This window comes from Bacillus sp. SDLI1, assembly GCF_001553895.1.
GTDB lineage: Bacteria > Bacillota > Bacilli > Bacillales > Bacillaceae > Bacillus > Bacillus siamensis.
This window is the reverse complement of sequence record NZ_CP013950.1, coordinates 2,137,596-2,195,266: the sequence shown is the minus strand read 5'-3', so window position 1 is coordinate 2,195,266 and position 57,671 is coordinate 2,137,596. Positions and strand designations below refer to the sequence as shown.

The window sequence follows — 57,671 nt, the reverse complement described above, 5'->3', positions numbered from 1 at the left end:
CACCTGTGAATCAGCACGATAAAATAGATCCAGCAGCAGATACGAAAGTGACAAACGGCATGAAAGTCACGGTCGACCCGGCTTTTCAGGTCACTGTAAATGATGCGGGAAAGAAAAAGAAAATATGGACGACTTCGACTACGGTCGCTGACTTTTTAACGCAGCATAAGATGGACATGAAAGACGAAGATAAAGTAAAACCGGCATTACACGAAAAGCTCACAAAAGATCAGGCCGGCATACAAATCACTCGTATCGAAAAAGTCACCGATGTAGTTGAGGAAAAAATAGCGTATCGAGTGAAAGAAAAAGAGGATGCGTCTCTCGACAACGGGAAAGAAAAGATCGTTCAAAAAGGAAAAGAAGGCAAGCTTAAAAAGCATTTTCATGTTGTCAAAGAAAATGGAAAAGAAGTATCGAGAAAGCTTGTCAAAGAAGAAACATCTGAAAAAAGCAAAGATCAGATCATTGCGGTCGGCACAAAGCGGCACAGTCCCAAGATTGAGCAGCTCAGTGCACCGGTGAAGGCATCTTCGGGCGAAGCCGGATCTTCCGGTAAAGTGATTACCGTGTCTTCCACGGCATATACCGCAAGCTGCAGCGGCTGTTCCGGCCATACGGCTACAGGCGTTAACCTGACAAGCAATCCGAATGCCAAGGTCATTGCAGTAGACCCAAGCGTCATTCCGCTCGGCACAAGAGTCCACGTAGACGGATACGGGGATGCCGTTGCCGCAGATACGGGCTCAGCCATTAAAGGAAGACGGATTGATGTCTTTTTCCCTGAAAAATCTTCAGCGTACCGCTGGGGAAAGAAACAGGTCAAAATAAAAATTTTAAATTAATTCCGATTCATTCAGAGGGTTTTGCGCCCTCTGTTTTTTTCGTTATAATAGGTAAAGTGTATTTTCAGTATATTAGACGTGACATGTAAACAAAGGTTTCGTTTTGGATATAAAAAGTTTTTTTGGAGGAAGTAATGAAAATTAAAGAAATTATTGTAGTCGAGGGACGCGATGACACTGCGCGCATAAAACTTGCCGTTGATGCGGATACGATTGAGACGAACGGTTCGGCAATCGGAGACGAAGTCATCAGGCAGATTCGGCTGGCGCAGGAAACGAGAGGGGTCATCGTGCTGACGGACCCGGATTTTCCGGGGGAAAAGATCCGGAAAACCATTTCTGAAGCAGTGCCCGGCTGTAAACACGCATTTCTGCCCAAACATCTTGCCAAACCGAAAAACAAGCGCGGCATCGGCGTTGAGCACGCATCCATTGAAAGCATCAGAGCATGTCTGGAAAATGTGCATGAAGAGATGGAGGCAAAGCCGAGTGAAATTTCAGCTGAAGATTTAATACAAGCCGGTCTGATCGGCGGGCCGGCTGCCAAAAGACGCCGCGAACGATTGGGCGACCTGCTGAAGATCGGCTATACAAACGGCAAACAGCTTCAAAAACGGCTGCAGATGTTTCAAATCAAAAGAAGTGATTTTATTGATGCGCTCGATGCTATGATGCAGGAGGAACAGGATGAACAGGATGAACAATAAAGATATCGCGACACCCATCAGAACGAAAGAAATTCTGAAAAAATACGGTTTCTCTTTTAAAAAGAGTCTGGGACAGAATTTCTTAATTGATACAAACATATTGGACAGAATTGTGGACCATGCGGAAATAACGGATCGGACCGGAGTCATTGAAATCGGACCCGGAATCGGCGCGCTGACAGAGCAGCTTGCCAAACGGGCGAAAAAGGTCGTCGCGTTTGAAATTGATCAGCGCCTCCTGCCCATTCTCAATGATACGCTGTCTCCGTATGACAATGTAACGATCATTCATCAGGATGTGCTGAAAGCAGACGTCAAATCCGTCATTGAAGAGCAGTTTCAGGATTGTGATGAAATTATGGTGACGGCGAATCTTCCGTATTATGTAACGACACCGATCATCATGAAGCTTTTGGAAGAGCATCTTCCCTTAAAAGGAATTGTCGTCATGCTGCAAAAAGAGGTCGCTGAGCGGATGGCGGCTGATCCTTCCTCTAAGGAGTACGGATCGCTTTCCATCGCAGTTCAGTTCTACACGGAGGCCAAAACGGTTATGACCGTACCGAAAACGGTGTTTGTGCCTCAGCCTAATGTCGATTCCGCGGTCATCCGTCTCTTGCTTCGTGACGGCCCGGCGGTTGCCGTCGATAATGAACCGTTTTTCTTCCAGCTGATTAAAGCAAGCTTCGCTCAGCGCCGGAAAACCTTGCTGAACAACCTTGTGAACAATCTTCCGGGCGGAAAAGAGAAGAAAGCTCAAATCGAAGAAATTCTCCAAGAAACGAATATTGACGGAAAGCGGCGCGGTGAATCCCTGTCTATAGAAGAATTCGCGCTCCTGTCCAACGGATTGTATAAAGCCCTTTTCTAAGAAGGGCTTTTTGTTTTGCGTCACCACTTGGACTGCCGCTACATAGGCTAGAGAAGAACCTTATTCATTCAACTGCAAGAAAAGCTTGAAACATCAAGCGCCGCAGCGGAAAGAGGTGCATTTGATAAGGCTTCTTTCATGATGAGGCTTAGTCTATTTGTGGAGTGGGTAACGTGCAATTTCAAATAGGAGATATGGTAGCCAGGAAATCCCATCAAATGGATGTTTTATTTCGCATTATCGGCATAGAGCAAACAAGCAAAGGAAATTCAATTGCCATCCTGCATGGTGACGAAGTCAGATTGATTGCGGATGCTGATTTTTCTGATTTGGTGCCTGTCAGAAAAGACGAACAGGCCGTGAGAAAGCAGAAAGATGAAAGCAGGATGAATGAATCTCTCGAGCTGCTCCGCCAGGATTATAAGCTGCTTCGGGAAAAACAGGAATATTATGCGACGAATCAATATCAGCATCAGGAGCACTACTTTCATATGCCCGGCAAGGTATTGCATCTGGACGGCGATGAGGCTTATTTGAAAAAGTGCCTGAACTTTTACGAAAAAATCGGTGTGCCGGTGTACGGGATTCATTGCCATGAGAAAAAAATGCCGGCATCCATTGAGGAGCTGCTCGACAAATACCGGCCGGATATTTTAGTCATCACCGGCCATGATGCATACTCCAAGCATAAGGGAGACATGAACGATTTAAGCGCCTACAGGCATTCTAAACACTTTGTCGAAACGGTTCAAAGAGCGAGGCGAAAAGTCCCTCACTTGGACCAGCTTGTCATATTCGCGGGTGCCTGCCAATCCCATTTCGAGTCTTTAATCAAAGCGGGCGCGAATTTTGCAAGTTCACCGTCACGCGTCAATATTCATGCGCTTGACCCGGTATATATTGTCGCGAAAATCAGCTTCACTCCGTTTATGGAGCGGATTAATGTGTGGGATGTCCTAAGAAATACGCTGACGAGAGAGAAAGGGCTGGGAGGAATTGAAACGAAGGGTGTGCTGCGTGTCGGTATGCCGTATAAATCAAATGGATGAGTGAAAAACCCGCATAAAATTCGCTATGCGGGTTAATTATTTTACATATTGATACATAAATTACCGGAACTTGTGAAAAATAATGCAGAAATCAATAGAATTTTGTCAAAATAATTTTGTTGACAATGACTTATTAACGTTGATATAATTTAAATTTTGTTTGACAAAATTGGGCTCTTGTTGTACAATAAATGTAGTGAGGTGGATGCAATGGCGAAGACGTTGTCCGATATAAAAAGATCGCTTGATGGGAATTTAGGTAAACGGCTTACGTTAAAAGCAAACGGCGGCCGCCGAAAAACGATTGAGCGCTCGGGCATTTTAGCTGAGACGTACCCTTCTGTTTTTGTGATACAACTAGATCAAGACGAGAATTCGTTTGAAAGAGTTTCATACAGTTATGCTGATATTCTGACTGAGACTGTTGAATTGACATTCAATGATGATGCGGCAAGCTCAGTAGCATTTTAATGAGCAGTGAACCTTTTGTTTACTGCTTTTTGTTTTGCCTTCTAAAGCTCTTCTAATTATTCCCTCGAAAGTTTCAGCTGATTAAACGGAAGCTATAGGTGTCACATGTTTTATCGTGGCGTGCACGAATGGTGATCAATTCTATAAAAGGGGTTGTTTCGTTTGGGCAGACGTCGTGGAGTTATGTCAGATGAGTTCAAGTATGAGCTGGCAAAGGACCTTGGTTTTTACGATACGGTGAAAAACGAGGGCTGGGGCGGCATTCGGGCGCGCGATGCCGGGAATATGGTAAAGCGTGCGATTGAGATTGCCGAACAGCAGATGGCGGCTCAGAACCAAAATAACCGATAATGCAGTGGCCCGGGGGACAATCCGTTCCCCGGTTTTTTCTATCGGCCGTCAAAATCGGCGTCAATTTCGGATAAGTACCTCCGGGTCTCCAAATGTGATACAATGTTCATACTTATGTTTAGATGGAGAAGTAGGTGAAAGCTATGCGTATTTTAGAAAAAGCGCCGGCCAAAATCAATCTGTCCCTCGATGTGAGGAGTAAACGCCCGGATGGTTATCATGAAGTGGAGATGATCATGACGACAATTGATTTGGCAGATCGGATTGAACTGACAGAACTGCCCGAAAACGTTATCAGAGTGGCGTCGCATAATCGCTTTGTTCCGGATGATCAACGAAATCTGGCTTATCAGGCAGCCAAACTGCTCAAAGAACGGTTTCAAGTCAAAAAAGGCGTTTCCATTATGATTACAAAGGTGATCCCTGTAGCGGCAGGGCTTGCCGGCGGAAGCAGCGATGCGGCTGCCACGCTAAGAGGGCTGAACAGGCTTTGGGATTTAAAGCTTTCTGTCGAAGAGCTCGCGGAGCTTGGCGCTGAAATCGGTTCAGACGTGTCCTTCTGTGTATACGGAGGCACTGCCTTGGCAACCGGACGCGGTGAGAAGATCAGGCATATCAGTGCGCCGCCTCATTGCTGGGTCGTGCTCGCCAAACCGACGATCGGGGTATCGACCGCTGAAGTGTACCGCCGGCTGAATTTGCAGCAGGTTCGGCATCCGGATGTACAGGCAATGATTGACGCAATTGAAGAAAAAAGTTTCCAAAAGGTATGCGGCCAACTAGGAAACGTATTGGAATCGGTTACGCTCAACCTTCATCCCGAGGTGGCAATGATTAAAAATCAAATGAAACGTTTCGGTGCCGATGCGGTGTTAATGAGCGGAAGCGGACCGACTGTATTCGGTTTGGTTCAATACGAATCAAAGGTGCAGCGGATTTATAACGGGTTAAGAGGCTTCTGTGATCAGGTGTACGCGGTGCGGATGATCGGCGAACAGAATGCTCTTGATTAAATCCGTATGTTAAGTTATATTGTTTTTAAATTATTCGGATTTTGGGGGTAAGTTCATGAAGTTTCGTCGCAGCGGCAGATTGGTGGACTTAACAAATTATTTGTTAACCCATCCGCATGAATTAATACCGTTAACGTTTTTCTCAGAACGGTATCAATCAGCAAAGTCATCAATCAGTGAAGATTTAACGATTATTAAACAGACCTTCGAACAGCAAGGCATTGGGACGCTGCTTACAGTGCCGGGAGCTGCCGGAGGCGTCAAATACATTCCGAAAGTGAAACAGGCTGAAGCAGAAGCGTTTATACAGGAGCTGGGACAGTCTTTAGTAAATCCTGAGCGTATCCTTCCGGGCGGTTATGTATATTTAACGGATATCTTAGGCAAACCATCTGTCCTCTCTCATGTAGGCAGGCTTTTTGCTTCCGTTTTTGCGGAGCGGGAGATTGATGTGGTGATGACCGTTGCGACAAAGGGAATCCCTCTCGCTTACGCAGCGGCCAGTTATCTGAACGTTCCGGTTGTCATCGTACGAAAAGACAATAAAGTGACGGAAGGCTCCACGGTGAGCATCAATTATGTATCTGGGTCGTCTAACCGCATTCAAACGATGTCACTTGCGAAAAGAAGTTTGGCCACGGGGTCGAACGTTTTGATTATTGACGACTTTATGAAAGCGGGCGGCACCATAAACGGCATGATCAGCCTGCTTGATGAGTTTAATGCGAACGTCGCGGGAATAGGCGTCTTGGTTGAAGCTGAGGGAGTGAATGAACGGCTTGTCGATGAATACATGTCGCTGCTCACACTTTCAACCATCAATATGAAAGACAAAACGATTGAGATTCAAAACGGCAATTTTCTGCGATTTTTTAAAGAACAGCATTTAAAGAATGGGGAGACAGAAAAATGACAAAAGCAATCCATACAAAACACGCGCCGGCAGCAATCGGGCCATATTCACAAGGAATCATCGTAAACAACATGTTTTACAGCTCAGGCCAGATTCCTCTTACTGCTGAAGGAGAAATGGTAAACGGTGATATCACAGAACAAACGCATCAGGTGTTCAGCAATTTAAAGGCTGTGCTGAAAGAAGCGGGCGCTTCTCTCGAGACAGTTGTAAAAGCAACGGTGTTTATTGCTGATATGGAGCAGTTTGCGGAAGTGAATGAAGTGTACGGACAATACTTTGATGTACATAAGCCGGCAAGGTCTTGTGTGGAAGTGGCGAGACTGCCGAAAGACGCTCTCGTGGAAATTGAAGTCATTGCGCTGGTGAAATCTTAAATCTCAGAAAAGTGGTTCCGGTCTCCGGAATCACTTTTTTTATGCAGTATATGATTCCCAAATATGGTTTATCACCTAATTGTGTATGTATATCCTATATTTTCAAAAAAACTTTTTGAAATGTGCAGGAATTTAAAAAGAATCGTGGAATTGTTAGACTAATGCTTTTATATAGGGAAAAGGTGGTGAACTACTGTGGAAGTTACTGACGTAAGATTACGCCGCGTGAATACCGATGGTCGCATGAGAGCGATTGCATCCATCACGCTGGATCACGAATTTGTCGTACATGATATTCGTGTGATTGATGGAAACAATGGTCTTTTCGTTGCGATGCCGAGTAAACGCACCCCTGATGGAGAATTCCGCGATATTGCTCATCCTATTAATTCCAGCACGCGGGGCAAGATCCAGGATGCTGTTTTAAATGAGTATCATCGTTTGGGTGACTCTGAAGCATTAGAATATGAAGAAGCTGGGGCTTCTTAAACATAACAAAATGTAAGGACTGCTGATAAAGGCTGACACAAGGCCTTTTCCGGCAGTCCTTTTTTAAATCTGATTTTTCAGTAATAAAGCGATTACATAGAAAATTCTTGCACTTTTTGATGTCTTCTTGAAATCAACAGCTATTTAGGATATATTTTTCTATGGATAAAAGGGATATTGGAGGCCATTAAATGGATAAGCGGTTTGCAGTGATTTTAGCTGCCGGAAAAGGAACGAGAATGAAATCTAAGCTTTATAAGGTCCTTCATCCGGTATGCGGAAAGCCTATGGTAGAGCACGTCGCAGACGAGGCTCTGAAATTATCTTTAGCGAAGCTTGTCACCATCGTAGGACACGGCGCCGAAGATGTGAAAAAGCAGCTCGGACAGAAAAGCGATTACGCTCTCCAAGCAGAACAACTCGGTACGGCTCATGCAGTCAAGCAGGCAAAACCATTTCTTCACGGAGAGAAAGGTGTCACGATCGTTATTTGCGGCGATACACCGCTTCTGACGGCGGAGACGATGGAAGCCATGCTGAATGAACATACAAACAAAGGCGCAAAAGCCACGGTGTTAACGGCCGTTGCCGACGATCCCGCCGGATACGGAAGAATCATCCGGGGAGAAGACGGCGCCGTTCAAAAAATCGTGGAGCATAAGGATGCTTCGGAGCAAGAACGTCTTGTGAAAGAAATCAACACGGGAACGTACTGTTTTGATAACGAGGCTCTTTTTCGTGTCATCGAACAGGTTTCGAATGAAAATGCCCAAGGCGAGTATTACCTGCCGGATGTAATCGAAATCCTCAAAGACGAAGGCGAAACTGTTGCCGCTTACCAGACTGGTAACTTCCAAGAGACGCTCGGAGTGAATGATAGAGTCGCTCTTTCTCAGGCTGAAATGTATATGAAAGAGCGTATTAACAAACGGCATATGCAAAACGGAGTCACTTTAATCGATCCGATGAATACGTACATCTCACCTGACGCACGTATCGGACAAGATACAGTTATTTATCCCGGAACTGTGTTAAAGGGACAAGCTGAAATCGGCGATGAATGTGTCATCGGCCCTCACACTGAGATAGAGGACAGCTCGATCGGCAGCCGCACTGTGATTAAACAATCCGTTGTCAACCGGAGCAAAGTTGGGAATGATGTAAATATCGGTCCTTTTGCTCACATCAGACCTGATTCCGCAATCGGCAATGAAGTGAAGATCGGAAACTTTGTGGAAATCAAGAAAACACAATTCGGCGACCGAAGCAAAGCATCTCATTTAAGCTATATCGGTGATGCCGAAGTGGGCACGGACGTCAATCTCGGGTGCGGCTCCATCACGGTCAATTATGATGGGAAGAAAAAATATTTAACCAAAATTGAAGACGGCGCGTTTATTGGCTGCAACTCCAATCTGGTCGCTCCTGTCACAGTGGGAGAAGGCGCGTACGTCGCTGCGGGCTCAACCGTAACTGAAGATGTGCCGGGCGAAGCGCTTGCCATTGCCAGAGCAAGACAAGTAAATAAAGAAGATTATGTGAAAAATATTCATAAAAAATAATCCTAAAATCGGAGGTTTACCATGTCTAACGAATACGGAGATAAGAATTTAAAGATTTTTTCTTTGAATTCAAATCCAGAACTTGCAAAAGAAATCGCGGATAATGTAGGAGTTCAATTAGGAAAGTGCTCTGTTACAAGATTCAGTGACGGAGAGGTCCAGATCAACATAGAAGAAAGTATTCGCGGCTGTGATTGCTATATCATTCAGTCTACAAGTGCGCCGGTCAACGAGCACATCATGGAATTGCTGATTATGGTGGACGCTTTAAAGCGCGCTTCCGCGAAAACAATCAACATTGTGATTCCGTACTACGGTTATGCGCGCCAGGACAGAAAAGCAAGATCACGTGAACCGATCACGGCAAAACTTTTTGCAAACCTGCTTGAAACAGCGGGTGCGACACGCGTGATCGCGCTTGATTTACACGCGCCGCAAATTCAAGGTTTCTTTGATATTCCGATTGACCACTTAATGGGTGTTCCGATTTTAGGCCATTACTTTGAAGGTAAAGACTTGAAAGATATCGTCATTGTTTCTCCTGACCACGGCGGTGTGACGCGCGCCCGCAAACTTGCGGACCGTCTGAAAGCGCCGATCGCAATTATCGACAAACGCCGTCCTAGACCGAATGAGGTGGAAGTGATGAACATCGTCGGTAACGTGGAAGGAAAAACCGCGATTCTGATTGATGATATTATTGATACCGCCGGCACAATCACACTTGCCGCAAACGCGCTGGTTGAAAACGGAGCCGCGGAAGTGTATGCATGCTGTACGCACCCTGTATTGTCAGGCCCTGCGGTTGAGCGGATCAACAACTCTAAAATCAAGGAGCTTGTCGTAACGAACAGCATTAAGCTTCCTGAAGAGAAAAAAATCGAACGCTTTAAGCAGCTTTCTGTCGGACCGCTTCTGGCTGAAGCGATTATCCGTGTTCACGAGAAACAATCTGTCAGCTATTTATTCAGCTAAACCGAAACTTTAAGGTTTAAATCCCAGTTATTGTGGGTATTGTTCTAATAGGACGATAAAACGATAATTAGGATGGTGCTGAATATGGCAACTTTAAAAGCAAATGAAAGAACAGATTTTAAACGTTCGACGCTTCGGAAAATCCGTCATTCAGGACATGTTCCAGGGATTATATACGGGAAAGAAATAACGAACACGGCTGTCTCTTTAGACAGTGTCGAATTGCTTAAAACATTGCGGGACGAAGGAAAAAACACGATTATCACAATTGATGTCAACGGAAATCAGCAATCGGTTATGGTGACTGATCTTCAGACAGACCCGCTTAAAAACGAATTGACGCACGCCGATTTTCAAGTCGTGAATATGAGTGAGGAGCTGGAGGCGGAAGTGCCGATTCAGCTGACGGGAGAGGCGAAAGGAGTCAAAGACGGAGGCATCATCCAGCAGCCGCTGCATGAGCTTTCGATCAAGGCTAAGCCGAAGGACATCCCTCAGACAATCAATGTTGATATTTCCGGGCTTGAAATGAATGATGCGCTGACCATCGCAGATCTGACTGCTGACGGCAATTATACATTTACAAACGATCCGGAAGAAGTCGTGGCTTCCATCCTTCCTCCTAAGCAGGAAGCATTCGAAGAAGATGCAGAACCGTCTCCTGAGGAAGAGCCCGAAGGAGAAAATCAATAAGCGCTTTAAGACGTAACCCGCCCGAGGTTACGTCTTTTGTGCTAGAATGAGAAGAATTACAGCGATGTTGAGGGAGGATTTACGATGCTTGTGATTGCCGGTCTGGGTAACCCGGGAAAAACCTACGAGAACACGAGACATAATGTCGGCTTTATGGCCATTGACGAGCTTTCTAAAGAATGGAATATTGAATTGAATAAAACGAAATTCAACGGACTTTACGGAATCGGTTTTGTTTCCGGAAAAAAAGTTCTACTTGTTAAACCGCTTACATATATGAATTTATCAGGGGAATGTTTGCGGCCGCTATTGGATTATTATGATGCCGATCATGAAGATTTGAAAGTCATATACGACGACCTGGATCTTCCGACGGGGAAAATCAGGCTCCGGACGAAGGGGAGCGCAGGCGGACACAACGGAATTAAATCGCTTATTCAGCACCTCGGAACCCCTGAATTTGACCGGGTCAGAATCGGAATCGGCCGTCCCGTCAACGGGATGAAAGTCGTTGATTATGTGCTGGGCGCTTTTACGAAAGATGAAGCGCCGCATATCAATGATGCCGTCTCAAAAACCGTAAAAGCCTGCGAAGCTTCCTTAACGAAACCATTTTTAGAAGTGATGAACGAATTTAATGCAAATGTATAAGATAAATAATGGGAGACCATACTAGGGAAAAATGATTTTTTCACATCAGGAGGTCCAATGTATGGCTTTGCATTATTTCTGCCGCCACTGCGGTTTTAAGGTAGGGAGCCTGGAGTATTCGTCGGTGCCGACACAGTCACTTGGATTTCAGCACTTAACAAATGAGGAAAGAAACGATATGATTTCATATAAAGACAATGGAGATGTCCATGTTCTTACAATTTGTGAAGACTGCCAAGAGGCGCTGGAACGCAATCCGCACTACCATGAACACAACACATTTATTCAATAATGAGCTTTGGTGTAGATTCTAGACCAAAGCGTTTTTCTGTTCTTGCAGAAAATAGAGAGGAGGGGCCCATATGGACAATATTCAAACCTTTATTAAAGAAAGCGATGATTTTAAATCCATTGTTAACGGTTTACATGAGGGGCTGAAGGAACAGCTGCTTGCGGGTCTGTCAGGTTCCGCGCGTTCTGTTTTTACCTCCGCCCTTGCACAGGAAACGAAAAAGCCGATTTTCTTTATCACTCATAATTTATATCAGGCCCAAAAAGTGACGGAAGATCTGACGGCGCTTCTCGGGGATCAATCTGTTTTTTTATACCCCGTAAATGAATTGATTTCTTCAGAAATTGCGGTGGCGAGTCCTGAACTGCGCGCTCAGCGGCTTGATGTCATTAATAGATTAACAAACGGAGAAGCGCCTGTCGTAGTGGCGCCCGTTGCAGCACTGAGAAGAATGCTTCCGCCGAAAGAACTGTGGAAAAGCAGCCAAATCACCATATCACTCGGAGACGATATAGAACAGGATCAGCTGTCTGCACGCCTTGTAGAGGTGGGGTATGAGCGTTCCGATATGGTTTCTGCACCCGGTGAATTCAGTATTCGCGGCGGAATAATCGACATTTATCCGCTGACGTCAGAACATCCGGTGCGGATTGAGCTGTTTGATACGGAGGTCGACTCCATCAGAAGCTTCAACTCTGATGACCAGAGATCAATTGAGACGCTAAAAACGGTGGCCATCGGACCGGCGAAGGAACTGATCATCCGGGCGGAAGAAAAAGCCCGCGCGATGGAAAGGCTCGATAAAGGGCTTGCCGACAGTCTGAAGAAGCTGAAGCAGGACAAACAAAAGGAAATGCTTCATATCAATATCTCACATGATAAAGAACGGTTATCAACGGGACAGACTGATCAGGAACTTGTGAAGTATCTCTCGTACTTTTACGAAAAGCCTGCTAGTTTGCTAGATTATACACCGTCAGACACCTTGTTATTGTTAGACGAGGTCAGCCGGATTCATGAAATGGAGGATCAGCTCCAAAAAGAAGAAGCCGAATTCATGACAAGTCTGCTGGAAGAAGGAAAAATTCTGCATGACATCAATTTATCCTTCAGCTTTCAGGAGATTATGGCCGAGAAGCGGCGTCCTGCCATTTACTTTTCATTATTTTTGCGTCATGTTCAGCATACAAGCCCTCAAAATATCGTGAATGTGACAAGCCGGCAGATGCAGAGTTTTCACGGGCAGATGAATGTGCTCGCCAGTGAAATGGAGCGCTTTAAGAAATCAAACTTCACCGTCGTCTTTTTAGGCGCAAATAAGGACAGAACCGACAGATTGGCGTCCGTGCTGGCTGATTACGAAATTGAAGCCGCCAAAACGGACAGCTCCAAAGCGCTTGTACAAGGACAGGTCTATGTCATGGAAGGCGAGCTGCAATCCGGTTTTGAACTGCCGCTGATGAAGCTGGCCGTCATTACGGAGGAAGAGCTGTTCAAAAACCGAATCAAGAAGAAGCCGAGAAAGCAGAAGCTGACAAATGCCGAACGGATCAAAAGCTACTCTGAGCTTCAAGTCGGTGACTATGTCGTCCACGTCAACCACGGGATCGGGAAGTATTTGGGGATCGAAACACTTGAAATCAAGGGCATTCATAAAGATTACCTCAATATTCATTACCAGGGCAGTGATAAGCTGTATGTCCCGGTAGAACAAATCGACCAGGTGCAGAAGTACGTCGGCTCTGAAGGAAAAGAACCGAAGCTTTATAAACTGGGCGGCAGTGAATGGAAACGGGTAAAGAAAAAAGTTGAAAACTCCGTTCAGGATATTGCCGATGATCTGATTAAGCTTTATGCGGAACGCGAAGCAAGCAAAGGCTATGCGTTCTCGCCGGATCATGAAATGCAGCGTCAGTTCGAGTCTGCTTTCCCTTATCAGGAAACAGATGATCAGCTCCGATCCATTCAGGAAATTAAAAAGGACATGGAAAGAGAACGCCCGATGGACCGTTTGCTTTGCGGTGATGTTGGTTACGGGAAGACGGAGGTAGCCATCCGTGCGGCCTTTAAAGCGATCGCCGACGGAAAACAGGTCGCGCTCCTTGTACCGACGACCATACTCGCACAGCAGCATTATGAAACCATTACGGAGCGTTTCCAAGACTATCCGATTAACATCGGTCTTCTCAGCCGATTCAGAACGAGAAAAGAATCTAATGAAACGCTCAAAGGTCTGAAAAACGGAACAGTAGATATCGTGATCGGAACCCACAGGCTCTTATCTAAAGATGTCGTCTATAAAGATCTCGGCTTGCTCATCATCGACGAGGAGCAGCGCTTCGGCGTTACGCATAAGGAAAAAATCAAACAGATCAAAGCCAATGTCGATGTGCTGACTCTGACGGCGACGCCGATTCCGCGTACGCTTCATATGTCCATGCTCGGTGTGCGGGACTTATCTGTTATTGAAACGCCGCCGGAAAACCGTTTCCCTGTCCAGACATATGTCGTGGAATACAACGGCGCGCTTGTACGAGAAGCCATCGAAAGAGAACTGGCGCGCGGAGGACAGGTGTATTTCTTGTACAACCGCGTGGATGATATCGAGCGGAAGGCTGACGAAATTTCCATGCTTGTTCCCGATGCGAAAGTGGCATACGCCCACGGAAAAATGACCGAAAATGAATTGGAAAGCGTCATGCTTAATTTTCTGGAAGGGGAATCAGATGTCCTCGTCAGCACGACCATTATTGAGACAGGCGTAGATATACCGAACGTCAATACCTTGATTGTGTTTGACGGAGACAAAATGGGGCTGTCTCAGCTGTATCAGCTGAGAGGACGGGTCGGCCGCTCCAACCGTGTCGCGTACGCGTATTTTACGTACCGCAGAGACAAAGTGCTTACTGAGGTGGCGGAAAAACGGCTGCAGGCGATTAAAGAATTTACCGAGCTGGGATCAGGGTTTAAAATTGCCATGCGTGACTTGACGATCAGGGGAGCGGGGAACCTTCTCGGCGCCCAGCAGCACGGTTTCATCGACTCGGTCGGTTTTGACCTGTACTCGCAAATGCTCAAAGAAGCCATTGAAGAGCGTAAAGGCGATACGCCGAAAAGCGAACAGTTTGAGACAGAAATCGATATCGAGCTTGATGCATATATTCCTGAAAACTATATACAAGACGGCAAGCAAAAAATCGACATGTATAAACGCTTCAGATCAATCGCTACAATTGAGGAAAAAAATGAGCTTCAAGATGAAATCATCGACAGGTTCGGCAGTTACCCTAAAGAGGTTGAATGGCTGTTTACAGTTGCTGAGATGAAGGTGTACGGCAAATATGAACGCGTCGAACTCATCAAGCAGGATAAGGACGCGGTCAGATTCACTATTTTGGAAGAGGCCAGCGCCCAGATTGACGGCCAGAAATTGTTTGAACTCGGCAATAAATACGGCCGGCAGATCGGACTGGGAATGGAAGGGAAAAAACTGAAAATTTCAGTGCAGACGAAAGGCCGCAAAACCGAAGAGTGGCTGGAGACCGTACTCGGCATGCTAAAAGGCCTTCAAGATGTGAAGAAAGAAACAATCGCGTCCTCATAAAAATTGTTACTCTCTGGTGTATATTACATTTGATGTGACGGATACTAATTTCAAGCGAGTGGCGGAAGCTACATAAAGTAGTACTTTCCCTTAAATATCATCACATGAAAGAGAGGCACCAGAGAGATGAAAGCTACAGGTATTGTACGTCGTATTGATGATCTAGGACGGGTCGTCATCCCTAAGGAAATTCGGAGAACACTGCGAATCAGGGAAGGAGACCCGCTTGAAATATTCGTTGACCGCGACGGAGAAGTTATATTGAAAAAATATTCTCCTATCAGTGAGCTTGGCGATTTTGCGAAAGAATATGCGGATGCATTGTATGACAGTCTCGGCCATTCCGTTTTGATTTGCGACCGTGACGTGTATATTGCCGTTTCGGGCAGTTCCAAAAAAGAATTTCTGAACAAATCCATCAGCGATTTGCTCGAAAAAACGATGGACCAGCGCAGCTCGGTGCTGGAAAATGACGTAAAATCCGCACAGCTTGTTAATGACATTGATGAAGACATGAGCTCCTATACAATCGCTCCTATCGTGGCGAATGGCGATCCTATCGGTGCCGTGGTCATTTTTTCTAAAGAACAGGCACTTGGAGAGGTAGAACACAAAGCGGTAGAAACGGCAGCCAGCTTTTTGGCGAGACAAATGGAACAGTAGGTCTTATTACCATTATTGAAATAAGAAACGGGGAAAGAACAGCTCTTAAACAAGTGCTGTTCTTTTTCATATGTGTTCACTATCGGTTCGGCCGTTAGGATTGTGATATAATAAGCTCGTTTTATAGACGTAATTTTCTAGCGGCTGGAAGGAGCTTTTGGATGAACGATTCAGTTGGCGCCAAACGGCAATCGGCATGGAAAGGTGCTTTTGTGCTTGTTGTTGCGGGCATCGTGACAAAGATATTAAGCGCCGTGTACAGAGTTCCTTTTCAGAATATTGTCGGTGACGTCGGATTTTACATTTATCAGCAGGTGTATCCGTTTTTAGGCATCGCGGTCATGCTCTCAACATCCGGATTTCCGGTGATCATCTCAAAATTAATGAGCGATTATAGCGATCATAAACAAAAAATAATGAAAATTTCCGCCCTTTATGTCACGGCGGCCGGACTTATACTGTTTGTGCTCATGTATGCCGGCGCGGCGCCGTTGGCCGGTTTTATGGGTGACGCCCGCCTTGAACTGCTGATACGGGTAGCAGCGTTCGCTTTTATCCTGTTTCCGTTTACGGCAGTTTTCCGGGGGTATTTCCAAGGCGTGCATGATATGATGCCGTCCGCCTTATCCCAGATCACCGAACAGCTTCTTCGAGTGGCGGTGCTTCTCGGTTTATCTTTCTGGCTTTTGAAAAGCGGCCGTTCATTATATGCGGCAGGTGCGGGGGCGGCCTCGGGATCAATCGCCGGAAGCTTGGCGGCTCTTTGCATATTGGCCTTATTCTGGTACAAGCGGAAAGACAAGAAGCCGGACATCGGACATATCGAAACAGGTATCATTGTAAAAAAGCTGCTGCTTTATTCAGTCACCATCTGTATCAGCAGTGTACTCATGCTTTTGATTCAGCTCGTAGACGCCTTAAACTTATATTCACTGCTGTCAGACGGGACAAAGAGCCATGCTGCGAAACAGCTGAAAGGCATATATGACCGCGGACAGCCGCTTCTTCAGCTGGGAACCGTGTTTGCCGTCAGTATCGCCGCATCCCTTGTTCCCTCCATCTCAAAAGCGGTGCATGGGAACAAGCCGTTTATTATAAAAGAGAAAGCGACCTCTGCCGTTAAGCTCTGCCTTGCGGTAGGGATCGGCGCATCGGCCGGACTTTTTTGCATTTTAGAACCGGTGAACATCATGCTTTTCCAAAACAGTGAGGGGACGCAGACCTTACAAATATTCAGCTTATCTATCTTTTTTGCTTCGATTGCGCTTACGGCAGCCGCGATCCTGCAAGGCGCGGGACATACCGTCTTCCCCGCCGTGTCCGTCTTGGCGGGAGGGGTGCTGAAATGGGTGCTGAATGTTTGGCTGGTTCCGGGCTGGGGTATTACAGGAGCGGCGCTGGCGACCGTCTTGTCATTTGCCGCAGCTGCGTGCCTGAATCTGCAGAGAATTTGGTCGAAGGGCTGGCTGACGAATATCGGCGGCATAATTGCCCGTTTGTGCTGGTGCACTCTGCTGATGGCTTCTTTTCTGCTCGTGTATATGAAGCTTTGGCAGTTATTCGTCCCCGTCAGCAGAACCGGAGCAGTATGTGAGAGTCTGTCTGCGTCAGTCCTCGGGGGGCTTTTGTTTATTTATTGTATGATGAGAATGAAGATATTTACGGACGAAGAGCTGAGCAGCCTTCCTTTCGGCAATGCTTTAAGCAAATTGAAAAAGAGGAGAGAAAAACATGGCAGGTAACATTACGGTCGTCGGCCTCGGCGCCGGTGACATGGATCAGTTGACAGTGGGCGTACATAAGCTGCTGACTCAGGCGAAGCATCTATATATAAGAACGAAAGACCACCCTTTGATTCCGGAATTAGAGCAAGAGGCTGCAGCGGATATCCGGTATTTTGATGATATTTATGAAAAGCACGATCAGTTTGAAGCGGTCTATGAAGAGATCACGGACATTCTGTTTGAAAAAGCGAAGCAAGAGGATGCCGTCTACGCTGTACCCGGCCATCCGTTTGTCGCTGAGAAAACCGTTCAGCTGTTATTTGAACGCCGGGAAGAACAGCAGGTGACGGTTCATACCGCCGGAGGACAAAGCTTTCTGGATGCCACCTTTAATGCATTGCGAATTGATCCGATTGAAGGATTTCAATTTACAGATGCGCAAACCATGACGCCGGATGAGCTTGAGCTCCGCCATCACCTGATCATTTGCCAGGTTTATGACCAGATGACAGCCTCTGAGGTGAAGCTGACGCTTATGGAGAAATTGCCTGACGATTATGAAGTGGTCATCGTAACGGCAGCCGGAAGCAAGGGAGAAAAGATCACCAAAGTGCCTTTGTTTGAACTTGACCGCAATGTAGAGATAAATAACTTAACAAGTGTGTATGTTCCGCCGATTAAAAAAGAAGAACTCCTTTACCAGGAATTTTCCGCATTCCGAAGAATTATTCGTGAGCTTCGCGGGCCGAACGGCTGTCCGTGGGATCAAAAGCAGACACACCAGTCATTAAAGAAATATATGATTGAGGAATGCTACGAATTGCTTGAGGCCATTGACGAAGAGGACACGGATCATATGATAGAAGAGCTCGGGGATGTCATGCTTCAGGTTATGCTTCACGCCCAGATCGGAGAAGACGAAGGGTATTTCTCAATTGATGATGTCATCAGAGACATCAGCGCGAAGATGGTCAGACGGCACCCGCACGTGTTTAAGGATGTTAAGGTTCAGGATGAACATGATGTTGTCGCCAACTGGGAAGAAATCAAAAAGGCGGAAAAGCAAACAACATCCTCTTCATTGCTGGATGCCGTACCGAAAACACTGCCTTCTCTTGCAAAAGCGGCCAAGCTTCAGAAAAAAGCCGCAAAAACCGGCTTTGACTGGGATGACGTTCAGGATATATGGGATAAAGTAAATGAAGAGCTGAAGGAATTTTCTGCGGAGGCTTCCGCCGAATCAGCAGATGAACTCAGCTTAAAAGCTGAATTCGGCGATGTTTTATTTGCATTGGTCAATATCGGCCGATACTATAAAATTGAGCCCGAGGAAGCGCTCGCCATGACAAATGACAAATTCCGCAGACGCTTTGCTTATATTGAAAAAGAAGCGGCGGCAAAGGGACTTGAATTGACCGCAATGTCACTTGAGGATATGGACAAATTGTGGGATGAAGCAAAAGAAATGGAGAGGAGATTCTAAATATGAGACTTGATAAGTTTTTAAAAGTATCCAGATTAATTAAGCGCCGCACTTTGGCGAAAGAGGTCGCCGACCAGGGAAGAATCACCGTTAACGGGAATCAGGCGAAAGCCAGCTCAGACGTTAAAGCCGGCGATGAACTGACGGTCCGCTTCGGCCAAAAGCTTGTCACCGTAAAGGTAAACGAATTGAAAGAAACAACCAAAAAAGAAGAAGCCGCGGGCATGTATACCATCGTCAAAGAAGAAAAACTCGGCGAATAGGCTTGTTCTAAACAAAGCTCCCGCCTCATACAATGCAGTAATAATGCTAAAAGTATCGAGGATATGGGGGCTGAATAGATGAATTCATATTATGAGCAAAAAGGTTCTTCTTCTGTTCCGGAACAGCATGATGTGACGATGAAAGGGAGAAAGCATTTAGACATTTCGGGCGTCAAGCATGTAGAAAGTTTTGACAACGAAGAGTTTTTGCTGGAAACGGTTATGGGAATGCTTTCCGTCAGAGGCGAGAACCTGCAGATGAAAAACCTTGATGTGGAAAAAGGGATTGTATCTATAAAGGGCAGGGTGTTTGACCTTGTATATTTAGACGAGCAGCAAGGGGATAAAGCTAAAGGGTTTTTTAGCAAGTTGTTTAAATGACGCTGACGACCCAATTTTATACGATGCTGGCAATGACCGGTATGGGCGCCTGGCTCGGAGCGTCGCTTGATACATACAGGCTGTTTGTCAGCCGCGCCAAAACGGCCAGATGGCTGTTATTCATTCATGACCTTCTTTTTTGGATTGTACAAGGTCTGCTGTTTTTCTATGTGCTGCTCAACGTGAATGAAGGTGAACTCAGGATATACATTTTCTTGGCTGTCTTACTGGGAATTGCGACGTACCAAAGCCTGTTTAAACGAATGTATATAAAAATACTGAAATTCGCCATCCATCTTGGGGTATCTCTTTATCAATTTGCAAAAAAGCTCATTCAGCATGTGCTGTTCCGTCCGGTGGTTCTGCTTTTTAAGCTGCTCATCGGGCTGATCACGTTTATTTCTTTATACTCCTATCGGGTGAGCGCCTTTTTTGTGAAGTGTCTTTTTAAGATCGTAACGTTTTTGCTGCATCCGCTGTTCTTCCTGTTGAAACAATTATTGAAACTTCTTCCTGAAAAGTGGCGTCTTACTTTCAAACGATATTTTCAAAAAAGTGCAGGATTTTTACAAAAGAGCAAGAAACTAATCATAACAATCAGATCGACCATGATACGTATTTTGAAAAGATGAAAGGAGGACCGTCTGGTTTGAATCTATCTAGAGAACGTACAATAACTGAAATTCAAAACGACTATAAAGAGCAGGTTGAACGGCAATCCCAGCTTATGAAAAGAAGGCGGAAAGGGCTTTTCAGACGGTTGATCGTATTCGGCGCCCTTGTGTTGTTGACGGCTATTGTCTTAGCGGGTTCTCTGTGGTCACAGACCTCTTCCCTTAGCGCAAACGAAGAAAAGAAAGCTCAGCTGGAAAAACAAGTGAAAGAATTGGACGCGAAACAGGCTGATTTAAAAGATGAAATTTCCAAATTAAAGGATGAGGATTACGTCACAGAGCTTGCCAGAAGAGACTTGTTTATGTCAGGAAATGGTGAGATTCTCTTCAATGTAGAAAAGAAGAGCAAGTAGCCTTGTTGACACTTAAATTTTTATTTAGGTATAATTAAACAAACGATCTTTTTATAAGCCTAAGGAGGAGCACTTTTTTTATGTCGATTGAAGTTGGCAGCAAGTTGCAAGGGAAAATAACAGGTATTACAAATTTCGGAGCATTTGTTGAATTGCCTGGAGGCTCAACCGGTCTCGTTCATATCAGTGAGGTAGCCGATAATTATGTGAAAGACATTAACGAGCATTTAAAAGTCGGCGATCAAGTTGAAGTGAAAGTCATCAACGTTGAAAAAGACGGGAAAATTGGTTTATCAATTAAAAAAGCTAAAGACCGTCCGCAAGCCAGACCTAGAAATGATTTCCGTCCGAAAGAATCTTTTGAACAGAAAATGAACAAGTTTCTTAAAGATAGCGAAGACCGCTTATCATCTTTAAAACGAAACACGGAATCAAAACGTGGAGGGCGCGGAGCAAGAAGAGGATAACTTGCTGCTTTCTATAAATACATTGGAGCATCCGTCTATCCCGCGGGTGCTTTTTTTTGTATATATCCCTGTAGTCAGAAAATTAAAACTTCAAACTTTCTGTTGACGGAATGAAGAAACCTTTGTATTATATAACTTGTGCTTATAAGCACCTTATATGGCGGTGTAGCTCAGCTGGCTAGAGCGTACGGTTCATACCCGTGAGGTCGGGGGTTCGATCCCCTCCGCCGCTACCATATATATATGGCCCGTTGGTCAAGCGGTTAAGACACCGCCCTTTCACGGCGGTAACACGGGTTCGAATCCCGTACGGGTCATCAAGCGAATCGGCTTCTGTTGCAGAAGCCGATTTTTTCATATTTAGACAACTTTTTGAGAAATGTCGGAGGAAATAAGAGAGGAAAGGGGAACAAGGGAGAAAGCGTCGAAGAGTTCTTTGGAATCGTTACCTTCTTTTGACAAAATCCTATCTGTGCTTTCATTTATAATGACAAGCAACGAATAAAACAGGTGGGGGATGAGAGCAATGGAAAAAGCGGAAAGAAGAGTGAACGGGCCGATGGCGGGACAAGCTCTGGAAAAACTGCAATCGTTTTTTGAAAAGGCTGCAAAGCTTGCGGTTCATCAGGCGCATTCACTTTTTTTCTATAAGGGTTTCATTTATGTCGTGATCGGTTTTCTGCTTGGACGGGCTTTTATATTATCTGAGGTTCTTCCGTTTGCGCTGCCGTTTTTCGGGGCGATGCTTTTGATCAGAAGAGATAAAGCCTTCTATGCTTGTCTGTCATTACTTGCAGGTGCGTTAACCATTTCGCCGAAACACTCTTTGTTGATTCTCACAGCTTTGGCCGTCTTTACTCTATTTTCAAAAATCGGTACATATATCATGCAGGACCGGGTGAAGATGCTGCCGATCGTAGTATTTTTCTCTATGGCTGCAGCGAGAATCGGTTTTGTATATTTCGATAGCGGCGCTTTTACCACTTATGACTATGTGATGGCTGTTGTCGAGGCTGGCTTGGCCTTTATTTTGACGCTGATCTTTTTGCAAAGTCTGCCGATCTTCACGATCAAAAAAGTGAAACAATCATTAAAAATTGAAGAAATCATCTGTTTTATGATCTTGATCGCATCCGTTTTAACCGGTCTTGCCGGCGTTTCGTTTCAGGGAATGCAGGCCGAGCATATACTGGCCCGTTATGTCGTTCTGAGTTTTTCCTTTGTCGGCGGAGCAAGCATCGGCTGTACTGTCGGTGTTGTGACCGGGCTGATTCTCGGGCTTGCGAATATCGGCAATCTCTATCAAATGAGTCTGCTTGCGTTTTCCGGGCTTCTTGGCGGACTGCTGAAGGAAGGCAAGAAAGCCGGCGCCGCAGTCGGATTAGTGATCGGCTCACTGCTGATTTCATTATATGGGGAAGGGTCCGCCGGGTTAATGACCACCCTTTACGAATCTTTGATTGCCGTTGCCTTGTTTTTAATTACGCCCCAGTCGATTACGAAAAAGGTGGCGCGATACATACCGGGCACTGCTGAGCACAGTCAGGAACAGCAGCAGTACGCGAGAAAAATCAGAGATGTCACTGCCCAGAAAGTAGATCAGTTCTCCAATGTGTTTCATGCCTTGTCGGAGAGCTTTGCCACCTTTCATCAGACGTCTTCCGATGAGCAGGCTGAAGAAGGGGAAGTGGATCTCTTTTTAAGCAAAATCACCGAGCATTCCTGCCAATCCTGCTATAAGAAAAGCAAATGCTGGGTTCAAAACTTTGATAAAACATATGATTTAATGAAACAAGTTATGCATGAAACAGAGGAAAAACAGTATGCCTCAAACCGCAGATTAAAAAAGGAATTTCAGCAGCACTGTTCCAAATCCAGACAGGTGGAAGAGCTGATTGAAGACGAACTTGCCCATCATCACGCCCATCTGACCCTGAAGAGAAAAGTTCAGGACAGCAGAAGGCTTGTTGCCGAGCAGCTGTTGGGGGTTTCTGAGGTCATGGCGGACTTTTCTCGGGAAATAAAACGGGAGAGGGAGCAGCATTTTATTCAGGAAGAACAAATGATAGAGGCGCTTCAGCATTTCGGAATCGAGATTCAGCATGTCGAGATATACAGCTTGGAGCAGGGCAATATTGATATTGAAATGACAATCCCGTTCAGCGGAGGGCACGGCGAGAGTGAGAAAATTATCGCTCCGATGCTGTCTGACATTCTTGAGGAGCAGATACTTGTCAAGAGCGAACAGCACTCGGCTCATCCGAATGGCTACAGCCATGTTGCGTTCGGTTCGACCAAGTCTTACCGGGTATCGACAGGCGCGGCCCACGCGGCAAAAGGAGGGGGCCTTGTCTCCGGCGACAGCTACAGCATGATGGAACTGGGAGCGAGAAAGTATGCGGCCGCGATCAGCGACGGCATGGGCAATGGGGCGAGGGCCCATTATGAGAGCAATGAAACGATTAAACTTCTCGAAAAAATTCTCGAATCGGGTATTGATGAAAAAATCGCGATCAAAACGATCAACAGCATTCTGTCTTTACGGACGACAGATGAAATCTACTCAACTCTCGATCTTTCTATCATTGATCTTCAGGATGCAAGCTGTAAATTCTTGAAGGTCGGTTCAACGCCGAGTTTTATCAAGCGGGGAGATCAAGTCATGAAAGTGCAGGCCAGCAATCTGCCGATCGGCATCATCAATGAATTTGATGTGGAGGTCGTAAGTGAACAGCTGAAAGCGGGAGATCTGCTCGTCATGATGAGTGACGGTATTTTTGAAGGGCCGAAGCACGTAGAGAACCACGACCTGTGGATGAAACGGAAAATGAAAGGGCTGAAAACCGAAGACCCGCAGGAAATCGCTGATATATTAATGGAAGAGGTCATCAGAACGCGTGCCGGCCAAATCGAAGACGATATGACGGTCGTTGTCGTCCGGATTGACCACAATACGCCGAAATGGGCATCCATACCGGTGCCGGCGGTTTTCCAAAATAATAAGGAGATTTCTTAATCCTTTCGTATAAATCACATTCCTTCTGGCGAAGATGGGACTAATCGTATCACCGGGAGGAATGAATGTGAATAAGGGACATTTAAATCAAGTTCTGCTGATTACAGATGGCTGCTCCAATCATGGTGAAGACCCGATTGCAATGGCGGCTTTCGCCAAGGAGCAGGGGATTACGGTGAATGTTATAGGAATTATGGAAGAAAACGCGATTGACCAAGAGGCAATGAAGGAAGTTGAAGGCATCGCCATGGCCGGAGGCGGCGTCCATCAAGTTGTGTATGCGTCTCAATTGTCTCAAACGGTTCAAATGGTGACAAAAAAAGCAATGACCCAGACACTTCAAGGTGTCGTCAATCAAGAGCTTAAACAAATTTTAGGGAAAAACATTGAAATGGAAGAACTTTCTCCGGAAAAACGCGGCGAAGTGATGGAAGTGGTTGATGAACTCGGCGAAACGGTTCATCTGCAAGTGCTTGTGCTGGTTGATACGAGTGCGAGTATGGCGCCGAAACTGCCGACGGTGAAAGAAGCGCTGATTGATCTTTCCATCAGTTTAAATTCCCGAGCCGGTCACAATGAATTTGCCATGTGTATATTTCCCGGGAAAAGCCAGGAAGTTGAGCTTGTGTTGAATTGGACGCCGAAGCTTGAATCGCTTTCCGCTCTCTTTGCGAAGCTGTCAACCGGCGGTATCACCCCCACGGGTCCCGCTATCCGGGAAGCGGCGCAGCAGTTTGAAAGAATCCGCTCAAGAAGGAGCATGTTGGCAGATGATGAACGACGCTTTAACGAGTTTGGCATGTAGTCTGGCACCGGGAACGGAAATCCGGGGCAAGTGGAATGGCAAATCCTACAGATTGCTCAAGCAGCTTGGCAAAGGGGCTAACGGTATTGTATATCTGGCAGAAGCATCAGGCGGACATGTCGCTTTGAAAATAAGCAGCGACAGCATGTCTGTTACCTCTGAAGTGAATGTCTTAAAATCCTTTTCAAAGGCCCGTTCGCAAACGATGGGGCCTTCTTTTTTTGATGCGGATGATGCCTTTATACCGCAGCTGAATAAAAATGTCTCTTTTTACGTGATGGAGTACATAGAAGGGCCGCTTCTTCCGCAATATATCAGCAGTAAGGGAGCGGAGTGGATTCCGGTGCTGATGGTGCAGCTTCTTTCCAGTCTGTCTGTCCTTCATCAGCAAGGATGGGTCTTTGGCGACCTCAAGCCGGAAAACCTCATTGTAACCGGACCTCCGGCTGCCATTCGCTGCATTGATGTAGGGGGAACGACAAAACAGGGGCGCGCGATTAAAGAGTATACGGAGTTTTACGACAGGGGCTATTGGGGGTATGGAACAAGAAAAGCGGAGCCATCCTATGACCTGTTTGCTGCAGCCATGATCATGATCCACTGTGTTCAGAAGAAAGAGTGCAAAAAGACAGGACAGCCGAAAGAACAGCTTCGTTCTATTATTGAAGGCCACCCGTTTTTGAATAAGTATAAGAAGGTTCTGTTTTCTGCTTTAAACGGGCAATATCCGTCTGCTGAAGCGATGAAACATGACATCCTTACGGCAGGACAGAGCACGGGCGGCAAAAGGAAAACCGCCGCCAGGCCTAAGCCGCAGCAGGCAAAACCGCGGCAGGGCACTGTTTCTCAGACACGGTATAAACCAAAACAAAAGCCCGCAAAACACAATGGTTTGTTTGAAACAACACTTATTCTAATCAGCGTTCTCGCCCTTTATTTCGCTTACATCGTCTTTTTTCTCATCTAATGCCGGCCGGATGCCGATGTTCATGCTTCTTCTTTGCTTGGAGGGAATGAAAGTGATAGGATATGTATATCTTTAAAAAACCTGCTCATTGTGAGGGGGACATTGTGAAAAGCGTGGAAGATTTTTTCAAAACATATCATCTTCAGGCGGAGGGAGAAACGATTATTGCCGGAGTCTCCGGGGGCCCTGATTCAATGGCGCTTCTCAGCATGCTGAATAAGCACTTCGGGCATTCCTCCGTTATCATTGCGGCGCATGTCGACCATCAGTTCAGGGGATCTGAATCTGAAGAAGATATGAAGTTTGTGCAGTCATATTGCGAGGCGGAACACATCCTTTGCGAAGCGGTACAGATTGATGTTTCCGCATATGCAAGGAAGAATAAGCTGAACAAGCAGGCTGCCGCGCGTGATTGCAGATATCAGTTTTTTAAAGAGCTGATGGCAAAACACCAAGCAAAGTTTTTAGCGCTGGCTCATCATGGCGACGACCAAGTTGAGACAATGCTCATGAGGCTTGCGAAAGGTACGCTCGGGGCGGGGCTTGCGGGAATGCAGCCTGTCCGCGAATTTGCATCCGGCCTGCTGATCAGACCTTTCCTCTATACGGCAAAAGATGAAATTCTTGAATACTGCCGTCAAGAAGGGCTGTCCTACAGAACGGATGAGAGCAACACAAAAGACGATTATACAAGAAACAGATTCAGAAAGACCGTGCTTCCTTTTTTAAAACAAGAATCACCTGACGTTCATAAAATGTTTCAAAAAGTGAGTGAAGCACTGACAGAAGACGAACAATACTTGCAGTCATTAACGAAAGAACGAATGAATAAGGTTATTACAAGCAAGTCTGACACATCAGTTGAAGTCAATTCCTCTCAATTGCTTGCCCTTCCGATACCTTTACAAAGAAGAGGAGTTCAACTAATATTAAACTATCTTTATGAAAACGTTCCATCGTCGTTTTCCGCCCGCCATATCCAGCAGTTTCTTGAATGGGCAGAAAACGGAAGCGCCTCAGGAGTGCTTTATTTTCCGAAAGGGCTGAAGGTGGTCAAATCATATCAGACATGTTTGTTTACATTTGAACAATGGCAGTGTGAAAAGATTCCCTTTGAGCTGCAGCTGCAAGGAGCAGAAGGTGAGACTGCTGTTCTGCCCAACGGCTTTATGATAGAGGTGGCCGATCAGGCCGACCCTCATATCAAAAATGGGAATGCTGTTTTTATAACAAGCAGAAATAAGGTGCAATTTCCTTTAACAATCCGGACGAGAAAAATCGGCGACCGGATCAAACTTAAAGGGATGAATGGCTCGAAAAAGGTAAAAGATATATTTATTGATCATAAACTGCCTCTGCGTGATCGGGACGAATGGCCGATTGTAACGGATGCAAGCGGTGAAATTATCTGGCTGCCTGGCTTGAAAAAATCCATCTTTGACAATCTTGTGATTTCAAACAGTGACCGCATTGTATTACAATATAGACAGCATGAAAAGTGTAGGGGGCAAGCATTAACATGAAACAAGATATCGAAAAAGTGCTGATTTCAGAAGATGAGATCCAGCAGAAAGTAAAACAGCTTGGAGAACAATTAACAAGCGAGTACAGCGACACGTTTCCGTTGGCAATCGGTGTGTTAAAGGGAGCGCTCCCTTTTATGGCTGATCTTATAAAGCATATTGATACATATTTGGAAATGGACTTCATGGATGTATCAAGCTACGGAAATTCCACGGTTTCTTCCGGAGAAGTCAAAATCATCAAAGATTTGGATACATCTGTAGAAGGCCGGGACATCTTAATCATTGAAGATATTATCGACAGTGGGTTAACCTTGAGCTATCTCGTAGAACTCTTCCGATATCGTAAAGCGAAATCAATTAAGATTGTTACCCTGTTGGATAAACCAAGCGGAAGAAAAGCGGACATTAAAGCAGACTTCGTAGGCTTTGAAGTCCCTGATGCGTTTGTTGTGGGTTACGGACTTGATTATGCCGAACGCTATCGCAATCTGCCTTACATCGGAGTGTTGAAACCGGCGATTTATGAAAGCTGATCGGCTGCCTGCTTCCGAGATGGTTATCGGTTGTATTGGAATGATTTTCTATGGTACTATTGAACATAGTTGTGCTTACTGTGGGAGGAGGTAAGGAATGAATCGGGTCTTCCGTAATACCATTTTTTATTTACTTATTTTATTAGTAGTAATCGGGGTTGTGAGTTACTTCCAGACTTCAAACCCGAAAACAGAAAATATGTCGTACAGTACGTTTATCAAGAACCTCGATGAAGGGAAAGTTGATAGCGTATCGGTTCAGCCTGTCAGAGGTGTTTATGAGGTAAAAGGACAGCTGAAAAAATACGACAAAGACCAGTACTTTTTAACACATGTTCCTGAAGGAAAAGGAGCAGACCAGATATTTGACGCAATTAAAAAGACGGACGTAAAAGTTGATCCCGCACAGGAAACAAGCGGGTGGGTGACGTTCTTAACGACGATCATTCCGTTTGTCATCATCTTTATTCTGTTTTTCTTCCTGCTCAACCAGGCTCAGGGCGGCGGAAGCCGTGTCATGAATTTCGGAAAGAGCAAAGCGAAGCTGTATACGGAAGAAAAGAAACGCGTGAAGTTTAAAGATGTAGCCGGCGCGGATGAGGAGAAGCAGGAGCTTGTTGAGGTTGTTGAGTTTCTGAAAGATCCCCGCAAATTCGCCGAGCTTGGCGCCAGAATTCCTAAAGGCGTGCTGCTGGTCGGACCTCCGGGAACCGGTAAGACATTGCTTGCGAGAGCCTCAGCCGGTGAAGCCGGCGTTCCTTTCTTCAGCATCAGCGGATCTGACTTCGTTGAAATGTTTGTCGGTGTCGGTGCTTCCCGTGTGCGTGATTTATTCGAAAATGCAAAAAAGAATGCGCCTTGCCTGATCTTCATTGATGAGATCGACGCGGTAGGACGTCAGCGCGGCGCCGGTCTTGGCGGCGGGCATGATGAACGCGAACAGACGCTGAACCAGCTGCTTGTTGAGATGGACGGTTTCAGTGCGAATGAAGGAATTATTATTATCGCTGCGACAAACCGTGCGGACATTCTTGACCCTGCATTGCTCCGTCCGGGACGTTTTGACCGTCAGATTACGGTAGACCGTCCGGATGTCATCGGCCGTGAAGCCGTATTGCAGGTCCATGCGAGAAACAAACCGCTTGATGAGACGGTGAACTTAAAAGCAATTGCTTCAAGAACACCTGGTTTCTCAGGCGCAGATTTAGAAAACCTTCTTAACGAAGCGGCACTTGTTGCTGCCCGTCAAAACAAGAAGAAAATTGATATGCGCGACATTGATGAAGCAACGGACCGTGTTATTGCGGGTCCTGCGAAGAAGAGCCGCGTCATCTCGAAAAAAGAACGCAATATCGTGGCGTACCACGAAGGCGGTCACACTGTTATCGGACTTGTGCTGGATGAAGCCGATATGGTTCATAAAGTAACGATCGTTCCGAGGGGGCAGGCAGGCGGATACGCGGTCATGCTTCCGAGAGAAGACCGTTACTTCCAGACAAAACCTGAGCTTCTCGACAAAATTGTCGGTCTTCTGGGCGGACGCGTTGCCGAAGAAATTATTTTCGGCGAAGTCAGCACCGGGGCTCACAATGACTTCCAGCGGGCAACGAACATTGCCAGAAGAATGGTGACGGAGTTCGGCATGTCAGAAAAACTCGGACCGCTCCAGTTCGGTCAATCTCAAGGCGGTCAAGTATTCCTGGGCCGGGATTTCAACAACGAGCAAAACTACAGTGATCAGATCGCTTACGAAATCGATCAGGAAATTCAGCGCATCATTAAAGAATGTTATGAGCGTGCGAAAACCATCCTGACTGAAAATCGCGATAAGCTTGAATTGATTGCTCAGACATTGCTAGATGTGGAAACATTAGATGCGGAACAAATCAAGCATCTCGTGGATCATGGAAAACTCCCAGAGCGCAATTTCTCAGATGACCATCTTCAAAAAGACGATGTGAAAGTAAACATTCTGTCTAAAACAGAAGACGAAAAGAAAGACGAACCGAAAGAATAGTTCGCTTTCCGATATGAAAACCGCCGGCTTATACCGGCGGTTTTTTTACTGGTTCCGTTTTGTTTACAAAAGAGCCGCAGATCGTGTATGGTATTGTAGAATGTTGAAAAAGTTATGATTAGAAACTATTCAAAAGTGGTGATAGAGGTTGTTACTGGTTATAGATGTGGGGAACACCAACACCGTGATTGGTGTATATCATGATGGTGAATTAGAATATCATTGGCGTGTAGAAACGAGCAGACACAAAACAGAAGACGAATTCGGCATGCTGCTCCGCTCCTTATTTGAACATTCCGGACTTATGTTTGAACAGATCGAAGGAATTATCATCTCATCCGTGGTGCCGCCGATTATGTTCTCTTTAGAAAGAATGTGCACAAAATACTTTCACATCGAGCCGCAGGTTGTCGGCCCGGGGATGAAAACAGGTTTAAATATAAAATATGACAATCCGAAAGAAGTGGGAGCAGACAGGATTGTCAATGCCGTTGCGGCGATTCATCAGTATGGCGGCCCCTTAATTGTCGTTGACTTCGGAACGGCGACGACGTATTGCTACATTGATGAAAACAAACAATATATGGGCGGCGCGATAGCTCCCGGCATTACGATTTCAACGGAAGCGCTGTACTCGCGCGCGGCCAAGCTTCCGAGAATTGAAATCGCCCGACCGGACAATATCATCGGCAAAAACACGGTAAGCGCCATGCAGTCCGGCATCCTTTTCGGCTATGTCGGACAAGTTGAAGGCATTGTCAAGCGGATGAAATGGCAGGCCAAACAAGAACCGAAAGTCATTGCGACAGGCGGTCTTGCCTCATTGATCGCAAATGAATCAGACTGTATTGATGTTGTTGACCCGTTTCTTACTTTAAAAGGGCTGGAAATCATTTATGAGCGAAATCGCGTGGGTCACGTATAGGAGGTTAAACGATGGATTATTTAATTAAAGCAATTGCATATGACGGTAAAGTTCGGGCTTATGCAGCCAGAACGACAGATATGGTAAATGAAGCGCAAAGAAGGCATGACACATGGCCGACGGCATCAGCCGCAATCGGCCGGACGATGACGGCGTCTCTGATGCTCGGAGCGATGATGAAGGGTGAAGATAAGCTGACCGTCAAAATAGAAGGCGGCGGGCCGATCGGTGCCATCATCGCAGATGCGAATGCAAAGGGCGAAGTCAGAGCATACGTAACAAATCCGCACGTTCACTTTGACCTCAATGAACAGGGGAAGCTGGATGTGAGACGGGCGGTAGGAACGGACGGAACACTTAGTGTCGTAAAAGATTTAGGCTTGCGTGATTATTTTACGGGACAAGTAGAAATTGTCTCAGGTGAACTTGGTGACGACTTCACATACTACCTTGTTTCTTCTGAACAAGTCCCTTCATCTGTCGGTGTAGGAGTGCTTGTGAACCCTGATAACACGATTCTCGCTTCCGGCGGGTTCATTATTCAGCTTCTTCCGGGGACTGATGAGGAAACCATTTCAACAATTGAAAAGCGATTATCTCAAATCGAACCGATTTCAAAATTGATTCAAAAAGGCCTGACACCGGAAGAAATTTTAGAAGAAGTACTGGGCCAGAAACCGGACGTACTTGAGAATATGCCGGTCAAATTTCACTGTTCTTGTTCTAAAGATCGTTTCGAAGCAGCCATTTTAGGACTAGGCAAAAAAGAAATACAAGATATGATAGAAGAAGACGGAAAAGCCGAAGCGGTTTGCCATTTTTGTAATGAGAAATATTTATTTACAAAAGAAGAACTGGAAGAGCTTCGTGACGAAACAACCCGCTAGCTCTTTAGCGGGTTGTTCTATTTTAAAAAAGGGATGGGGTAGATTTTGAAACCGAGAACACTTTTGACGATTATTGTAGCGGCGCTGTTAGTATGCAGCGTGGCAGTCGCGTATAAGTTAACAAAATCCCAAGCTGCAGGGTCATCTGAAGAATCCATCGCGACAATCGGTGATAAACATATCACGCGGCAGGACTGGATGAAAAAGATGGAAGACCAGTACGGAAAATCGACCTTGGAAGACATGATTAATACACAAGTAGTGGAAGAGCTTGCGAAAAAGAATAAACTTACAGTTTCAAACAGCGAATTGGAACGTGAATTTCTTTTAATCAAAGCGGTGAATAATTCATTTTATGAAGACGATCATATTACGGAAAAAGAATGGAAAGACCAGATCCGCTACAACATTCTTCTTGAGGAACTTCTGACGAAGGACATCGATATATCGGATAAGGAAATGCAATCATTTTATAATAAAAATAAAGAACTGTATCAATTCGATGATTCCTACAGAATCCGGCACATCGTCGTCAAAAGCAAAGAAGAAGCGGACAGGGTGCTTGCTGATTTGAAAGGCGGTTCCAGCTTTGAAGCCGTCGCCGCAGAGCGTTCCACTGACAGATACACGTCTCAGTATGGCGGAGACCTCGGATTTGTGACAGAAAACCAGGAGAATATCCCGCAGGAATATATCACAGAAGCCAAAAATCTCAAAGAAAATGAATGGTCCGCTGAACCGATTAAAGTTTCTTCAGGATACGCCGTCATTCAGCTGAAAGAAAAGCTTAAAGCAAGAACTTTCTCATATAATGAAGTGAAGAGCCAAATCAGACGTCAGATTGCGATGGATCAATTAGGTGATAAGGCGACAGTCAAAACGCTGTGGAAAGAGGCGGGAGTCTCTTGGTTCTACGGGGAAAAAAGAACTAAATGATTGACAAAAAATTTTGAAATTGATAACTTATATTTATAATACCAATAAATTTAGTCGGAAATTGAGGTGTCCAACATGGTGCGTATTGCAAATTCTATTACTGAACTAATCGGAAATACTCCTATTGTGAAATTGAATCGCCTGACGGATGAAAACAGCGCAGATGTATATCTGAAGCTTGAATACATGAATCCGGGCAGCAGCGTAAAAGACCGTATCGGAGCTGCGATGATTGAAGCGGCTGAAAAAGAAGGCAAATTAAAAGCCGGCGACACAATCATTGAACCGACAAGCGGAAATACAGGAATCGGTCTTGCGATGGTGGCAGCGGCAAAAGGCCTCAGAGCCATTCTCGTTATGCCTGATACGATGAGCATGGAGCGACGCAATCTGCTGCGCGCTTACGGAGCAGAGCTTGTGCTGACTCCCGGCGCAGAAGGAATGAAGGGCGCCATTAAAAAGGCGGAGGAGCTTGCAGAGGAACACGGCTATTTTGTGCCTCAGCAATTCAACAATGCGGCAAACCCGGAGATTCACCGCCAAACGACTGGGAAAGAAATTGTAGAACAGTTTGGAGACGACCAGCTCGATGCATTCGTGGCCGGTATCGGTACGGGCGGAACCATCACGGGAGCGGGTGAAGTGCTGAAAGAAGCATATCCATCCATCAAAATCTATGCGGTAGAGCCGGCGGATTCTCCAGTTCTTTCTGGCGGAAAACCGGGTCCGCATAAAATTCAGGGTATCGGAGCGGGTTTTGTCCCTGAAACATTGAATACGGACATTTATGATCAGATCATTCCCGTCAAAAATGAGGATGCATTTGAATATGCCCGTAAAACGGCAAAAGAAGAAGGGATTCTCGGCGGTATTTCTTCCGGAGCGGCCATTTACGCGGCGCTGGAAATCGCGAAAAAACTGGGGAAAGGCAAGAAAGTGCTTGCGATCATCCCTAGTAATGGAGAGCGTTACTTAAGCACCCCTCTTTATCAGTTTGAATAGAGACATACACACGGCTCCCGGCTGTATCCGGGAGTTTTTTTGTGCCTGAAGCATCGAAAATCCAAAAAACGTTTCGAATTTTATGGTTGGAAGAGAAATTCACTTTTTTCACCAGTATGATTGCTTTAAAATAAAACTACAGAAAACGAAGCAGAGGATTGATAAGATGGCACAACGCAGACCGGCAGGAAGAAAGATACCTTTTACGAAGCAAGCATTTTTACAGCAATATGAGAACCTTTCGAAATCGAGAAAACGGCATGTTCTGCTCGAAAGCGCGAGAGGGGGAAGATTCAGTATAGCCGGTCTAGATCCGATTGCGTCCGTCAGAGGGAAAGACGGAATCACAACGATCAAGCATGAAGGGGAAACGCTGTTTAAAGAAGGTGACCCGCTGCGGGCTTTTCATGATTGGTTTGAGACGCTTGGGACGGAAACAAACGATGAGTTCCCGGATTTTCAAGGCGGCGCGATTGGATTTATCAGTTACGACTACGCCCGATACATTGAGAATTTTAAAATGCTGTCTTTAGATGATTTGGAAACACCTGATATATACTTTCTCATTTTTGATGATGTGGCCGTTTACGACCATGAGGCTGAGGCGTTATGGCTCATTACCCATACCGAAGCGGAAGAAGCCGGGCTTGCGGAAGAAAAGCTGTCCGGTTTAGAGGATATGTGGCGCTCCCGTCAAACAGGGGACGAGCCTTTTTCTCCGCTGAACCGGGAAGGAGACGGATCGTATGTCGCTCCGTTCACTGAAGAAGGATTTTCACAGGCCGTAGAACAAATTAAGCAATATATCGCGAGCGGCGATGTGTTTCAGGTTAATCTGTCCATCAGGCAATCCCAATCCTTATCCGTTCACCCGTATGAGGTGTATAAACATTTGAGAAACGTCAACCCGTCGCCTTACATGGCTTATCTTGAGACACCGGGTTTTCAAGTGATATGCGGGTCGCCGGAGCTATTGGTGACAAAAAAGGGGAAGAAGCTTGAAACAAGACCGATCGCGGGTACGCGTTCAAGAGGAAAAGACGATGCAGAAGACAAGGCGCTGGCTGATGAATTAATTCACAACGAGAAAGAACGTGCGGAACACGTCATGCTTGTTGATCTGGAGCGCAATGATCTCGGCCGCGTATCGCGCTACGGCTCCGTGCGGGTTAACGAGTTTATGGCGATCGAAAAATATTCGCACGTCATGCATATCGTGTCAAATGTACAGGGGGAGCTGCAGGACGGATATGACGCGACAGACATTATTCATGCGGTTTTCCCGGGTGGCACCATCACCGGAGCACCCAAAGTGAGAACGATGGAAATTATAGAAGAGCTTGAGCCGACAAGGCGGGGGCTTTATACTGGATCTATAGGCTGGTTCGGATTCAACGGAGATTTGCAATTTAACATTGTGATCCGGACGATCTATGCAGCCGGCGGACATGCTTTTATGCAGTCCGGAGCAGGAGTGGTCATTGACTCGGTTCCGAAGCACGAATACAAGGAATCGTTCAAAAAAGCTTTTGCCATGAAAAAGGCGTTAGAGCTGAGCGAAGAAGAGACAAAAAATTAGATGAGGTGAGCAGAGATGATTTTAATGATTGACAATTATGATTCATTTACGTACAACTTGGTTCAGTATTTGGGTGAGCTGGGGGAGAAACTGATCGTCAGACGGAATGATGAGATTACGATTGAAGAGATAGAAGAGCTGGCGCCGGATTTCTTGATGATTTCACCTGGGCCGTGCAGTCCGGATGAAGCGGGGATCAGCCTCGAGGCCATCAAACATTTTGCCGGCAGCATTCCTATTTTCGGCGTATGTCTCGGACATCAGTCGATTGCACAAGTGTTCGGCGGAGACGTCGTCAGAGCGGAGCGGCTCATGCACGGCAAAACGTCAGACATTATGCATGACGGACAGACGATTTTTAAAGGCCTGCAAAATCCGCTGGCCGCAACCCGGTACCACTCGCTTATTGTTAAAGCGGACACATTGCCGGACTGCTTTACGGTATCCGCTCAAACCAAAGAAGGAGAAATTATGGCAATCCGCCATAATGAGCTGCCTGTTGAAGGTGTTCAGTTCCATCCGGAATCCATCATGACCTCCTTCGGCAAAGAGATGCTCAGAAACTTTATTGAGACACACCGCAAGAAGGAAGTGACGGTGTGATTATATATTTGAATGGTCAATATATAGAGGAGAAAGAAGCGGCGCTTTCTCCTTTTGACCATGGTTATCTGTACGGAATCGGCGCGTTTGAGACGTTCAGGCTTTATAACGGCCGGCCGTTTTTGCCGGATGCGCATGTCGCCAGGCTCAACAGGGCGCTTCGGGATTTGCAGATTGCGTACGAGGTGAATAAACAGGAGCTGCTTGATATGCTTGCAAGCCTGTTGCTCCTCAATGACATCAAGGACGGCAGCGCGCGTGTCCGGCTTAACGTCTCGGCAGGCGTCAGTGATAAAGGATTTACCGCCCAGACTTATGACAAGCCGACCGTCCTTTGTTTCGTCAGCCGGCTTAATCCGGAAGCTTTGCCTCTTGAAAAAGAAGGCAAACTTCTCTCTGTCCGGAGAAACACACCTGAAGGATCTTTTCGGTTAAAATCCCATCACTATTTAAACAATATGTATGCTAAACAAGAAATCGGCAATGATCCGAATCTTGAAGGGATTTTTCTGACCCGAGAAGGAGATGTCGCGGAAGGCATTGTCTCCAATGTGTTTTGGCGAAAAGGAGACAAGGTCTTTACGCCATCCTTGGATACAGGCATTCTCGACGGGGTAACGAGGCAGTTTGTCATTGGTGAATTGAAACGGCAGGGGACAGAGGTTGCCGAAGGCCGGTTCCGTTTTCAATCAATGCTTGAAGCGGATGAAGCGTGGATGACAAACTCCGTGCTTGAAATTATCCCGTTTTCTAAAATAGAGGAAGTGCCGCTGCCCGGAGTGAGCGGAAAAACGGTGCAATTGCTCCGCAAGCAGTATCAGCAGGAAATAAACAAAATGAATGTAAAGGAGGAGGAACAAAATGGCGCAGCAAACGATTGAACAGCCTAAACTGATTCATACAAAAAAAGGCGCTTTATCCTATAAAGAGAAGACACTCGTTATGGGAATTTTAAATGTAACGCCAGACTCCTTCTCTGACGGCGGAAAATACGATAGTACGGAAAGAGCGCTTCTGCATGCGGCGAAGATGGCTGAAGAAGGGGCGCATATCATAGATATCGGCGGCGAATCGACAAGGCCCGGCGCATCACTCGTGTCGGCTGATGAAGAACTGTCGCGTGTAATCCCCGCTATAGAACGGATCACAAGCGAACTGGACGTTCCGATTTCAATTGATACGTACAAAGCGTCCGTGGCTGACGAAGCGGTGAAAGCGGGCGCCTCTATCATCAATGATATCTGGGGGGCGAAAGGCGACCCTGACATGGCGCCGGTAGCAGCTAAACACGGAGTTCCGATTATCTTAATGCATAATCGCAAAGAAAGAAATTATAACGATCTTATTCCTGATATGCTTGCAGATTTAATGGAAAGCGTAAAAATTGCCGCGAATGCCGGCGTTTCAGATGAAAATATGATTCTGGATCCGGGGATCGGCTTTGCGAAAAACTATGAGGACAATCTGGCTGTCATGAACAAGCTGGAAGTGTTCAGCGGGTTAGGTTATCCGCTGCTCCTGGCGACATCAAGAAAAAGATTCATCGGCCATGTGCTTGACCTCCCTCCTGAGGAACGTGCCGAGGGGACAGGGGCGACAGTATGCCTTGGCGTCCAGAAAGGCTGCGACATTGTGAGGGTGCATGATGTCAAAGAGATCGCAAGAATGACTAAGATGATGGATGCTATGTTGAACAAGGGAGGCGCGCATTATGGATAAAGTATATGTAGAAGGTATGGAGTTTTACGGATATCACGGTGTGTTCGAAGAAGAAAACAAACTCGGCCAGCGTTTCAAAGTAGACCTGACTGCCGAACTGGACTTGAGCAAAGCGGGACAAACAGATGACCTTTCTTACACTATTAACTATGCGGAGCTGTACAGCGTCTGCCGCGGCATCGTTGAGGGCGAGCCCGTCAATTTGGTCGAGACGCTTGCGGAGCGGATCGCGGACACCGTTCTTAAGAAATTTGAGCCGGTGCAGCAATGTACGGTAAAGGTTGTTAAGCCTGATCCGCCGATTCCCGGCCATTATAAATCAGTAGCCATAGAAATGACGAGAACGAAATCATGAACAACACGGCATATATTGGTCTCGGCTCTAACATGGGCGACCGTGAACGTTACTTGCGGCGGGCAGTGGCCATGCTCGGCCGGCATGATGACGTGACGGTGTCAAAGGTATCCTCCATATATGAGACTGATCCCGTGGGTTATGAAGATCAAGATCAGTTTCTCAATATGGCCGTTGAAGTGAAGACGTCATTAACTCCTTTCGAACTTCTTGACGTGACGCAGAGCATTGAAGCTGAATTAGGCAGAACGAGAGAAATCCGCTGGGGGCCGCGAACGGCAGACCTTGACATTTTGCTGTATAATCGTGAAAATATTGAAACAGAGCGGCTGATTGTTCCGCATCCGAGAATGTACGAGCGCTTATTTGTCCTTGCGCCGTTAAAAGAAATTTGTCCGCAGGCGGATCATATCACGATCAGCGATGAAACAAACCAAGAAGGTGTAAGCGTATGGAAGCAGAAATCTGGGGTAGACGAATTCGTGCATTCAGAAAGCTGAAGGGGTATACTCAAGAAGGGTTTGCAAAAGCGATAGGTATTTCAGTTTCCATTCTCGGCGAGATTGAACGCGGAAACCGTTTGCCGTCAGCTTCGATCATTCGTGACGCTGCTGATGCTTTAAATATAAGCGCGGAGGAATTGGCTCCGCCTGAAAATGCAGGAAAGGAGGACGAATAGTGTTTAAAATCGGTGATATTGAATTAAAAAACAGAGTGGTTCTTGCTCCGATGGCCGGAGTCTGTAACGCCGCATTCCGTCTTACCGTTAAAGAATTCGGAGCGGGACTCGTATGTGCGGAAATGGTCAGTGACAAAGCCATTCTGTACAACAACGCGAAAACAATGGGAATGCTCTACATCGAGGAGAGAGAAAAACCTCTCAGCCTGCAGATTTTCGGAGGGAAGAAAGAAACCCTTGTAGAAGCGGCTAAGTTTGTCGATCAAAATACGACGGCAGATATTATTGATATTAACATGGGATGCCCTGTGCCGAAGATTACAAAATGCGACGCGGGAGCAAAATGGCTTCTCGATCCGAATAAAATTTATGAAATGGTATCCGCAGTAGTAGATGCTGTTGATAAGCCCGTAACGGTGAAGATGAGAATGGGCTGGGATGAAGATCACATTTATGCCGTGAAAAACGCCCAGGCTGTTGAACGCGCCGGCGGAAAAGCTGTTGCGATGCACGGACGCACAAGAGTGCAAATGTATGAAGGCACTGCGAACTGGGATATCATTAAAGAAGTAAAGCAATCCGTCTCTATTCCTGTGATCGGAAACGGCGATGTCAAAACGCCTCAGGACGCGAAACGCATGCTCGAGGAAACCGGTGTTGACGGCGTCATGATCGGCCGTGCCGCACTCGGCAACCCGTGGATGATTTACCGTACGGTTCAGTACCTTGAAACCGGTGAGTTAAAAGACGAACCGAAAGTCCGTGAAAAAATGTCAGTATGCAAACTGCACCTTGACCGCCTGATTAACTTAAAAGGTGAAAAGGTAGCGGTAAGAGAAATGAGAAAGCACGCTGCATGGTATTTGAAAGGCGTAAAAGGCAATGCGAATGTTCGCAATGAAATCAATCAATGTGAGACAAGAGAAGAGTTTGTACAACTTTTAGATGCATTTACGGTTGAAGTTGAGACGAAAGAGCTTCAAAACGCAAAAGTAGGATAATACTCACCTCTATTTGCTGCTCACTGCTAGTTTTGTGCTGGCAGTTTTTCTGCTTTTTTCATGAAACAATATCTGTAATGGAGTGATAACAATGAGTCAAGAAGAGCAAAATCATGAGGAATTGAACGACCAGCTGCAAGTCAGACGCGATAAAATGAACCAGCTGAGAGAAAACGGCATTGATCCTTTCGGCGAACGCTTCGAGAGAACACATCAATCTCAGCAGATCATTGACGCCTACCAAGAGCTTTCTAAAGAAGAACTGGAAGAAAAAGCGATTGAAGTTACCATTGCAGGCCGTATGATGACAAAGCGCGGAAAAGGAAAAGCCGGCTTTGCCCACCTGCAGGACTTAGAGGGTCAAATTCAAATTTACGTAAGAAAAGACAGTGTCGGCGAAGAACAATATGAAATCTTTAAATCCTCAGACCTCGGAGACGTTATCGGCATCACCGGGAAAGTTTTCAAAACAAACGTAGGCGAGCTGTCTGTCAAAGCGACATCTTTTGAATTGCTGACAAAAGCACTGCGTCCTCTTCCTGATAAATATCATGGATTAAAAGATGTTGAACAGCGTTACCGTCAGCGCTATCTTGACCTGATCGTAAACCCTGACAGCAAACAAACATTTATCACACGCAGCAAAATCATCCAAGCGATGAGAAGATACTTAGATGACCATGGATACTTAGAAGTCGAAACACCTACAATGCACAGCATACCGGGTGGAGCGTCTGCGCGCCCGTTCATCACGCATCATAACGCGCTGGATATGCCTCTTTATATGCGTATTGCGATTGAGCTTCATCTGAAACGCCTGATTGTCGGCGGGCTGGAAAAAGTCTACGAAATCGGACGCGTGTTCCGTAATGAAGGTGTTTCTACACGCCACAACCCTGAATTCACGATGATCGAACTGTATGAAGCGTATGCCGATTATAAGGACATTATGAGCCTGACGGAAAACCTCGTTGCACATATTGCGCAGGAAGTACTGGGAAGCACCACGATCCAGTACGGTGAAGAGCAGATTGATCTGAAACCTGAATGGAAACGACTCCATATGGTAGATGCGGTCAAAGAAGCTACAGGCGTAGATTTCTGGAATGAGATGACTGTTGAAGAAGCGCGCGGCCATGCAAAAGAACATGGTATCGAGATCACAAACTCAATGACGGTGGGCCATATCATTAATGAATTCTTCGAACAAAAAATTGAAGAAACACTCATTCAGCCGACATTTATTTACGGCCACCCTGTAGAGATTTCGCCTCTTGCTAAGAAAAATCCTGAGGATCCGCGCTTTACAGACCGTTTTGAGCTGTTTATCGTCGGCCGTGAGCACGCTAACGCATTTACGGAGCTGAATGACCCTATCGACCAAAGAGAACGCTTTGAAGCACAATTAAAAGAAAGAGAAGAAGGAAACGATGAAGCGCATATGATGGATGAAGACTTCGTTGAAGCTCTTGAGTACGGCATGCCGCCGACCGGAGGATTAGGTATCGGCATCGACCGCCTTGTCATGCTGTTAACAAATGCTCCGTCTATCAGAGACGTTTTATTATTCCCTCAAATGAGACATCGCTAATAGAAGGGAAGGCGCCGTTTCTGCATATCGCAGTACGGCGCTTTTTTAGAAACAAGCCGTCCATAAAGCTTTTTTGATTTTCTTTTAAAAAACTATTGCACTATTATTTGTGAGGTGGTATATTATTATTCGTTGCCGCTAAACAAGGCGCTGACGAAAAAAAGAAATTTAAAAAGTTATTGACTTCAAGAGATTGATAAGATATAATAATAAAGTCGCTTGAACGAAAGACAAAATGATCTTTGAAAACTAAACAAGACAAAACGTACCTGTTAATTCAAAGTTTTAAATAAATCGCACAGCGATGTGCGTAGTCAGTCAAACTAAGGTCTGCACGATGCAGATCACACAGACGTTACTGCAGGATGCAGTGAACTTAGTCTGTGATCCATTTATCGGAGAGTTTGATCCTGGCTCAGGACGAACGCTGGCGGCGTGCCTAATACATGCAAGTCGAGCGGACAGATGGGAGCTTGCTCCCTGATGTTAGCGGCGGACGGGTGAGTAACACGTGGGTAACCTACCTGTAAGACTGGGATAACTCCGGGAAACCGGGGCTAATACCGGATGGTTGTTTGAACCGCATGGTTCAGACATAAAAGGTGGCTTCGGCTACCACTTACAGATGGACCCGCGGCGCATTAGCTAGTTGGTGAGGTAACGGCTCACCAAGGCGACGATGCGTAGCCGACCTGAGAGGGTGATCGGCCACACTGGGACTGAGACACGGCCCAGACTCCTACGGGAGGCAGCAGTAGGGAATCTTCCGCAATGGACGAAAGTCTGACGGAGCAACGCCGCGTGAGTGATGAAGGTTTTCGGATCGTAAAGCTCTGTTGTTAGGGAAGAACAAGTGCCGTTCAAATAGGGCGGCACCTTGACGGTACCTAACCAGAAAGCCACGGCTAACTACGTGCCAGCAGCCGCGGTAATACGTAGGTGGCAAGCGTTGTCCGGAATTATTGGGCGTAAAGGGCTCGCAGGCGGTTTCTTAAGTCTGATGTGAAAGCCCCCGGCTCAACCGGGGAGGGTCATTGGAAACTGGGGAACTTGAGTGCAGAAGAGGAGAGTGGAATTCCACGTGTAGCGGTGAAATGCGTAGAGATGTGGAGGAACACCAGTGGCGAAGGCGACTCTCTGGTCTGTAACTGACGCTGAGGAGCGAAAGCGTGGGGAGCGAACAGGATTAGATACCCTGGTAGTCCACGCCGTAAACGATGAGTGCTAAGTGTTAGGGGGTTTCCGCCCCTTAGTGCTGCAGCTAACGCATTAAGCACTCCGCCTGGGGAGTACGGTCGCAAGACTGAAACTCAAAGGAATTGACGGGGGCCCGCACAAGCGGTGGAGCATGTGGTTTAATTCGAAGCAACGCGAAGAACCTTACCAGGTCTTGACATCCTCTGACAACCCTAGAGATAGGACGTCCCCTTCGGGGGCAGAGTGACAGGTGGTGCATGGTTGTCGTCAGCTCGTGTCGTGAGATGTTGGGTTAAGTCCCGCAACGAGCGCAACCCTTGATCTTAGTTGCCAGCATTCAGTTGGGCACTCTAAGGTGACTGCCGGTGACAAACCGGAGGAAGGTGGGGATGACGTCAAATCATCATGCCCCTTATGACCTGGGCTACACACGTGCTACAATGGACAGAACAAAGGGCAGCGAAACCGCGAGGTTAAGCCAATCCCACAAATCTGTTCTCAGTTCGGATCGCAGTCTGCAACTCGACTGCGTGAAGCTGGAATCGCTAGTAATCGCGGATCAGCATGCCGCGGTGAATACGTTCCCGGGCCTTGTACACACCGCCCGTCACACCACGAGAGTTTGTAACACCCGAAGTCGGTGAGGTAACCTTTATGGAGCCAGCCGCCGAAGGTGGGACAGATGATTGGGGTGAAGTCGTAACAAGGTAGCCGTATCGGAAGGTGCGGCTGGATCACCTCCTTTCTAAGGATTTTAACGGAATATAAGACCTTGGGTCTTATAAACAGAACGTTCCCTGTCTTGTTTAGTTTTGAAGGATCATTCGATTCTTCGAGATAATGTTCTTTGAAAACTAGATAACAGAAGTAATTCACATTCAATTGTAATGCAAGATATCACGTAGTGATTCTTTTTAACGGTTAAGTTAGAAAGGGCGCACGGTGGATGCCTTGGCACTAGGAGCCGATGAAGGACGGGACGAACACCGATATGCTTCGGGGAGCTGTAAGCAAGCTTTGATCCGGAGATTTCCGAATGGGGAAACCCACCACTCGTAATGGAGTGGTATCCATATCTGAATACATAGGATATGAGAAGGCAGACCCGGGGAACTGAAACATCTAAGTACCCGGAGGAAGAGAAAGCAAATGCGATTCCCTGAGTAGCGGCGAGCGAAACGGGATCAGCCCAAACCAAGAGGCTTGCCTCTTGGGGTTGTAGGACACTCTGTACGGAGTTACAAAGGAACGAGGTAGATGAAGAGGTCTGGAAAGGCCCGCCATAGGAGGTAACAGCCCTGTAGTCAAAACTTCGTTCTCTCCAGAGTGGATCCTGAGTACGGCGGAACACGTGAAATTCCGTCGGAATCCGGGAGGACCATCTCCCAAGGCTAAATACTCCCTAGTGACCGATAGTGAACCAGTACCGTGAGGGAAAGGTGAAAAGCACCCCGGAAGGGGAGTGAAATAGATCCTGAAACCGTGTGCCTACAAGTAGTCAGAGCCCGTTAACGGGTGATGGCGTGCCTTTTGTAGAATGAACCGGCGAGTTACGATTCCGTGCAAGGTTAAGCAGAAGATGCGGAGCCGCAGCGAAAGCGAGTCTGAATAGGGCGCATGAGTACGTGGTCGTAGACCCGAAACCAGGTGATCTACCCATGTCCAGGGTGAAGTTCAGGTAACACTGAATGGAGGCCCGAACCCACGCACGTTGAAAAGTGCGGGGATGAGGTGTGGGTAGGGGTGAAATGCCAATCGAACCTGGAGATAGCTGGTTCTCTCCGAAATAGCTTTAGGGCTAGCCTCAAGGTAAGAGTCTCGGAGGTAGAGCACTGATTGGACTAGGGGCCCCTACCGGGTTACCGAATTCAGTCAAACTCCGAATGCCGATGACTTATCCTTGGGAGTCAGACTGCGAGTGATAAGATCCGTAGTCGAAAGGGAAACAGCCCAGACCGCCAGCTAAGGTCCCAAAGTATACGTTAAGTGGAAAAGGATGTGGAGTTGCTTAGACAACCAGGATGTTGGCTTAGAAGCAGCCACCATTTAAAGAGTGCGTAATAGCTCACTGGTCGAGTGACTCTGCGCCGAAAATGTACCGGGGCTAAACGTATCACCGAAGCTGCGGACTGTTCTTCGAACAGTGGTAGGAGAGCGTTCTAAGGGCTGTGAAGCAAGACCGGAAGGACTTGTGGAGCGCTTAGAAGTGAGAATGCCGGTATGAGTAGCGAAAGACGGGTGAGAATCCCGTCCACCGAATGCCTAAGGTTTCCTGAGGAAGGCTCGTCCGCTCAGGGTTAGTCGGGACCTAAGCCGAGGCCGAAAGGCGTAGGCGATGGATAACAGGTTGATATTCCTGTACCACCTCCTCACCATTTGAGCAATGGGGGGACGCAGGAGGATAGGGTAAGCGCGGTATTGGATATCCGCGTCCAAGCAGTTAGGCTGGGAAATAGGCAAATCCGTTTCCCGTGAAGGCTGAGCTGTGATGGCGAGCGAATTATAGTAGCGAAGTTCCTGATTCCACACTGCCAAGAAAAGCCTCTAGCGAGGTGAGAGGTGCCCGTACCGCAAACCGACACAGGTAGGCGAGGAGAGAATCCTAAGGTGATCGAGAGAACTCTCGTTAAGGAACTCGGCAAAATGACCCCGTAACTTCGGGAGAAGGGGTGCTCTGTTAGGGTGCAAGCCCGAGAGAGCCGCAGTGAATAGGCCCAGGCGACTGTTTAGCAAAAACACAGGTCTCTGCGAAGCCGTAAGGCGAAGTATAGGGGCTGACGCCTGCCCGGTGCTGGAAGGTTAAGAGGAGCGCTTAGCGTAAGCGAAGGTGCGAATTGAAGCCCCAGTAAACGGCGGCCGTAACTATAACGGTCCTAAGGTAGCGAAATTCCTTGTCGGGTAAGTTCCGACCCGCACGAAAGGCGCAACGATCTGGGCACTGTCTCAACGAGAGACTCGGTGAAATTATAGTACCTGTGAAGATGCAGGTTACCCGCGACAGGACGGAAAGACCCCGTGGAGCTTTACTGCAGCCTGATATTGAATGTTGGTACAGCTTGTACAGGATAGGTAGGAGCCTTGGAAACCGGAGCGCCAGCTTCGGTGGAGGCATCGGTGGGATACTACCCTGGCTGTATTGACCTTCTAACCCGCCGCCCTTATCGGGCGGGGAGACAGTGTCAGGTGGGCAGTTTGACTGGGGCGGTCGCCTCCTAAAAGGTAACGGAGGCGCCCAAAGGTTCCCTCAGAATGGTTGGAAATCATTCGCAGAGTGTAAAGGCACAAGGGAGCTTGACTGCGAGACCTACAAGTCGAGCAGGGACGAAAGTCGGGCTTAGTGATCCGGTGGTTCCGCATGGAAGGGCCATCGCTCAACGGATAAAAGCTACCCCGGGGATAACAGGCTTATCTCCCCCAAGAGTCCACATCGACGGGGAGGTTTGGCACCTCGATGTCGGCTCATCGCATCCTGGGGCTGTAGTCGGTCCCAAGGGTTGGGCTGTTCGCCCATTAAAGCGGTACGCGAGCTGGGTTCAGAACGTCGTGAGACAGTTCGGTCCCTATCCGTCGCGGGCGCAGGAAATTTGAGAGGAGCTGTCCTTAGTACGAGAGGACCGGGATGGACGCACCGCTGGTGTACCAGTTGTTCTGCCAAGGGCATCGCTGGGTAGCTATGTGCGGACGGGATAAGTGCTGAAAGCATCTAAGCATGAAGCCCCCCTCAAGATGAGATTTCCCATTCCGCAAGGAAGTAAGATCCCTGAAAGATGATCAGGTTGATAGGTCTGAGGTGGAAGTGTGGCGACACATGGAGCTGACAGATACTAATCGATCGAGGACTTAACCATTTTTGAATGTATGCTTACTGTTATCTAGTTTTGAGAGAACACTCTCAATGGTTTGGTGGCGATAGCGAAGAGGTCACACCCGTTCCCATGCCGAACACGGAAGTTAAGCTCTTCAGCGCCGATGGTAGTCGGGGGTTTCCCCCTGTGAGAGTAGGACGCCGCCAAGCCATTACACGTAAGTGTAATATACGGAGGATTAGCTCAGCTGGGAGAGCATCTGCCTTACAAGCAGAGGGTCGGCGGTTCGAGCCCGTCATCCTCCACCATATGCCGGCCTAGCTCAATTGGTAGAGCAACTGACTTGTAATCAGTAGGTTGGGGGTTCAAGTCCTCTGGCCGGCACCATTTTTGGACAAGATAATAACACAAGTCTTTAAAGAGAGCCATTAGCTCAGTTGGTAGAGCATCTGACTTTTAATCAGAGGGTCGAAGGTTCGAGTCCTTCATGGCTCACCATGTTACGCGGGTGTGGCGGAATTGGCAGACGCGCTAGACTTAGGATCTAGTGTCTTATGACGTGGGGGTTCAAGTCCCTTCACCCGCATTATACAGGATAGTTATCCTGTATGCGGAAGTAGTTCAGTGGTAGAACACCACCTTGCCAAGGTGGGGGTCGCGGGTTCGAATCCCGTCTTCCGCTCCAACTATACCATCCACGCCGGGGTGGTGGAATTGGCAGACACACAGGACTTAAAATCCTGCGGTAGGTGACTACCGTGCCGGTTCAAGTCCGGCCCTCGGCATTCATTATTATGCGCCCGTAGCTCAATTGGATAGAGCGTTTGACTACGGATCAAAAGGTTAGGGGTTCGACTCCTCTCGGGCGCGCCATATTTTTAAAAAATCGGGAAGTAGCTCAGCTTGGTAGAGCACATGGTTTGGGACCATGGGGTCGCAGGTTCGAATCCTGTCTTCCCGACCACTTTGGGGCCTTAGCTCAGCTGGGAGAGCGCCTGCTTTGCACGCAGGAGGTCAGCGGTTCGATCCCGCTAGGCTCCACCATTTATTTTTTGAAAAACATGTTGACTTTAAAAGAAACTTATTATATAATTAAAAAGTTGCTTGAGAAAGTGAACAAAATGATCTTTGAAAACTAAACAAGACAAAACGTACCTGTTAATTCAAAGTTTTAAATAAATCGCACAGCGATGTGCGTAGTCAGTCAAACTAAGGTCTGCACGATGCAGATCACACAGACGTTACTGCAGGATGCGGTGAACTTAGTCTGTGATCCATTTATCGGAGAGTTTGATCCTGGCTCAGGACGAACGCTGGCGGCGTGCCTAATACATGCAAGTCGAGCGGACAGATGGGAGCTTGCTCCCTGATGTTAGCGGCGGACGGGTGAGTAACACGTGGGTAACCTGCCTGTAAGACTGGGATAACTCCGGGAAACCGGGGCTAATACCGGATGCTTGTTTGAACCGCATGGTTCAGACAAAAAAGGTGGCTTCGGCTACCACTTACAGATGGACCCGCGGCGCATTAGCTAGTTGGTGAGGTAACGGCTCACCAAGGCGACGATGCGTAGCCGACCTGAGAGGGTGATCGGCCACACTGGGACTGAGACACGGCCCAGACTCCTACGGGAGGCAGCAGTAGGGAATCTTCCGCAATGGACGAAAGTCTGACGGAGCAACGCCGCGTGAGTGATGAAGGTTTTCGGATCGTAAAGCTCTGTTGTTAGGGAAGAACAAGTGCCGTTCAAATAGGGCGGCACCTTGACGGTACCTAACCAGAAAGCCACGGCTAACTACGTGCCAGCAGCCGCGGTAATACGTAGGTGGCAAGCGTTGTCCGGAATTATTGGGCGTAAAGGGCTCGCAGGCGGTTTCTTAAGTCTGATGTGAAAGCCCCCGGCTCAACCGGGGAGGGTCATTGGAAACTGGGGAACTTGAGTGCAGAAGAGGAGAGTGGAATTCCACGTGTAGCGGTGAAATGCGTAGAGATGTGGAGGAACACCAGTGGCGAAGGCGACTCTCTGGTCTGTAACTGACGCTGAGGAGCGAAAGCGTGGGGAGCGAACAGGATTAGATACCCTGGTAGTCCACGCCGTAAACGATGAGTGCTAAGTGTTAGGGGGTTTCCGCCCCTTAGTGCTGCAGCTAACGCATTAAGCACTCCGCCTGGGGAGTACGGTCGCAAGACTGAAACTCAAAGGAATTGACGGGGGCCCGCACAAGCGGTGGAGCATGTGGTTTAATTCGAAGCAACGCGAAGAACCTTACCAGGTCTTGACATCCTCTGACAACCCTAGAGATAGGACGTCCCCTTCGGGGGCAGAGTGACAGGTGGTGCATGGTTGTCGTCAGCTCGTGTCGTGAGATGTTGGGTTAAGTCCCGCAACGAGCGCAACCCTTGATCTTAGTTGCCAGCATTCAGTTGGGCACTCTAAGGTGACTGCCGGTGACAAACCGGAGGAAGGTGGGGATGACGTCAAATCATCATGCCCCTTATGACCTGGGCTACACACGTGCTACAATGGACAGAACAAAGGGCAGCGAAACCGCGAGGTTAAGCCAATCCCACAAATCTGTTCTCAGTTCGGATCGCAGTCTGCAACTCGACTGCGTGAAGCTGGAATCGCTAGTAATCGCGGATCAGCATGCCGCGGTGAATACGTTCCCGGGCCTTGTACACACCGCCCGTCACACCACGAGAGTTTGTAACACCCGAAGTCGGTGAGGTAACCTTTATGGAGCCAGCCGCCGAAGGTGGGACAGATGATTGGGGTGAAGTCGTAACAAGGTAGCCGTATCGGAAGGTGCGGCTGGATCACCTCCTTTCTAAGGATTTTAACGGAATATAAGACCTTGGGTCTTATAAACAGAACGTTCCCTGTCTTGTTTAGTTTTGAAGGATCATTCGATTCTTCGAGATAATGTTCTTTGAAAACTAGATAACAGAAGTAATTCACATTCAATTGTAATGCAAGATATCACGTAGTGATTCTTTTTAACGGTTAAGTTAGAAAGGGCGCACGGTGGATGCCTTGGCACTAGGAGCCGATGAAGGACGGGACGAACACCGATATGCTTCGGGGAGCTGTAAGCAAGCTTTGATCCGGAGATTTCCGAATGGGGAAACCCACCACTCGTAATGGAGTGGTATCCATATCTGAATACATAGGATATGAGAAGGCAGACCCGGGGAACTGAAACATCTAAGTACCCGGAGGAAGAGAAAGCAAATGCGATTCCCTGAGTAGCGGCGAGCGAAACGGGATCAGCCCAAACCAAGAGGCTTGCCTCTTGGGGTTGTAGGACACTCTGTACGGAGTTACAAAGGAACGAGGTAGATGAAGAGGTCTGGAAAGGCCCGCCATAGGAGGTAACAGCCCTGTAGTCAAAACTTCGTTCTCTCCAGAGTGGATCCTGAGTACGGCGGAACACGTGAAATTCCGTCGGAATCCGGGAGGACCATCTCCCAAGGCTAAATACTCCCTAGTGACCGATAGTGAACCAGTACCGTGAGGGAAAGGTGAAAAGCACCCCGGAAGGGGAGTGAAATAGATCCTGAAACCGTGTGCCTACAAGTAGTCAGAGCCCGTTAACGGGTGATGGCGTGCCTTTTGTAGAATGAACCGGCGAGTTACGATTCCGTGCAAGGTTAAGCAGAAGATGCGGAGCCGCAGCGAAAGCGAGTCTGAATAGGGCGCATGAGTACGTGGTCGTAGACCCGAAACCAGGTGATCTACCCATGTCCAGGGTGAAGTTCAGGTAACACTGAATGGAGGCCCGAACCCACGCACGTTGAAAAGTGCGGGGATGAGGTGTGGGTAGGGGTGAAATGCCAATCGAACCTGGAGATAGCTGGTTCTCTCCGAAATAGCTTTAGGGCTAGCCTCAAGGTAAGAGTCTCGGAGGTAGAGCACTGATTGGACTAGGGGCCCCTACCGGGTTACCGAATTCAGTCAAACTCCGAATGCCGATGACTTATCCTTGGGAGTCAGACTGCGAGTGATAAGATCCGTAGTCGAAAGGGAAACAGCCCAGACCGCCAGCTAAGGTCCCAAAGTATACGTTAAGTGGAAAAGGATGTGGAGTTGCTTAGACAACCAGGATGTTGGCTTAGAAGCAGCCACCATTTAAAGAGTGCGTAATAGCTCACTGGTCGAGTGACTCTGCGCCGAAAATGTACCGGGGCTAAACGTATCACCGAAGCTGCGGACTGTTCTTCGAACAGTGGTAGGAGAGCGTTCTAAGGGCTGTGAAGCAAGACCGGAAGGACTTGTGGAGCGCTTAGAAGTGAGAATGCCGGTATGAGTAGCGAAAGACGGGTGAGAATCCCGTCCACCGAATGCCTAAGGTTTCCTGAGGAAGGCTCGTCCGCTCAGGGTTAGTCGGGACCTAAGCCGAGGCCGAAAGGCGTAGGCGATGGATAACAGGTTGATATTCCTGTACCACCTCCTCACCATTTGAGCAATGGGGGGACGCAGGAGGATAGGGTAAGCGCGGTATTGGATATCCGCGTCCAAGCAGTTAGGCTGGGAAATAGGCAAATCCGTTTCCCGTGAAGGCTGAGCTGTGATGGCGAGCGAATTATAGTAGCGAAGTTCCTGATTCCACACTGCCAAGAAAAGCCTCTAGCGAGGTGAGAGGTGCCCGTACCGCAAACCGACACAGGTAGGCGAGGAGAGAATCCTAAGGTGATCGAGAGAACTCTCGTTAAGGAACTCGGCAAAATGACCCCGTAACTTCGGGAGAAGGGGTGCTCTGTTAGGGTGCAAGCCCGAGAGAGCCGCAGTGAATAGGCCCAGGCGACTGTTTAGCAAAAACACAGGTCTCTGCGAAGCCGTAAGGCGAAGTATAGGGGCTGACGCCTGCCCGGTGCTGGAAGGTTAAGAGGAGCGCTTAGCGTAAGCGAAGGTGCGAATTGAAGCCCCAGTAAACGGCGGCCGTAACTATAACGGTCCTAAGGTAGCGAAATTCCTTGTCGGGTAAGTTCCGACCCGCACGAAAGGCGCAACGATCTGGGCACTGTCTCAACGAGAGACTCGGTGAAATTATAGTACCTGTGAAGATGCAGGTTACCCGCGACAGGACGGAAAGACCCCGTGGAGCTTTACTGCAGCCTGATATTGAATGTTGGTACAGCTTGTACAGGATAGGTAGGAGCCTTGGAAACCGGAGCGCCAGCTTCGGTGGAGGCATCGGTGGGATACTACCCTGGCTGTATTGACCTTCTAACCCGCCGCCCTTATCGGGCGGGGAGACAGTGTCAGGTGGGCAGTTTGACTGGGGCGGTCGCCTCCTAAAAGGTAACGGAGGCGCCCAAAGGTTCCCTCAGAATGGTTGGAAATCATTCGCAGAGTGTAAAGGCACAAGGGAGCTTGACTGCGAGACCTACAAGTCGAGCAGGGACGAAAGTCGGGCTTAGTGATCCGGTGGTTCCGCATGGAAGGGCCATCGCTCAACGGATAAAAGCTACCCCGGGGATAACAGGCTTATCTCCCCCAAGAGTCCACATCGACGGGGAGGTTTGGCACCTCGATGTCGGCTCATCGCATCCTGGGGCTGTAGTCGGTCCCAAGGGTTGGGCTGTTCGCCCATTAAAGCGGTACGCGAGCTGGGTTCAGAACGTCGTGAGACAGTTCGGTCCCTATCCGTCGCGGGCGCAGGAAATTTGAGAGGAGCTGTCCTTAGTACGAGAGGACCGGGATGGACGCACCGCTGGTGTACCAGTTGTTCTGCCAAGGGCATCGCTGGGTAGCTATGTGCGGACGGGATAAGTGCTGAAAGCATCTAAGCATGAAGCCCCCCTCAAGATGAGATTTCCCATTCCGCAAGGAAGTAAGATCCCTGAAAGATGATCAGGTTGATAGGTCTGAGGTGGAAGTGTGGCGACACATGGAGCTGACAGATACTAATCGATCGAGGACTTAACCATTTTTGAATGTATGCTTACTGTTATCTAGTTTTGAGAGAACACTCTCAATGGTTTGGTGGCGATAGCGAAGAGGTCACACCCGTTCCCATGCCGAACACGGAAGTTAAGCTCTTCAGCGCCGATGGTAGTCGGGGGTTTCCCCCTGTGAGAGTAGGACGCCGCCAAGCAATCATACGGTAAAGACAGCTCATGATGAGCTGTCTTTTTTGTGTTTTTCTGCATACGTTATATAATATGAGAAAAGTAACGATATACCTTTTTGTAAAAGCAGGTTTTATGCTTGTGCAAAGTGGAAATAATAGAGATAGAGCGATACAGTTGAAAAATTTTGCGAAACACCTTATAGTAAGATTAAAGTCAAATATAGTCAAAGTCAATAAAGGAGGGGGTTGAGTGGGACATAATATTTCTGACATCATTGAACAGTACTTAAAACAAGTATTAGATCAAAATGGCAAAGAAATTTTAGAGATCAAACGCAGTGAAATTGCTGATAAATTTCAGTGTGTTCCTTCCCAAATAAATTATGTCATCAACACCAGATTCACAAGCGAAAGAGGATATATTGTTGAAAGTAAACGGGGAGGCGGCGGTTATATTCGTATTATCAAAGTTAAAATGAATAACGAAGTCGTCCTCATCAATAATATTATTTCGCAGATTCATACCCACTTGTCCCAGGCAGCCTCTGATGACATTATTCTCAGACTGTTAGAGGACGGGGTTATTTCGGAAAGAGAAGCTAAAATGATGGTGAGTGTAATGGATCGTTCAGTTCTATATATTGATTTGCCTGAACGGGATGAACTAAGAGCCAGAATGATGAAGGCGATGCTCACATCTTTAAAACTAAAGTAAGCGGGTGAAAAGATTGATTTGTCAAGAGTGCAATGAGAGACCGGCCACTTTTCACTTTACGAAAGTTGTTAATGGAGAAAAGCAAGAAGTTCATATTTGCGAACAATGTGCAAAAGAAAATAGTGATTCATACGGTATAAGTGGAAACCAAGGGTTCTCGATTCATAATTTATTATCAGGGCTGCTGAATATGGAGTCTTCCTTTCAAAACACGGGTTCTCAAATGTTCGGCTATTCAGAGCAAGGCACGGCCTGTAAGAAATGCGGCATGACGTTTCAACAGCTGAGAAAAACAGGGCGGTTCGGCTGTGCGGAGTGTTACGATACATTTCACAGCCAAATTACGCCGATCTTGCGAAAAGTCCACAGCGGGAACACGGTGCATGCCGGGAAAATTCCGAAACGTATAGGCGGAAACCTGCATGTAAGACGGCAAATGGAAATGTTAAAAAAGGAACTTGAATCTTTAATACATCAGGAAGAGTTTGAAAAGGCGGCGCAGGTCAGGGATCAGATCCGGTCGTTAGAGCAGAAATTAAAAGGCACAGACAGTGAGGAGGAACAAGGGTAATGTCGCTCAAGCATTTTATTCAGGACGCATTAAGCAATTGGATGAAGCAAAAGGGACCTGAAAGTGACATTGTACTCAGCAGCCGTATACGGTTGGCCAGAAACTTTGAAAATATAAAGTTTCCTGCCCGGTATACGAATGAAGAAGCCTCATCCATTATTCAGCAATTCGAAGATCATTTTTCAGGGAAAGAACTGCCTGATATCGGTCAATTTCATTTAATCAGAATGAGTGAAGCTCAGCCTTTGGAAAAACGGGTGCTGATGGAAAAGCATCTGATCAGCCCGAATTTAACGGAATCACCGTTTGGCGGCTGTCTGCTTTCTGAAAATGAAGAAGTCAGCATTATGTTAAATGAAGAAGATCATATCAGAATTCAATGTCTCTTCCCCGGCTTCCAGCTTCTCAACGCCATAAAAGCGGCAAACCAGGTTGATGACTGGATTGAGGAGAAAGTGGATTACGCTTTTGGAGAGAAGAGAGGATACTTAACAAGCTGTCCTACAAATGTAGGGACGGGACTAAGGGCTTCGGTCATGATGCATTTGCCGGGTCTTGTGCTAACTAGGCAAATGAATCGAATTATACCGGCAATTAACCAATTAGGTTTAGTTGTTAGAGGAATTTACGGGGAAGGCAGCGAAGCATTAGGAAATATCTTTCAAATTTCAAATCAAATCACACTTGGAAAATCAGAACAGGACATCGTCGATGATTTGAATAGTGTGGCTGCCCAGCTGATTGAGCAGGAACGCTCAGCCCGAGAAGCGCTTTATCAAACCTCGAAAATTGAATTAGAGGACCGGGTATTCAGATCTTACGGAGTTTTATCCAACTGCCGAATGATTGAATCGAAGGAAACGGCGAAATGCCTTTCTGACGTTCGGCTGGGGATAGACCTGGGGATCATTAAAGGGCTATCAAGCAATATACTTAATGAACTGATGATTTTGACACAGCCCGGTTTTCTCCAGCAATATTCGGGCGGCGCATTACGGCCGAACGAAAGAGACGCGAGAAGAGCGGCTCTTATCAGGGAAAGGCTGCGTTTAGAAATGAGTGCAAATAGACAGGAGGATGATTCGATATGATGTTTGGAAGATTTACAGAGCGGGCTCAAAAGGTATTGGCACTGGCACAGGAAGAAGCACTGCGCTTAGGCCATACAAATATCGGAACTGAACATATATTATTGGGGTTAGTCCGTGAAGGTGAAGGGATAGCATTTAAAGCTTTAGAAGCGCTTGGCCTCAATTCAGATAAAATGCAGAAAGAAGTGGAAAGTTTGATTGGCCGAGGACAGGAAAGCACCACCTCTGTCCCTCATTACACGCCTCGAGCCAAAAAGGTAATAGAACTATCAATGGATGAAGCCAGAAAGCTCGGTCATTCTTATGTAGGAACAGAGCACATACTTCTTGGGCTGATTCGTGAAGGTGAGGGAGTCGCCGCGAGAGTTCTGAATAATCTGGGTGTCAGTCTCAATAAGGCGAGACAGCAGGTTCTGCAGCTTCTCGGAAGCAATGAGACAGGGACATCCGGAGCAGGGACAAATAGCAGCGCAAACACGCCGACGCTTGACAGTCTGGCGCGTGATTTAACCGCGATTGCGAGGGAAGACAGCCTTGATCCGGTTATCGGCCGAAGCAAAGAAATTCAGCGTGTTATTGAGGTATTAAGCCGCAGAACAAAGAATAATCCCGTTCTGATTGGGGAACCGGGTGTAGGTAAAACTGCGATTGCTGAAGGTCTCGCACAGCAGATCATCAACAATGAAGTGCCGGAAATTTTACGCGATAAACGCGTAATGACATTAGACATGGGAACGGTTGTAGCCGGCACGAAATACCGCGGAGAATTTGAAGACCGTTTGAAAAAAGTAATGGATGAAATACGTCAGGCGGGCAATATCATTTTATTCATTGACGAATTGCACACACTGATCGGAGCTGGAGGAGCAGAAGGTGCGATTGACGCGTCGAATATTTTAAAACCTTCACTCGCTCGCGGAGAGCTTCAGTGCATTGGTGCGACAACGCTTGATGAATACCGCAAATATATCGAAAAAGACGCAGCTCTGGAGCGCCGCTTCCAGCCGATTCAGGTGGATGAGCCGTCAGTCGATGAAAGCATTCAGATCTTAAAAGGGCTTCGTGACCGCTATGAAGCGCATCACCGCGTATCCATTACCGATGAAGCGATCGAAGCGGCGGTTAAATTGTCTGACCGTTATATTTCTGACCGCTTCCTTCCGGATAAAGCGATCGATTTAATTGACGAAGCTGGTTCAAAAGTACGTCTCCGTTCCTTCACAACGCCTCCGAACTTAAAAGAGCTTGAGCAGAAACTCGATGAAGTTCGCAAGGAAAAAGACGCTGCCGTTCAAAGCCAGGAGTTTGAAAAAGCGGCTTCTCTTCGTGATACGGAGCAGCGCTTGAGAGAACAGGTGGAAGATACGAAAAAAACGTGGAAAGAAAAACAAGGCCAGGAGAACTCCGAAGTTTCTGTAGAGGATATCGCAATGGTGGTATCCAGCTGGACCGGGGTGCCTGTATCTAAAATTGCGCAAACGGAAACAGATAAGCTTCTCAATATGGAAAGTATTCTGCACTCCCGCGTCATTGGCCAGGATGAAGCCGTTGTAGCCGTTGCGAAGGCTGTCAGACGTGCAAGAGCCGGTTTGAAGGATCCGAAACGTCCGATCGGTTCATTCATCTTCTTAGGCCCTACAGGCGTAGGGAAGACAGAGCTGGCAAGAGCGCTGGCGGAATCTATTTTCGGTGATGAAGAAGCGATGATCAGAGTGGATATGTCCGAATATATGGAGAAACATTCGACTTCACGTCTTGTCGGTTCTCCTCCGGGATATGTCGGCTATGATGAAGGCGGCCAGCTGACGGAAAAAGTGAGAAGAAAACCTTACTCTGTCGTACTGCTTGATGAAATTGAAAAAGCGCATCCTGATGTGTTTAACATTCTTCTGCAAGTGCTTGAAGACGGACGCTTGACTGATTCAAAGGGACGCACTGTTGATTTCCGCAATACGATCCTGATTATGACGTCAAACGTCGGAGCGAGCGAGCTGAAACGCAACAAATATGTGGGCTTCAATGTGCAGGATGAATCACAAAACCATAAAGACATGAAAGACAAAGTCATGGGAGAGCTGAAGCGTGCCTTCAGACCTGAATTTATCAACCGGATTGACGAAATTATCGTCTTCCACTCCCTTGAGAAAAAACATCTTACAGACATCGTGTCGCTTATGTCTGACCAATTAACAAAACGTCTGAAAGAACAAGATCTCTCTATAGAGCTGACGGATGTTGCAAAAGCAAAAGTAGCAGACGAGGGCGTCGACTTGGAATACGGCGCACGTCCGTTAAGAAGAGCGATTCAAAAGCATGTGGAGGACCGGTTATCAGAAGAGCTTCTCAGAGGCAATATTGATAAAGGCCAGCACATCGTTCTTGACGTTGAAGACGGCGAATTTGTCGTAAAAACAACTGCTAAAACGAACTAATATAGTGACAAACATGAGGCATACGTAAGCAAGTGTATGCCTCACTTTGTTATATAGAGAAATATTCGATAAGGAAGAGGTCTTACAGCATATATGGCTAAATCAAAAACAAAATTCATCTGCCACTCATGCGGTTATGAATCCGCAAAATGGATGGGGAAATGCCCGGGCTGCGGGGCTTGGAATACAATGGTGGAAGAAACCGTCAAAAAAGAGCCGGCGAATCGGCGGGCGGCTTTCTCCCACTCCGTTCAAACCGTCCAGAAACCATCACCCATTACATCAATTGAAACATCAGAAGAACCCCGTGTTCACACCAAGCTCGAAGAATTCAACAGAGTGCTTGGCGGCGGCGTTGTGAAGGGCTCGTTAGTATTAATCGGCGGCGACCCCGGCATCGGGAAATCAACGCTCCTTCTTCAAGTATCCGCACAATTAGCAGACACGGCCGGCAGCGTGCTTTACATTTCCGGGGAGGAATCCGTGAAGCAAACGAAGCTGCGCGCCGACAGGCTTGGAATCAACAGCCAATTGTTACATGTTTTATCTGAAACCGATATGGAGTATATTTCGTCTGCTATACAAGAGATGAATCCCGCATTTGTTGTTGTAGACTCCATTCAGACCGTTTACCAAAGCGACATCACCTCAGCTCCCGGCAGTGTATCACAAGTAAGAGAGTGTACGGCTGAATTGATGAAAATCGCGAAAACAAACGGCATTCCGATTTTTATCGTCGGACACGTCACAAAAGAAGGATCGATCGCTGGGCC

48 protein-coding genes, 11 tRNA genes and 6 rRNA genes (2 of these 65 cut by a window edge) are annotated in these 57,671 nt (G+C 47.1%); all 65 read left to right on the top strand.

Annotated elements, in window-relative coordinates; all coding sequences use genetic code 11:
• Nucleotides 1-845, top strand: partial view of a resuscitation-promoting factor gene (locus tag AUL54_RS10495; RefSeq protein ID WP_101605623.1) — the 3' portion only. The gene continues 481 nt to the left of window position 1, outside the view; 845 of the gene's 1,326 nt are visible here — the last part of the coding sequence; its start codon lies beyond the left edge, outside the window; the stop codon is at nt 843-845.
• 134 nt (nt 846-979) lie between these two features.
• Nucleotides 980-1,552 (top strand): ribonuclease M5, encoded by a 573-nt coding sequence (gene rnmV, locus AUL54_RS10490; RefSeq protein ID WP_060963774.1) that lies wholly within the window; start codon nt 980-982, stop codon nt 1,550-1,552.
• On the top strand, nt 1,542-2,423 hold the full coding sequence (rsmA, locus tag AUL54_RS10485) for a 16S rRNA (adenine(1518)-N(6)/adenine(1519)-N(6))-dimethyltransferase RsmA (RefSeq protein ID WP_060965085.1): 882 nt from the start codon (nt 1,542-1,544) through the stop codon (nt 2,421-2,423). Before rnmV ends, rsmA begins: the two co-directional genes overlap by 11 nt.
• A 173-nt stretch (nt 2,424-2,596) precedes the next feature.
• Nucleotides 2,597-3,472 carry a sporulation peptidase YabG gene (gene yabG, locus AUL54_RS10480; protein ID WP_060963773.1) on the top strand — a complete coding sequence of 292 codons (876 nt, stop codon included), beginning with the start codon at nt 2,597-2,599 and terminating at the stop codon, nt 3,470-3,472.
• Nucleotides 3,473-3,682: 210 nt separating this feature from the next.
• On the top strand, nt 3,683-3,943 hold the full coding sequence (veg, locus tag AUL54_RS10475) for a biofilm formation stimulator Veg (protein ID WP_003218330.1): 261 nt from the start codon (nt 3,683-3,685) through the stop codon (nt 3,941-3,943).
• A 162-nt stretch (nt 3,944-4,105) separates the two neighbouring features.
• Nucleotides 4,106-4,294 carry a small, acid-soluble spore protein, alpha/beta type gene (locus AUL54_RS10470; RefSeq protein WP_011996172.1) on the top strand — a complete coding sequence of 63 codons (189 nt, stop codon included), beginning with the start codon at nt 4,106-4,108 and terminating at the stop codon, nt 4,292-4,294.
• 143 nt (nt 4,295-4,437) lie between these two features.
• Entirely contained in the window at nt 4,438-5,307 is an 870-nt protein-coding gene (ispE, locus tag AUL54_RS10465; protein WP_060963772.1) for a 4-(cytidine 5'-diphospho)-2-C-methyl-D-erythritol kinase, read from the top strand.
• A gap of 55 nt (nt 5,308-5,362) precedes the next feature.
• Complete coding sequence (purR, locus tag AUL54_RS10460; RefSeq protein WP_004264666.1) at nt 5,363-6,220, top strand: pur operon repressor; 858 nt, start codon at nt 5,363-5,365, stop codon at nt 6,218-6,220.
• Nucleotides 6,217-6,597: a 2-iminobutanoate/2-iminopropanoate deaminase gene (gene ridA, locus AUL54_RS10455; protein ID WP_004264663.1), complete on the top strand. Its 381-nt coding sequence runs from the start codon at nt 6,217-6,219 to the stop codon at nt 6,595-6,597. The genes purR and ridA overlap by 4 nt, the downstream gene beginning before the upstream one ends.
• Before the next feature lie 195 nt (nt 6,598-6,792).
• Nucleotides 6,793-7,086: a septation regulator SpoVG gene (gene spoVG, locus AUL54_RS10450; protein ID WP_004264660.1), complete on the top strand. Its 294-nt coding sequence runs from the start codon at nt 6,793-6,795 to the stop codon at nt 7,084-7,086.
• 191 nt (nt 7,087-7,277) lie between these two features.
• A complete protein-coding gene (gene glmU, locus AUL54_RS10445; protein ID WP_060963771.1) occupies nt 7,278-8,648 on the top strand; it encodes a bifunctional UDP-N-acetylglucosamine diphosphorylase/glucosamine-1-phosphate N-acetyltransferase GlmU in 1,371 nt (456 codons plus the stop codon).
• A 21-nt stretch (nt 8,649-8,669) separates the two neighbouring features.
• Nucleotides 8,670-9,623 carry a ribose-phosphate diphosphokinase gene (locus tag AUL54_RS10440; RefSeq protein WP_013350761.1) on the top strand — a complete coding sequence of 318 codons (954 nt, stop codon included), beginning with the start codon at nt 8,670-8,672 and terminating at the stop codon, nt 9,621-9,623.
• Nucleotides 9,624-9,707: 84 nt separating this feature from the next.
• Nucleotides 9,708-10,316 carry a 50S ribosomal protein L25/general stress protein Ctc gene (locus AUL54_RS10435; protein ID WP_060963770.1) on the top strand — a complete coding sequence of 203 codons (609 nt, stop codon included), beginning with the start codon at nt 9,708-9,710 and terminating at the stop codon, nt 10,314-10,316.
• A gap of 84 nt (nt 10,317-10,400) precedes the next feature.
• Nucleotides 10,401-10,967 carry an aminoacyl-tRNA hydrolase gene (pth, locus tag AUL54_RS10430; protein WP_016936526.1) on the top strand — a complete coding sequence of 189 codons (567 nt, stop codon included), beginning with the start codon at nt 10,401-10,403 and terminating at the stop codon, nt 10,965-10,967.
• Nucleotides 10,968-11,028: 61 nt separating this feature from the next.
• Nucleotides 11,029-11,259: an anti-sigma-F factor Fin gene (locus AUL54_RS10425; protein ID WP_016936527.1), complete on the top strand. Its 231-nt coding sequence runs from the start codon at nt 11,029-11,031 to the stop codon at nt 11,257-11,259.
• 70 nt (nt 11,260-11,329) lie between these two features.
• Nucleotides 11,330-14,863 carry a transcription-repair coupling factor gene (mfd, locus tag AUL54_RS10420; protein WP_060963769.1) on the top strand — a complete coding sequence of 1,178 codons (3,534 nt, stop codon included), beginning with the start codon at nt 11,330-11,332 and terminating at the stop codon, nt 14,861-14,863.
• Between the two features lie 126 nt (nt 14,864-14,989).
• Entirely contained in the window at nt 14,990-15,526 is a 537-nt protein-coding gene (gene spoVT / locus AUL54_RS10415; protein WP_016936529.1) for a stage V sporulation protein T, read from the top strand.
• A gap of 161 nt (nt 15,527-15,687) precedes the next feature.
• On the top strand, nt 15,688-17,268 hold the full coding sequence (locus AUL54_RS10410) for a putative polysaccharide biosynthesis protein (protein WP_060963768.1): 1,581 nt from the start codon (nt 15,688-15,690) through the stop codon (nt 17,266-17,268).
• Complete coding sequence (gene mazG / locus AUL54_RS10405) at nt 17,258-18,733, top strand: bifunctional methyltransferase/pyrophosphohydrolase YabN (protein WP_060963767.1); 1,476 nt, start codon at nt 17,258-17,260, stop codon at nt 18,731-18,733. The genes AUL54_RS10410 and mazG overlap by 11 nt, the downstream gene beginning before the upstream one ends.
• 2 nt (nt 18,734-18,735) lie before the next feature.
• Nucleotides 18,736-18,996: an RNA-binding S4 domain-containing protein gene (locus AUL54_RS10400; protein ID WP_007409934.1), complete on the top strand. Its 261-nt coding sequence runs from the start codon at nt 18,736-18,738 to the stop codon at nt 18,994-18,996.
• 78 nt (nt 18,997-19,074) lie between these two features.
• On the top strand, nt 19,075-19,377 hold the full coding sequence (yabP, locus tag AUL54_RS10395; protein WP_004264638.1) for a sporulation protein YabP: 303 nt from the start codon (nt 19,075-19,077) through the stop codon (nt 19,375-19,377).
• Nucleotides 19,374-20,009 carry a spore cortex biosynthesis protein YabQ gene (yabQ, locus tag AUL54_RS10390; RefSeq protein ID WP_060963766.1) on the top strand — a complete coding sequence of 212 codons (636 nt, stop codon included), beginning with the start codon at nt 19,374-19,376 and terminating at the stop codon, nt 20,007-20,009. The genes yabP and yabQ overlap by 4 nt, the downstream gene beginning before the upstream one ends.
• A 17-nt stretch (nt 20,010-20,026) precedes the next feature.
• Entirely contained in the window at nt 20,027-20,404 is a 378-nt protein-coding gene (gene divIC / locus AUL54_RS10385; protein WP_016936533.1) for a cell division protein DivIC, read from the top strand.
• Nucleotides 20,405-20,484: 80 nt separating this feature from the next.
• Nucleotides 20,485-20,871, top strand: a complete 387-nt coding sequence (locus tag AUL54_RS10380; protein WP_004264630.1) for a S1 domain-containing RNA-binding protein — start codon at nt 20,485-20,487, stop codon at nt 20,869-20,871.
• Nucleotides 20,872-21,030: 159 nt separating this feature from the next.
• A tRNA-Met gene (locus AUL54_RS10375) sits at nt 21,031-21,107 on the top strand.
• 9 nt (nt 21,108-21,116) lie between these two features.
• Nucleotides 21,117-21,188 (top strand) — tRNA-Glu (locus AUL54_RS10370).
• Between the two features lie 209 nt (nt 21,189-21,397).
• Nucleotides 21,398-23,887 carry a stage II sporulation protein E gene (spoIIE, locus tag AUL54_RS10365; protein WP_060963765.1) on the top strand — a complete coding sequence of 830 codons (2,490 nt, stop codon included), beginning with the start codon at nt 21,398-21,400 and terminating at the stop codon, nt 23,885-23,887.
• 67 nt (nt 23,888-23,954) lie between these two features.
• Nucleotides 23,955-24,692: a vWA domain-containing protein gene (locus AUL54_RS10360; RefSeq protein ID WP_060963764.1), complete on the top strand. Its 738-nt coding sequence runs from the start codon at nt 23,955-23,957 to the stop codon at nt 24,690-24,692.
• Entirely contained in the window at nt 24,658-25,659 is a 1,002-nt protein-coding gene (locus tag AUL54_RS10355) for a protein kinase domain-containing protein (RefSeq protein ID WP_060963763.1), read from the top strand. The genes AUL54_RS10360 and AUL54_RS10355 overlap by 35 nt, the downstream gene beginning before the upstream one ends.
• A gap of 104 nt (nt 25,660-25,763) precedes the next feature.
• Entirely contained in the window at nt 25,764-27,182 is a 1,419-nt protein-coding gene (gene tilS, locus AUL54_RS10350) for a tRNA lysidine(34) synthetase TilS (protein ID WP_060965084.1), read from the top strand.
• Entirely contained in the window at nt 27,179-27,718 is a 540-nt protein-coding gene (gene hpt / locus AUL54_RS10345; RefSeq protein WP_004264611.1) for a hypoxanthine phosphoribosyltransferase, read from the top strand. Before tilS ends, hpt begins: the two co-directional genes overlap by 4 nt.
• Nucleotides 27,719-27,815: 97 nt before the next feature.
• The gene (ftsH, locus tag AUL54_RS10340) at nt 27,816-29,735 is read left to right on the top strand and encodes an ATP-dependent zinc metalloprotease FtsH (protein WP_004264608.1); all 1,920 of its coding nucleotides are present in this window, start codon (nt 27,816-27,818) and stop codon (nt 29,733-29,735) included.
• Between the two features lie 148 nt (nt 29,736-29,883).
• Nucleotides 29,884-30,660: a type III pantothenate kinase gene (locus AUL54_RS10335; RefSeq protein WP_016936538.1), complete on the top strand. Its 777-nt coding sequence runs from the start codon at nt 29,884-29,886 to the stop codon at nt 30,658-30,660.
• 11 nt (nt 30,661-30,671) lie between these two features.
• On the top strand, nt 30,672-31,547 hold the full coding sequence (gene hslO, locus AUL54_RS10330) for an Hsp33 family molecular chaperone HslO (RefSeq protein ID WP_060963762.1): 876 nt from the start codon (nt 30,672-30,674) through the stop codon (nt 31,545-31,547).
• A gap of 45 nt (nt 31,548-31,592) precedes the next feature.
• Nucleotides 31,593-32,483, top strand: a complete 891-nt coding sequence (locus tag AUL54_RS10325) for a peptidyl-prolyl cis-trans isomerase (RefSeq protein ID WP_060963761.1) — start codon at nt 31,593-31,595, stop codon at nt 32,481-32,483.
• A gap of 75 nt (nt 32,484-32,558) precedes the next feature.
• Nucleotides 32,559-33,485, top strand: coding sequence for a cysteine synthase A (gene cysK / locus AUL54_RS10320; protein ID WP_004264603.1), 927 nt, complete (start codon nt 32,559-32,561; stop codon nt 33,483-33,485).
• Nucleotides 33,486-33,651: 166 nt separating this feature from the next.
• Entirely contained in the window at nt 33,652-35,064 is a 1,413-nt protein-coding gene (pabB, locus tag AUL54_RS10315; protein WP_060963760.1) for an aminodeoxychorismate synthase, component I, read from the top strand.
• 15 nt (nt 35,065-35,079) lie between these two features.
• On the top strand, nt 35,080-35,667 hold the full coding sequence (gene pabA, locus AUL54_RS10310; protein WP_060963759.1) for an aminodeoxychorismate/anthranilate synthase component II: 588 nt from the start codon (nt 35,080-35,082) through the stop codon (nt 35,665-35,667).
• Nucleotides 35,664-36,548, top strand: a complete 885-nt coding sequence (gene pabC / locus AUL54_RS10305; RefSeq protein ID WP_060963758.1) for an aminodeoxychorismate lyase — start codon at nt 35,664-35,666, stop codon at nt 36,546-36,548. Before pabA ends, pabC begins: the two co-directional genes overlap by 4 nt.
• The gene (gene folP / locus AUL54_RS10300) at nt 36,529-37,386 is read left to right on the top strand and encodes a dihydropteroate synthase (protein WP_060963757.1); all 858 of its coding nucleotides are present in this window, start codon (nt 36,529-36,531) and stop codon (nt 37,384-37,386) included. The genes pabC and folP overlap by 20 nt, the downstream gene beginning before the upstream one ends.
• Nucleotides 37,379-37,741 (top strand): dihydroneopterin aldolase, encoded by a 363-nt coding sequence (gene folB, locus AUL54_RS10295; protein ID WP_060963756.1) that lies wholly within the window; start codon nt 37,379-37,381, stop codon nt 37,739-37,741. The genes folP and folB overlap by 8 nt, the downstream gene beginning before the upstream one ends.
• Nucleotides 37,738-38,241, top strand: coding sequence for a 2-amino-4-hydroxy-6-hydroxymethyldihydropteridine diphosphokinase (folK, locus tag AUL54_RS10290; protein ID WP_060963755.1), 504 nt, complete (start codon nt 37,738-37,740; stop codon nt 38,239-38,241). Before folB ends, folK begins: the two co-directional genes overlap by 4 nt.
• Nucleotides 38,193-38,420 carry a helix-turn-helix domain-containing protein gene (locus tag AUL54_RS10285; RefSeq protein WP_016936547.1) on the top strand — a complete coding sequence of 76 codons (228 nt, stop codon included), beginning with the start codon at nt 38,193-38,195 and terminating at the stop codon, nt 38,418-38,420. Before folK ends, AUL54_RS10285 begins: the two co-directional genes overlap by 49 nt.
• Nucleotides 38,420-39,421, top strand: coding sequence for a tRNA dihydrouridine synthase DusB (gene dusB, locus AUL54_RS10280; RefSeq protein WP_016936548.1), 1,002 nt, complete (start codon nt 38,420-38,422; stop codon nt 39,419-39,421). The genes AUL54_RS10285 and dusB overlap by 1 nt, the downstream gene beginning before the upstream one ends.
• A gap of 91 nt (nt 39,422-39,512) precedes the next feature.
• Complete coding sequence (gene lysS / locus AUL54_RS10275) at nt 39,513-41,012, top strand: lysine--tRNA ligase (RefSeq protein WP_016936549.1); 1,500 nt, start codon at nt 39,513-39,515, stop codon at nt 41,010-41,012.
• Nucleotides 41,013-41,404: 392 nt separating this feature from the next.
• A 16S ribosomal RNA gene (locus tag AUL54_RS10270) occupies nt 41,405-42,954 on the top strand.
• A 174-nt stretch (nt 42,955-43,128) separates the two neighbouring features.
• Nucleotides 43,129-46,057 (top strand): 23S ribosomal RNA (locus AUL54_RS10265).
• A gap of 51 nt (nt 46,058-46,108) precedes the next feature.
• Nucleotides 46,109-46,224, top strand: a 5S ribosomal RNA gene (gene rrf / locus AUL54_RS10260).
• Between the two features lie 23 nt (nt 46,225-46,247).
• Nucleotides 46,248-46,323: transfer RNA gene (locus tag AUL54_RS10255), tRNA-Val, on the top strand.
• 3 nt (nt 46,324-46,326) lie between these two features.
• Nucleotides 46,327-46,402: transfer RNA gene (locus AUL54_RS10250), tRNA-Thr, on the top strand.
• 35 nt (nt 46,403-46,437) lie between these two features.
• Nucleotides 46,438-46,513: transfer RNA gene (locus AUL54_RS10245), tRNA-Lys, on the top strand.
• A 6-nt stretch (nt 46,514-46,519) separates the two neighbouring features.
• Nucleotides 46,520-46,601 (top strand) — tRNA-Leu (locus AUL54_RS10240).
• Between the two features lie 24 nt (nt 46,602-46,625).
• A tRNA-Gly gene (locus tag AUL54_RS10235) sits at nt 46,626-46,700 on the top strand.
• 14 nt (nt 46,701-46,714) lie between these two features.
• A tRNA-Leu gene (locus AUL54_RS10230) sits at nt 46,715-46,800 on the top strand.
• A gap of 11 nt (nt 46,801-46,811) precedes the next feature.
• Nucleotides 46,812-46,888, top strand: a tRNA-Arg gene (locus AUL54_RS10225).
• Between the two features lie 14 nt (nt 46,889-46,902).
• Nucleotides 46,903-46,979: transfer RNA gene (locus tag AUL54_RS10220), tRNA-Pro, on the top strand.
• A gap of 4 nt (nt 46,980-46,983) precedes the next feature.
• Nucleotides 46,984-47,059, top strand: a tRNA-Ala gene (locus AUL54_RS10215).
• Between the two features lie 234 nt (nt 47,060-47,293).
• Nucleotides 47,294-48,843, top strand: a 16S ribosomal RNA gene (locus AUL54_RS10210).
• Nucleotides 48,844-49,017: 174 nt separating this feature from the next.
• Nucleotides 49,018-51,946 (top strand): 23S ribosomal RNA (locus AUL54_RS10205).
• A 51-nt stretch (nt 51,947-51,997) separates the two neighbouring features.
• Nucleotides 51,998-52,113: ribosomal RNA gene (gene rrf, locus AUL54_RS10200) — 5S ribosomal RNA — on the top strand.
• Together the 16S, 23S and 5S rRNA genes with 9 tRNA genes alongside form the textbook arrangement of a ribosomal RNA operon.
• Nucleotides 52,114-52,339: 226 nt before the next feature.
• Nucleotides 52,340-52,804, top strand: coding sequence for a transcriptional regulator CtsR (gene ctsR / locus AUL54_RS10195; RefSeq protein ID WP_016935919.1), 465 nt, complete (start codon nt 52,340-52,342; stop codon nt 52,802-52,804).
• 13 nt (nt 52,805-52,817) lie between these two features.
• On the top strand, nt 52,818-53,375 hold the full coding sequence (locus tag AUL54_RS10190) for a protein-arginine kinase activator protein McsA (RefSeq protein ID WP_016935918.1): 558 nt from the start codon (nt 52,818-52,820) through the stop codon (nt 53,373-53,375).
• Nucleotides 53,375-54,466 (top strand): protein-arginine kinase McsB, encoded by a 1,092-nt coding sequence (locus AUL54_RS10185; protein WP_060963754.1) that lies wholly within the window; start codon nt 53,375-53,377, stop codon nt 54,464-54,466. The genes AUL54_RS10190 and AUL54_RS10185 overlap by 1 nt, the downstream gene beginning before the upstream one ends.
• Nucleotides 54,463-56,898, top strand: a complete 2,436-nt coding sequence (clpC, locus tag AUL54_RS10180; RefSeq protein ID WP_060963753.1) for an ATP-dependent protease ATP-binding subunit ClpC — start codon at nt 54,463-54,465, stop codon at nt 56,896-56,898. The genes AUL54_RS10185 and clpC overlap by 4 nt, the downstream gene beginning before the upstream one ends.
• Nucleotides 56,899-56,991: 93 nt before the next feature.
• Nucleotides 56,992-57,671 carry the 5' portion of a DNA repair protein RadA gene (gene radA / locus AUL54_RS10175; protein WP_060963752.1) on the top strand. Its footprint extends 700 nt past the window's final position, so the window shows 680 of its 1,380 coding nt (coding positions 1-680); it begins with the start codon at nt 56,992-56,994; its stop codon lies off the right edge, out of view.

What these genes read in the sequence shown, in the direction of transcription:
- mfd (WP_060963769.1), top strand. Translation starts at nt 11,330, where the DNA reads ATGGACAATATTCAAACCTTTATTAAAGAAAGCGATGATTTTAAATCC.
- AUL54_RS10440 (WP_013350761.1), top strand. Translation starts at nt 8,670, where the DNA reads ATGTCTAACGAATACGGAGATAAGAATTTAAAGATTTTTTCTTTGAAT.
- clpC (WP_060963753.1), top strand. Translation starts at nt 54,463, where the DNA reads ATGATGTTTGGAAGATTTACAGAGCGGGCTCAAAAGGTATTGGCACTG.
- yabP (WP_004264638.1), top strand. Translation starts at nt 19,075, where the DNA reads ATGAATTCATATTATGAGCAAAAAGGTTCTTCTTCTGTTCCGGAACAG.
- AUL54_RS10425 (WP_016936527.1), top strand. Translation starts at nt 11,029, where the DNA reads ATGGCTTTGCATTATTTCTGCCGCCACTGCGGTTTTAAGGTAGGGAGC.
- AUL54_RS10185 (WP_060963754.1), top strand. Translation starts at nt 53,375, where the DNA reads ATGTCGCTCAAGCATTTTATTCAGGACGCATTAAGCAATTGGATGAAG.
- AUL54_RS10285 (WP_016936547.1), top strand. Translation starts at nt 38,193, where the DNA reads ATGGAAGCAGAAATCTGGGGTAGACGAATTCGTGCATTCAGAAAGCTG.
- glmU (WP_060963771.1), top strand. Translation starts at nt 7,278, where the DNA reads ATGGATAAGCGGTTTGCAGTGATTTTAGCTGCCGGAAAAGGAACGAGA.
- folB (WP_060963756.1), top strand. Translation starts at nt 37,379, where the DNA reads ATGGATAAAGTATATGTAGAAGGTATGGAGTTTTACGGATATCACGGT.
- ftsH (WP_004264608.1), top strand. Translation starts at nt 27,816, where the DNA reads ATGAATCGGGTCTTCCGTAATACCATTTTTTATTTACTTATTTTATTA.
- spoVT (WP_016936529.1), top strand. Translation starts at nt 14,990, where the DNA reads ATGAAAGCTACAGGTATTGTACGTCGTATTGATGATCTAGGACGGGTC.
- purR (WP_004264666.1), top strand. Translation starts at nt 5,363, where the DNA reads ATGAAGTTTCGTCGCAGCGGCAGATTGGTGGACTTAACAAATTATTTG.
- veg (WP_003218330.1), top strand. Translation starts at nt 3,683, where the DNA reads ATGGCGAAGACGTTGTCCGATATAAAAAGATCGCTTGATGGGAATTTA.
- ispE (WP_060963772.1), top strand. Translation starts at nt 4,438, where the DNA reads ATGCGTATTTTAGAAAAAGCGCCGGCCAAAATCAATCTGTCCCTCGAT.
- yabQ (WP_060963766.1), top strand. Translation starts at nt 19,374, where the DNA reads ATGACGCTGACGACCCAATTTTATACGATGCTGGCAATGACCGGTATG.
- rnmV (WP_060963774.1), top strand. Translation starts at nt 980, where the DNA reads ATGAAAATTAAAGAAATTATTGTAGTCGAGGGACGCGATGACACTGCG.
- lysS (WP_016936549.1), top strand. Translation starts at nt 39,513, where the DNA reads ATGAGTCAAGAAGAGCAAAATCATGAGGAATTGAACGACCAGCTGCAA.
- AUL54_RS10410 (WP_060963768.1), top strand. Translation starts at nt 15,688, where the DNA reads ATGAACGATTCAGTTGGCGCCAAACGGCAATCGGCATGGAAAGGTGCT.
- pth (WP_016936526.1), top strand. Translation starts at nt 10,401, where the DNA reads ATGCTTGTGATTGCCGGTCTGGGTAACCCGGGAAAAACCTACGAGAAC.
- ridA (WP_004264663.1), top strand. Translation starts at nt 6,217, where the DNA reads ATGACAAAAGCAATCCATACAAAACACGCGCCGGCAGCAATCGGGCCA.
- folK (WP_060963755.1), top strand. Translation starts at nt 37,738, where the DNA reads ATGAACAACACGGCATATATTGGTCTCGGCTCTAACATGGGCGACCGT.
- mazG (WP_060963767.1), top strand. Translation starts at nt 17,258, where the DNA reads ATGGCAGGTAACATTACGGTCGTCGGCCTCGGCGCCGGTGACATGGAT.
- pabB (WP_060963760.1), top strand. Translation starts at nt 33,652, where the DNA reads ATGGCACAACGCAGACCGGCAGGAAGAAAGATACCTTTTACGAAGCAA.
- hslO (WP_060963762.1), top strand. Translation starts at nt 30,672, where the DNA reads ATGGATTATTTAATTAAAGCAATTGCATATGACGGTAAAGTTCGGGCT.
- pabA (WP_060963759.1), top strand. Translation starts at nt 35,080, where the DNA reads ATGATTTTAATGATTGACAATTATGATTCATTTACGTACAACTTGGTT.
- AUL54_RS10355 (WP_060963763.1), top strand. Translation starts at nt 24,658, where the DNA reads ATGATGAACGACGCTTTAACGAGTTTGGCATGTAGTCTGGCACCGGGA.
- AUL54_RS10400 (WP_007409934.1), top strand. Translation starts at nt 18,736, where the DNA reads ATGAGACTTGATAAGTTTTTAAAAGTATCCAGATTAATTAAGCGCCGC.
- AUL54_RS10380 (WP_004264630.1), top strand. Translation starts at nt 20,485, where the DNA reads ATGTCGATTGAAGTTGGCAGCAAGTTGCAAGGGAAAATAACAGGTATT.
- spoIIE (WP_060963765.1), top strand. Translation starts at nt 21,398, where the DNA reads ATGGAAAAAGCGGAAAGAAGAGTGAACGGGCCGATGGCGGGACAAGCT.
- hpt (WP_004264611.1), top strand. Translation starts at nt 27,179, where the DNA reads ATGAAACAAGATATCGAAAAAGTGCTGATTTCAGAAGATGAGATCCAG.
- AUL54_RS10435 (WP_060963770.1), top strand. Translation starts at nt 9,708, where the DNA reads ATGGCAACTTTAAAAGCAAATGAAAGAACAGATTTTAAACGTTCGACG.
- folP (WP_060963757.1), top strand. Translation starts at nt 36,529, where the DNA reads ATGGCGCAGCAAACGATTGAACAGCCTAAACTGATTCATACAAAAAAA.
- cysK (WP_004264603.1), top strand. Translation starts at nt 32,559, where the DNA reads ATGGTGCGTATTGCAAATTCTATTACTGAACTAATCGGAAATACTCCT.
- rsmA (WP_060965085.1), top strand. Translation starts at nt 1,542, where the DNA reads ATGAACAATAAAGATATCGCGACACCCATCAGAACGAAAGAAATTCTG.